At 72.4% G+C, this 53,981-nt stretch carries 56 protein-coding genes and 2 pseudogenes (1 of these 58 running past the window's edge); 26 read left to right on the top strand and 32 right to left on the bottom strand.

Translation table 11 applies throughout. The features are described from left to right. The 3 genes in view from ACH4NX_RS04620 to ACH4NX_RS04610 are tightly spaced (at most 31 nt apart) and all read right to left on the bottom strand, a layout consistent with a single transcriptional unit that may run on beyond the window. Positions 1-474, bottom strand: the 5' portion of a protein-coding gene (locus ACH4NX_RS04620) for a ribonuclease H (RefSeq protein ID WP_351398963.1). It extends 228 nt beyond the left edge of the window; 474 of the gene's 702 nt are visible here — the first part of the coding sequence; it begins with the start codon at positions 472-474; the stop codon falls past the left edge of the window. A gap of 31 nt (positions 475-505) precedes the next feature. Next, positions 506-1,135 carry a VOC family protein gene (locus ACH4NX_RS04615; protein WP_351398846.1) on the bottom strand — a complete coding sequence of 210 codons (630 nt, stop codon included), beginning with the start codon at positions 1,133-1,135 and terminating at the stop codon, positions 506-508. Next, a complete protein-coding gene (locus ACH4NX_RS04610) occupies positions 1,132-1,614 on the bottom strand; it encodes a VOC family protein (RefSeq protein WP_351398848.1) in 483 nt (160 codons plus the stop codon). Before ACH4NX_RS04610 ends, ACH4NX_RS04615 begins: the two co-directional genes overlap by 4 nt. Positions 1,615-1,831: 217 nt before the next feature. Between ACH4NX_RS04610 and ACH4NX_RS04605 the strand changes: the two genes are divergently transcribed. Continuing rightward, positions 1,832-2,479: an ATP-dependent Clp protease proteolytic subunit gene (locus ACH4NX_RS04605; protein ID WP_398126982.1), complete on the top strand. Its 648-nt coding sequence runs from the start codon at positions 1,832-1,834 to the stop codon at positions 2,477-2,479. A 1-nt stretch (position 2,480) separates the two neighbouring features. After that, positions 2,481-3,083: an ATP-dependent Clp protease proteolytic subunit gene (locus ACH4NX_RS04600; RefSeq protein WP_279562443.1), complete on the top strand. Its 603-nt coding sequence runs from the start codon at positions 2,481-2,483 to the stop codon at positions 3,081-3,083. Positions 3,084-3,134: 51 nt separating this feature from the next. On the opposite strand, the gene ACH4NX_RS04595 is transcribed toward ACH4NX_RS04600, so the two are convergent. After that, positions 3,135-3,575 carry a helix-turn-helix domain-containing protein gene (locus ACH4NX_RS04595; RefSeq protein WP_398126983.1) on the bottom strand — a complete coding sequence of 147 codons (441 nt, stop codon included), beginning with the start codon at positions 3,573-3,575 and terminating at the stop codon, positions 3,135-3,137. 253 nt (positions 3,576-3,828) lie between these two features. Here ACH4NX_RS04595 and ACH4NX_RS04590 point away from each other — a divergent pair, with 253 nt between their 5' ends. Continuing rightward, positions 3,829-4,716: an RNA polymerase sigma factor SigF gene (locus ACH4NX_RS04590; protein WP_398127170.1), complete on the top strand. Its 888-nt coding sequence runs from the start codon at positions 3,829-3,831 to the stop codon at positions 4,714-4,716. A 72-nt stretch (positions 4,717-4,788) separates the two neighbouring features. On the opposite strand, the gene ACH4NX_RS04585 is transcribed toward ACH4NX_RS04590, so the two are convergent. Next, positions 4,789-5,244: an ATP-binding protein gene (locus ACH4NX_RS04585; RefSeq protein WP_398126984.1), complete on the bottom strand. Its 456-nt coding sequence runs from the start codon at positions 5,242-5,244 to the stop codon at positions 4,789-4,791. 145 nt (positions 5,245-5,389) lie between these two features. On the opposite strand from ACH4NX_RS04585, the gene ACH4NX_RS04580 reads away from it, so the two are divergent. The 3 genes from ACH4NX_RS04580 to ACH4NX_RS04570 all read left to right on the top strand — a co-directional run bounded on the left by ACH4NX_RS04580 (position 5,390) and on the right by ACH4NX_RS04570 (position 7,881). After that, positions 5,390-5,977 carry a PRC-barrel domain-containing protein gene (locus tag ACH4NX_RS04580; protein ID WP_398126985.1) on the top strand — a complete coding sequence of 196 codons (588 nt, stop codon included), beginning with the start codon at positions 5,390-5,392 and terminating at the stop codon, positions 5,975-5,977. Beyond that, positions 5,974-6,384, top strand: a complete 411-nt coding sequence (locus tag ACH4NX_RS04575; protein ID WP_398126986.1) for a PRC-barrel domain-containing protein — start codon at positions 5,974-5,976, stop codon at positions 6,382-6,384. The genes ACH4NX_RS04580 and ACH4NX_RS04575 overlap by 4 nt, the downstream gene beginning before the upstream one ends. Before the next feature lie 213 nt (positions 6,385-6,597). Beyond that, complete coding sequence (locus ACH4NX_RS04570; protein WP_398126987.1) at positions 6,598-7,881, top strand: streptophobe family protein; 1,284 nt, start codon at positions 6,598-6,600, stop codon at positions 7,879-7,881. 94 nt (positions 7,882-7,975) lie between these two features. On the opposite strand, the gene ACH4NX_RS04565 is transcribed toward ACH4NX_RS04570, so the two are convergent. Next, the gene (locus ACH4NX_RS04565) at positions 7,976-8,386 is read right to left on the bottom strand and encodes a hypothetical protein (protein WP_351398863.1); all 411 of its coding nucleotides are present in this window, start codon (positions 8,384-8,386) and stop codon (positions 7,976-7,978) included. Positions 8,387-8,691: 305 nt separating this feature from the next. Beyond that, entirely contained in the window at positions 8,692-9,126 is a 435-nt protein-coding gene (locus ACH4NX_RS04560; RefSeq protein WP_351398866.1) for an Rrf2 family transcriptional regulator, read from the bottom strand. A gap of 143 nt (positions 9,127-9,269) precedes the next feature. On the opposite strand from ACH4NX_RS04560, the gene ACH4NX_RS04555 reads away from it, so the two are divergent. After that, positions 9,270-10,019: an SDR family oxidoreductase gene (locus tag ACH4NX_RS04555; RefSeq protein WP_351398868.1), complete on the top strand. Its 750-nt coding sequence runs from the start codon at positions 9,270-9,272 to the stop codon at positions 10,017-10,019. A gap of 133 nt (positions 10,020-10,152) precedes the next feature. Here the strand turns inward: ACH4NX_RS04555 and mgrA are convergent, their stop codons facing one another. Then, positions 10,153-11,145 (bottom strand): L-glyceraldehyde 3-phosphate reductase, encoded by a 993-nt coding sequence (gene mgrA / locus ACH4NX_RS04550; RefSeq protein ID WP_351398869.1) that lies wholly within the window; start codon positions 11,143-11,145, stop codon positions 10,153-10,155. 128 nt (positions 11,146-11,273) lie between these two features. Here mgrA and ACH4NX_RS04545 point away from each other — a divergent pair, with 128 nt between their 5' ends. Both ACH4NX_RS04545 and ACH4NX_RS04540 read left to right on the top strand, forming a co-directional pair. Beyond that, a complete protein-coding gene (locus ACH4NX_RS04545; RefSeq protein ID WP_351398871.1) occupies positions 11,274-12,158 on the top strand; it encodes a LysR substrate-binding domain-containing protein in 885 nt (294 codons plus the stop codon). A 25-nt stretch (positions 12,159-12,183) separates the two neighbouring features. Continuing rightward, positions 12,184-12,699, top strand: a complete 516-nt coding sequence (locus tag ACH4NX_RS04540; RefSeq protein ID WP_351398873.1) for a DinB family protein — start codon at positions 12,184-12,186, stop codon at positions 12,697-12,699. On the opposite strand, the gene ACH4NX_RS04535 is transcribed toward ACH4NX_RS04540, so the two are convergent. Together ACH4NX_RS04535 and ACH4NX_RS04530 are read right to left on the bottom strand one after the other, a co-directional pair. Then, a complete protein-coding gene (locus ACH4NX_RS04535; RefSeq protein ID WP_351398876.1) occupies positions 12,681-13,760 on the bottom strand; it encodes an adenosine deaminase in 1,080 nt (359 codons plus the stop codon). The genes ACH4NX_RS04540 and ACH4NX_RS04535 overlap by 19 nt on opposite strands. Before the next feature lie 45 nt (positions 13,761-13,805). After that, positions 13,806-14,201: a VOC family protein gene (locus tag ACH4NX_RS04530; protein ID WP_398126988.1), complete on the bottom strand. Its 396-nt coding sequence runs from the start codon at positions 14,199-14,201 to the stop codon at positions 13,806-13,808. A 134-nt stretch (positions 14,202-14,335) separates the two neighbouring features. Here ACH4NX_RS04530 and ACH4NX_RS04525 point away from each other — a divergent pair, with 134 nt between their 5' ends. Further along, positions 14,336-14,794, top strand: coding sequence for a pyridoxamine 5'-phosphate oxidase family protein (locus ACH4NX_RS04525; RefSeq protein ID WP_351398880.1), 459 nt, complete (start codon positions 14,336-14,338; stop codon positions 14,792-14,794). A gap of 168 nt (positions 14,795-14,962) precedes the next feature. On the opposite strand, the pseudogene ACH4NX_RS04520 reads toward ACH4NX_RS04525, so the two are convergent. From ACH4NX_RS04520 to ACH4NX_RS04505, 4 genes and pseudogenes are all read right to left on the bottom strand, one after another. Next, a pseudogene (locus tag ACH4NX_RS04520) lies at positions 14,963-15,082 on the bottom strand (aldo/keto reductase); the annotation flags it as partial. A 202-nt stretch (positions 15,083-15,284) separates the two neighbouring features. Next, positions 15,285-16,175: a glycoside hydrolase family 19 protein gene (locus ACH4NX_RS04515; protein ID WP_351398882.1), complete on the bottom strand. Its 891-nt coding sequence runs from the start codon at positions 16,173-16,175 to the stop codon at positions 15,285-15,287. A gap of 220 nt (positions 16,176-16,395) precedes the next feature. Continuing rightward, positions 16,396-17,718: an aldehyde dehydrogenase family protein gene (locus ACH4NX_RS04510; RefSeq protein WP_398126989.1), complete on the bottom strand. Its 1,323-nt coding sequence runs from the start codon at positions 17,716-17,718 to the stop codon at positions 16,396-16,398. Between the two features lie 120 nt (positions 17,719-17,838). After that, positions 17,839-18,006: a hypothetical protein gene (locus tag ACH4NX_RS04505; protein ID WP_351398886.1), complete on the bottom strand. Its 168-nt coding sequence runs from the start codon at positions 18,004-18,006 to the stop codon at positions 17,839-17,841. A 201-nt stretch (positions 18,007-18,207) separates the two neighbouring features. On the opposite strand from ACH4NX_RS04505, the gene ACH4NX_RS04500 reads away from it, so the two are divergent. Together ACH4NX_RS04500 and ACH4NX_RS04495 are read left to right on the top strand one after the other, a co-directional pair. After that, positions 18,208-18,648, top strand: coding sequence for an SPW repeat protein (locus ACH4NX_RS04500; protein ID WP_351398888.1), 441 nt, complete (start codon positions 18,208-18,210; stop codon positions 18,646-18,648). Positions 18,649-18,819: 171 nt separating this feature from the next. Then, on the top strand, positions 18,820-19,089 hold the full coding sequence (locus ACH4NX_RS04495) for a GlsB/YeaQ/YmgE family stress response membrane protein (RefSeq protein ID WP_351398890.1): 270 nt from the start codon (positions 18,820-18,822) through the stop codon (positions 19,087-19,089). A 13-nt stretch (positions 19,090-19,102) separates the two neighbouring features. On the opposite strand, the gene ACH4NX_RS04490 is transcribed toward ACH4NX_RS04495, so the two are convergent. Continuing rightward, positions 19,103-20,062, bottom strand: a complete 960-nt coding sequence (locus ACH4NX_RS04490; RefSeq protein ID WP_398126990.1) for an NAD-dependent epimerase/dehydratase family protein — start codon at positions 20,060-20,062, stop codon at positions 19,103-19,105. A 158-nt stretch (positions 20,063-20,220) separates the two neighbouring features. Here ACH4NX_RS04490 and ACH4NX_RS04485 point away from each other — a divergent pair, with 158 nt between their 5' ends. After that, a complete protein-coding gene (locus ACH4NX_RS04485; protein WP_398126991.1) occupies positions 20,221-20,700 on the top strand; it encodes a nucleoside deaminase in 480 nt (159 codons plus the stop codon). 316 nt (positions 20,701-21,016) lie between these two features. Here ACH4NX_RS04485 and ACH4NX_RS04480 read toward each other — a convergent pair whose 3' ends face one another. After that, positions 21,017-21,796: a chaplin gene (locus ACH4NX_RS04480; protein ID WP_398126992.1), complete on the bottom strand. Its 780-nt coding sequence runs from the start codon at positions 21,794-21,796 to the stop codon at positions 21,017-21,019. 258 nt (positions 21,797-22,054) lie between these two features. Here ACH4NX_RS04480 and ACH4NX_RS04475 point away from each other — a divergent pair, with 258 nt between their 5' ends. The 4 genes from ACH4NX_RS04475 (at position 22,055) to ACH4NX_RS04460 (ending at position 27,640) form a co-directional block, all read left to right on the top strand. Beyond that, the gene (locus tag ACH4NX_RS04475; RefSeq protein ID WP_398126993.1) at positions 22,055-23,659 is read left to right on the top strand and encodes an alpha/beta hydrolase; all 1,605 of its coding nucleotides are present in this window, start codon (positions 22,055-22,057) and stop codon (positions 23,657-23,659) included. A 153-nt stretch (positions 23,660-23,812) separates the two neighbouring features. Beyond that, positions 23,813-24,907 (top strand): chemotaxis protein, encoded by a 1,095-nt coding sequence (locus ACH4NX_RS04470; protein ID WP_351398901.1) that lies wholly within the window; start codon positions 23,813-23,815, stop codon positions 24,905-24,907. A 118-nt stretch (positions 24,908-25,025) separates the two neighbouring features. Further along, a complete protein-coding gene (locus tag ACH4NX_RS04465) occupies positions 25,026-26,045 on the top strand; it encodes a Gfo/Idh/MocA family protein (RefSeq protein WP_398126994.1) in 1,020 nt (339 codons plus the stop codon). A gap of 272 nt (positions 26,046-26,317) precedes the next feature. After that, entirely contained in the window at positions 26,318-27,640 is a 1,323-nt protein-coding gene (locus ACH4NX_RS04460) for a PP2C family protein-serine/threonine phosphatase (RefSeq protein WP_398126995.1), read from the top strand. 15 nt (positions 27,641-27,655) lie between these two features. On the opposite strand, the gene ACH4NX_RS04455 is transcribed toward ACH4NX_RS04460, so the two are convergent. After that, positions 27,656-29,164: a hypothetical protein gene (locus tag ACH4NX_RS04455; RefSeq protein ID WP_351398908.1), complete on the bottom strand. Its 1,509-nt coding sequence runs from the start codon at positions 29,162-29,164 to the stop codon at positions 27,656-27,658. A gap of 288 nt (positions 29,165-29,452) precedes the next feature. On the opposite strand from ACH4NX_RS04455, the gene ACH4NX_RS04450 reads away from it, so the two are divergent. Together ACH4NX_RS04450 and ACH4NX_RS04445 are read left to right on the top strand one after the other, a co-directional pair. Then, complete coding sequence (locus tag ACH4NX_RS04450; protein ID WP_351398910.1) at positions 29,453-30,595, top strand: aminoglycoside phosphotransferase family protein; 1,143 nt, start codon at positions 29,453-29,455, stop codon at positions 30,593-30,595. Between the two features lie 172 nt (positions 30,596-30,767). Next, complete coding sequence (locus ACH4NX_RS04445; RefSeq protein WP_398126996.1) at positions 30,768-32,789, top strand: N-acetylmuramoyl-L-alanine amidase; 2,022 nt, start codon at positions 30,768-30,770, stop codon at positions 32,787-32,789. A 9-nt stretch (positions 32,790-32,798) separates the two neighbouring features. Here the strand turns inward: ACH4NX_RS04445 and ACH4NX_RS04440 are convergent, their stop codons facing one another. From ACH4NX_RS04440 to ACH4NX_RS04425, 4 genes are all read right to left on the bottom strand, one after another. Next, positions 32,799-33,296, bottom strand: a complete 498-nt coding sequence (locus ACH4NX_RS04440) for a hypothetical protein (protein ID WP_055420395.1) — start codon at positions 33,294-33,296, stop codon at positions 32,799-32,801. A 58-nt stretch (positions 33,297-33,354) separates the two neighbouring features. Then, positions 33,355-33,957 carry a CGNR zinc finger domain-containing protein gene (locus ACH4NX_RS04435; RefSeq protein ID WP_398126997.1) on the bottom strand — a complete coding sequence of 201 codons (603 nt, stop codon included), beginning with the start codon at positions 33,955-33,957 and terminating at the stop codon, positions 33,355-33,357. Between the two features lie 326 nt (positions 33,958-34,283). Then, the gene (locus ACH4NX_RS04430) at positions 34,284-35,189 is read right to left on the bottom strand and encodes a universal stress protein (protein WP_351398915.1); all 906 of its coding nucleotides are present in this window, start codon (positions 35,187-35,189) and stop codon (positions 34,284-34,286) included. A 161-nt stretch (positions 35,190-35,350) separates the two neighbouring features. Next, positions 35,351-35,593: a DUF397 domain-containing protein gene (locus ACH4NX_RS04425; RefSeq protein ID WP_351398916.1), complete on the bottom strand. Its 243-nt coding sequence runs from the start codon at positions 35,591-35,593 to the stop codon at positions 35,351-35,353. A 297-nt stretch (positions 35,594-35,890) separates the two neighbouring features. On the opposite strand from ACH4NX_RS04425, the gene ACH4NX_RS04420 reads away from it, so the two are divergent. Beyond that, positions 35,891-37,666 carry a serine hydrolase gene (locus ACH4NX_RS04420; protein ID WP_398126998.1) on the top strand — a complete coding sequence of 592 codons (1,776 nt, stop codon included), beginning with the start codon at positions 35,891-35,893 and terminating at the stop codon, positions 37,664-37,666. 54 nt (positions 37,667-37,720) lie between these two features. Here the strand turns inward: ACH4NX_RS04420 and ACH4NX_RS04415 are convergent, their stop codons facing one another. The 4 genes from ACH4NX_RS04415 to ACH4NX_RS04400 form a co-directional block, all read right to left on the bottom strand. Further along, the gene (locus tag ACH4NX_RS04415; protein ID WP_351398920.1) at positions 37,721-37,912 is read right to left on the bottom strand and encodes a DUF2795 domain-containing protein; all 192 of its coding nucleotides are present in this window, start codon (positions 37,910-37,912) and stop codon (positions 37,721-37,723) included. Positions 37,913-37,993: 81 nt separating this feature from the next. Continuing rightward, the gene (locus tag ACH4NX_RS04410; RefSeq protein WP_351398922.1) at positions 37,994-39,571 is read right to left on the bottom strand and encodes an NAD(P)/FAD-dependent oxidoreductase; all 1,578 of its coding nucleotides are present in this window, start codon (positions 39,569-39,571) and stop codon (positions 37,994-37,996) included. Positions 39,572-39,762: 191 nt separating this feature from the next. After that, entirely contained in the window at positions 39,763-41,982 is a 2,220-nt protein-coding gene (locus tag ACH4NX_RS04405) for a tetratricopeptide repeat protein (RefSeq protein WP_398126999.1), read from the bottom strand. A 351-nt stretch (positions 41,983-42,333) separates the two neighbouring features. Beyond that, a complete protein-coding gene (locus ACH4NX_RS04400) occupies positions 42,334-42,711 on the bottom strand; it encodes a four-helix bundle copper-binding protein (RefSeq protein WP_279562406.1) in 378 nt (125 codons plus the stop codon). A 153-nt stretch (positions 42,712-42,864) separates the two neighbouring features. Here ACH4NX_RS04400 and ACH4NX_RS04395 point away from each other — a divergent pair, with 153 nt between their 5' ends. Genes ACH4NX_RS04395 through ACH4NX_RS04380 form a run of 4 tightly spaced genes read left to right on the top strand, consistent with a single transcriptional unit; the run spans position 42,865 to position 45,715 of the window. After that, complete coding sequence (locus tag ACH4NX_RS04395) at positions 42,865-43,269, top strand: ChaB family protein (RefSeq protein WP_398127000.1); 405 nt, start codon at positions 42,865-42,867, stop codon at positions 43,267-43,269. Between the two features lie 37 nt (positions 43,270-43,306). Continuing rightward, on the top strand, positions 43,307-43,660 hold the full coding sequence (locus ACH4NX_RS04390; RefSeq protein WP_351398930.1) for a DUF6479 family protein: 354 nt from the start codon (positions 43,307-43,309) through the stop codon (positions 43,658-43,660). A gap of 35 nt (positions 43,661-43,695) precedes the next feature. Beyond that, entirely contained in the window at positions 43,696-44,046 is a 351-nt protein-coding gene (locus ACH4NX_RS04385) for a hypothetical protein (RefSeq protein ID WP_351398932.1), read from the top strand. Positions 44,047-44,101: 55 nt separating this feature from the next. Further along, entirely contained in the window at positions 44,102-45,715 is a 1,614-nt protein-coding gene (locus tag ACH4NX_RS04380) for a cytochrome bc complex cytochrome b subunit (RefSeq protein WP_398127001.1), read from the top strand. Here ACH4NX_RS04380 and ACH4NX_RS04375 read toward each other — a convergent pair. The 4 genes from ACH4NX_RS04375 to ACH4NX_RS04360 form a co-directional block, all read right to left on the bottom strand. Beyond that, the gene (locus tag ACH4NX_RS04375; protein WP_351398937.1) at positions 45,643-46,101 is read right to left on the bottom strand and encodes a cytochrome c oxidase subunit 4; all 459 of its coding nucleotides are present in this window, start codon (positions 46,099-46,101) and stop codon (positions 45,643-45,645) included. The genes ACH4NX_RS04380 and ACH4NX_RS04375 overlap by 73 nt on opposite strands. After that, a complete protein-coding gene (gene ctaD / locus ACH4NX_RS04370; RefSeq protein WP_398127002.1) occupies positions 46,098-47,786 on the bottom strand; it encodes a cytochrome c oxidase subunit I in 1,689 nt (562 codons plus the stop codon). Before ctaD ends, ACH4NX_RS04375 begins: the two co-directional genes overlap by 4 nt. 21 nt (positions 47,787-47,807) lie before the next feature. Next, a complete protein-coding gene (locus tag ACH4NX_RS04365) occupies positions 47,808-47,981 on the bottom strand; it encodes a hypothetical protein (RefSeq protein ID WP_398127003.1) in 174 nt (57 codons plus the stop codon). A gap of 76 nt (positions 47,982-48,057) precedes the next feature. Then, positions 48,058-48,756, bottom strand: a complete 699-nt coding sequence (locus ACH4NX_RS04360; RefSeq protein WP_398153345.1) for a hypothetical protein — start codon at positions 48,754-48,756, stop codon at positions 48,058-48,060. Between ACH4NX_RS04360 and ACH4NX_RS04355 the strand changes: the two are divergent. Next, positions 48,698-49,083 (top strand): annotated as a pseudogene (locus ACH4NX_RS04355) (DUF3152 domain-containing protein); the annotation flags it as partial. The gene ACH4NX_RS04360 and the pseudogene ACH4NX_RS04355 overlap by 59 nt on opposite strands. A gap of 348 nt (positions 49,084-49,431) precedes the next feature. Here ACH4NX_RS04355 and ACH4NX_RS04350 read toward each other — a convergent pair. The 3 genes from ACH4NX_RS04350 to ACH4NX_RS04340 all read right to left on the bottom strand — a co-directional run bounded on the left by ACH4NX_RS04350 (position 49,432) and on the right by ACH4NX_RS04340 (position 51,979). Next, positions 49,432-50,415, bottom strand: coding sequence for a TerC family protein (locus ACH4NX_RS04350; protein WP_351398945.1), 984 nt, complete (start codon positions 50,413-50,415; stop codon positions 49,432-49,434). A gap of 83 nt (positions 50,416-50,498) precedes the next feature. Then, a complete protein-coding gene (locus ACH4NX_RS04345) occupies positions 50,499-51,545 on the bottom strand; it encodes an SPFH domain-containing protein (protein WP_351398947.1) in 1,047 nt (348 codons plus the stop codon). A gap of 2 nt (positions 51,546-51,547) precedes the next feature. Then, positions 51,548-51,979, bottom strand: a complete 432-nt coding sequence (locus tag ACH4NX_RS04340) for an NfeD family protein (RefSeq protein WP_351398949.1) — start codon at positions 51,977-51,979, stop codon at positions 51,548-51,550. A gap of 237 nt (positions 51,980-52,216) precedes the next feature. Between ACH4NX_RS04340 and ACH4NX_RS04335 the strand changes: the two genes are divergently transcribed. After that, on the top strand, positions 52,217-53,839 hold the full coding sequence (locus ACH4NX_RS04335) for an amidase (RefSeq protein WP_398127005.1): 1,623 nt from the start codon (positions 52,217-52,219) through the stop codon (positions 53,837-53,839). The last annotated feature ends 142 nt before the right edge of the window (positions 53,840-53,981 follow it).

Genomic DNA, 53,981 nt, shown 5'->3' with positions numbered 1-53,981 from the left:
GCCGCTGCCCGCGGGCTCCTGGACGACGGCGGCCTGGCTGGCGGCGCGGTCGGCGAAGTCGTTGAGCCGGTCGCCGTCGACCTGGTGGGCGGGCACGTAGCGGAACTCGACCGAGCGGCCGTCGAGCAGCTCGTCGATCCGTACGACCAGCTCCTGGTTGGCGACCGGCTTGCCGGCGGCCGTCTTCCAGCCGTTGCGCTTCCAGCCTGGCAGCCAGGTGGTGACGGCCTTCATGGCGTACTGCGAGTCCATCCGGACCTCCAGCGGTACGCCGGGGTCGGTCGACGCCAGCAGGCGTTCCAGCGCCGTGAGTTCGGCGATGTTGTTGGTGGCCCTGCCGAGCGGGCCCGCCTCCCAGCGGACCGGACTCTCCGTGGCGTCGGCGACCACCCAGGCCCAGCCGGCCGGTCCCGGGTTTCCCTTCGAAGCCCCGTCGCACGCGGCCACAACACGTTCACGCATGCGCTCGATCATGCCATGGCCGGGCGGGGTGCCCGGACGGGGATCAGGAGACGTCCGTGACCTTCGGCATGTCCCTCCGGGTCGTCGCGAGGTCGATCACCGAGAAGTTCGCGCCCTGCGGGTCGCTCAGTGTCGCGAACCGGCCGGAGGGGCTGTCCGTCGGCCCGGACCGCAGTACGCCGCCGAGCCCGGTGGCGCGGGCCACGGCGTCGTCGCAGTCCGCGACGGTGAAGCAGACGTTGATGTGGGGCGGCACCTCGGGCGGGGAGTCGTCCGTCATGGCCACGCGGCCGAGGACGGTGCTGTCGCCCGGGCCGAGGAGGCGGAAGTCCACCCCGTCGTCCTCCATCCGCTTCGCCGTGCGGGGGAAGACCGCGGGGAAGAAGGCGTCCGACTTCCCGGGCTCACGGGCGAAGACCTCGGCCCAGCGGTACGCGCCGGGCTCGGCCACCGCCTCGAACCCCTCGTGGGCATCGCCCTGCCGGATCCCGAAGACGACGCCGCCCGGGTCCCGGGCCAGGCACATGGTGCCGAAGTCGCCGGCCCGCATCGGCTCCATCAGGATCTCACCGCCCGCCCGGCGGACCCGCGCCGCGGTCGCCGCGGCGTCCGGGGACGCGAAGTAGCCCCTCCGCGACCCGCGCGCCGACGGGCGTGCGGGCTTGCGGGTCACTCCCCGGCGTACGCCTTCTCCAGCGCGGCGATGTCGAGCTTGTGCATCGCCATCATGGCCTGATTGGCGCGCGCCACCTTCGCGGGATCCGGGTCGCGGAACATCTCCTCGAGCCGGCCCGGGACGACCTGCCACGACACTCCGAACCTGTCCTTGAGCCAGCCGCAGGGGCCTTCCTCGCCGCCGCCCTCGGTGAGCCTGGTCCAGTAGTGGTCGACCTCCTCCTGGTTCTCACAGGTGATCTGGAAGGAGATCGCCTCGTTGAACCTGAACTCCGGGCCGCCGTTGAGGGCGACGAACTTCTGGCCGTTGGCCGTGAAGTCGACGGTGAGCACGGTGCCGGCGGGCTGGTGCGCTCCCTCGGGGTAGCGGGTGACGGGGCCGATGCCGGAGTTCGCGAAGAGGGAGACGTAGAAGTGCGCGGCCTCCTCCGCCCGGCCGTCGAACCACAGACACGTGGTGAATCCGTCGCTGCTCATGAGTACCTCCCGGTGTGGAACACGGTCACCACTGTCGACCGGCGCGAGCGACGGAACTCATCGGTCGCACGGGATTTTCCCGGGCGAACGCTCTGCCCCTGGCGAATCTGCCACGGGCAGAGAAACCCCCACCGGTCACCGGGGCGGGCGGAGAGTGGAGGAACCGCGGCGCCACCGGCCGCGTACGACTTCCCCGACGACTCGACAAGGAGCGCCGATGTCTCCACTCATCGCCGGCCCGGCCACGCCGCCCCGGGCCCAGGAGGGCGACACCCCCGCGACCCGGTTCGACGACCATCTGGCCGCGCAGTTGCTCGCGCAGCGGATCGTGCTGCTGGGCACGCAGGTCGACGAGGTCTCCGCGAACCGGATCTGCGCCCAGCTGCTGATCCTCTCCGCGGAGGACCCGCGCACCGACATCAGCCTGTACATCAACAGCCCCGGCGGCTCCGTGCACGCCGGACTCGCCATCTACGACACGATGCGGCTGATCCCGAACGACGTCTCGACGCTCGCCATGGGCTTCGCCGCCAGCATGGGGCAGTTCCTGCTGAGCGTCGGCGCGGCGGGCAAGCGCCACGCCCTGCCGAACGCGCGGGTCATGATGCACCAGCCGTCGGCGGGCATCGGCGGCACCACCGCCGACATCGAGATCCAGGCCGACAACCTGGAGTTCACCAAGCGGACCATCGAGCGGATCACCGCCGAGCACACCGGTCAGAGCCCGGAGACCATCTCCCGGGACGGCGACCGCGACCGCTGGTTCACGGCCGAGGAGGCCAAGGAGTACGGAATGGTGGACCAGGTCGTCCAGTCCCTCACGGACGTGCGCCCGGCCGCCACCAGGCGACGGATGGGGCTGTGACATGGGGAGCTACACGATTCCGAACGTCGTCGAGCGGACCCCGCAGGGCGAGCGGTCCTACGACGTGTTCAGCCGGCTGCTGTCCGAGCGGATCATCTTCCTGGGCACCGAGATCGACGACGGCGTCGCCAACGTCGTCATCGCGCAGCTCCTCCATCTGGAGTCGTCGGCCCCGGAGAGCGAGATCGCGGTCTACATCAACTCCCCCGGCGGCTCGTTCACGTCGCTGATGGCGATCTACGACACGATGACCTTCGTGCAGGCGCCCATCTCGACGTTCTGCGTCGGGCAGGCGGCGTCCACGGCGGCCGTGCTGCTGGCAGGCGGGGATCCAGGGCGGCGGTTCGTGCTGGAGCACGCGCGGGTCCTGCTCGGCCAGCCGGCCAGCGGCGGACGGCAGGGCACGGTCTCGGACCTGGCGCTCCAGGCCAAGGAGATGGTGCGGATCCGCTCCCAGGTCGAGGAGGTACTGGCCCGGCACACGCGGCACGACGTCGCGACGCTGCGCGCGGACATGGACCGCGACAAGGTGTTCACCGCCGAGGAGGCCGTGGCGTACGGGCTGGCCGACGAGGTGCTCAGCCGGCGTCTGGTGGGCGTGTGAGAGGCCGGGCCGGCGCCCCGCCGTCCGCGGGGCGCCGGTCCGTGCGGGCGGTCAGGCGGCCAGGCACATCCCGTCGTGGTGGGCACCGGCCGCGCCGCGTCCCCGGCCGGCTCCGGTGTGCCGCGAGGTGAGGCGGACCAGCTCTCCCTGGGCCCGGGCCAACAGGTCGCCCAGGCCCAGTCCGAGGGCCCCCGCGGCGGCGGCCAGCACCTCCGACGACGCCTCCTTGCGGCCGCGTTCCACCTCCGACAGATACGGCATGGAGATCCGGGCGGTCTCCGCCACCTCCTTCAGGGTGCGTTCCTGCTGGAGGCGTTCACGGCGCAGGACGTCGCCGACCAGATCGCGCCACAGGGGCTCTCTGACGGCGGGCGCCCTCCGCTCGGGTGAAAGGGGCGCGGCGGCGGGGCGGGCTCCCGGGCGCGCGGCATGCGGACGCGGCTGCGGGCGCAGGGGGATGACGCGGGCTTCGTTCGGCACGTGGCTGGTCACCTCCCCAGCCTAGGAGTCCCGCCGCGCGACGGAAGGGGCCGGCGTTTCGCCCAGAGGGAAACACGAGGAGTCCGCGGGGTGCCTGCCGCCGCGCACGGGTCTACGCTGAGAGGTGACAGACCACCCCGCGACGACGCCGCGGCACGTTTTCCGCCACCCGTGAGAACGGGGGGCATGTGCCGCCGCGCCCCGGGTACCCGTCGGCGGGAAAAGCCTAGGGAGACGTCGAACCGTGACTTTCGTGGGAGAGGTAATGGAGAGCGCCGTGATCCGGCCGGGAGCACAGGTCGTCGAGAGGACCACCGGGAGCAAGGCCGACGCCGGATCGCCGTGGGGTGTCGTGGACCCCCGTACCGTGGCTCCGCGTGACGCGCGGCAGCTGTCCCGCCAGTTCTTCCAGCGTCTGACGGAACTCGAAGAGGGCACGTACGAGTACCAGTACGCGCGCAACACCCTGATCGAGATGAACATGTCGCTGGTGCGGTTCGCCGCCGGCCGTTTCCGCGGCCGCGGGGACGACATGGAGGACGTCGTCCAGACCGGCATGATCGGCCTGATCAAGGCGATCGACCGGTTCGAGCTGTCGCGCGAGGTCGAGTTCACGTCCTTCGCGCTGCCGTACATCGTCGGCGAGATCAAGCGCTTCTTCCGTGACACCACCTGGGCCGTGCACGTACCGCGACGGCTCCAGGAGCTGCGGGTGGAGCTGGCCAAGGCCCGCGAGGAGCTCTCCTCCCGTCTGGACCGCGAGCCCACCGTCGCCGAACTCGCCACGCTGATGAACATCAGCGAGAACGAGGTGGTCGAGGGCCAGATCGCGTCCAACGGCTACAACTCCTCTTCGCTGGACGCCGCGCTGACCGGTGACGGACCCGAGAACGGGGAGTCGGTGCTGGCCGACTTCATCGGTGTGGAGGAGGACGGGCTGCGGCTCGTCGAGGACTTCCACTCGCTCGCGCCGCTGATGGCCGAGCTCAGTGAGCGCGACCGGCGGATCATCCACATGCGCTTCGTGGAGGAGGCCACCCAGGCGGAGATCGGCGAACGGCTCGGCTGCTCGCAGATGCACGTGTCCCGGCTGATCAAGCGGATCATCGGCCGGCTGCGCGAGGGCATGCTGGGCGAGCTGGGCTGCGCCTGACGGACGCGAACGGCCGAACACCGTTGTCGCCCCACGCGGAGACCGCTCCTTCGAAGGAGTGGGGCGGCACGGTCATGCCTCGGTGAGGTGCACCACCGCGCGCACCCGCTTGCCGACCGGTACGCGCTCGACCACGACCGCCTGGGCCAGGGCGTGGACGATCTCCAGGCCGTGCCCGCCGACCCGCTCGGGGTCGCGGGGGAAGCGCTGGGGCGCCGCACCGCTGCTGTCGTAGACGGTCACCGCCACCGAGGCGCCCGTGCCCTCCAGCTCCAGGATGTACGGCCCCTTGCTGTGGCGGTCGGCGTTGGTGATCAGCTCGCTCACCACCAGCAGTACCGCGCCGTCCGCGCGCCCGCCGATCGTGGCGCACCACTCGGTCCTCAACTGATCGAGGAAGAGCGAGGCGAAGGAACGCGCCTGCGCTATGCATCCCGGCTCGCCGGAGTAGTGTGCCGCCCGCCTCAGCGGTTCAACGGGAACGTCGAAACCAGTCGGTATCACTGCCCCGTCCAGGTATTCGGTCATGCGTGTCTCTCTCGGAAGCCGGACTGGCCGGACGCTGCTGCACCTGTCCTCGTACCCCGACCCCGGCCGTGCAGTCCCCGTTGTCCCGTACTGCGGGCATCGTCACAGTGGCGCGGGGAACCCGAGGGTGCGGGAAGGGTGTGCGATGAACGAACTGATGGCCGCGCGAAGCCTCTCCACCCGTCCGGTGGTCACCCTCGGCGGCGACGCCGTCGCCCACGTCAAGGACACCGTATGCGACGCCGCCGCGGGCCGGATCACCGGTTTCACCCTGAGCGGACGCGGCCTGCTGTCCGGCCCTCCGAAGGAGGGTCTGCCCTGGTCGGCCGTGTACGCGCTGGGCCACGACGCGGTGATGATCCGCGACCGGCGGGGCCTGGTGAGCGCCGCGGCCATGATGGCGCACCAGCGGACCCTGCGGGCCCGCGTGCTGGGGGCGAGGGTCCTGACGGAGTCGGGTACCGAGATCGGCACGGTGCTCGACGTCGTGGTGGAGGGCGGAACGGACGGGCGGATCGTCGGCTTCCGGGTGGCGGCGAGCAGACGGTTGGTGCCGGGTCGGGGCCGGCGGCACCGCCGGGTGTACGTGCCGCGCCGAGGGAAGGTCTCGGTCGCCGGCCGGTCCCTGGTGCTGCCTGATGAGGCCGCCCGGCACGTCGCCGACGGCCTGCCGGGTCTTACCGCCCTGGTGGTCGGCGGCGTCCCCGGTCCCGGGGAGGTTTCACCGCCGTGATGCTGTTCAGCGAGGTGCGGGGACTGCCGGTGGTGCCGCCGGCCGGGCCGATCGGCACGGTGACGTCCCTGACCGTCGACATCGCGTCCGGCGCGGTGAGCCATGTGCGGCTCCGGGGCAGCCGTCCTGGCAGGACGAGCGTGCTGTCCTGGGACTCGGTGCTCGCGGCCGGCCCCGGCGCTGTCCGGGTTCGTTCCGCCGCCGCCCCGGACACGGTCCCGCCCCACCACGACCTGCTGGGCCGTCGGGTCCTGACCGAGGCGGGCACCGCGCGCGGCACGGTGCTGGACGTGGCGTTCGACCCGGAGACCGGCCGTGTCCTCGCCGTCTTCACGACGCGCGGTGAGGTGCCCTGCGACCGGCTGCTGGGGCTGGGCGACTACGCCCTCGTCGTCCGGGCGGGCTGAGCCGCCGGGCCCGACGGAGGCCGGGCGCACCGGTGTCCCGGCCGTGCGTGTGTACCCCGCGGGACCTCCTCACGGACAGCCCGCCGGGGCAGGCGGCGAGCCGAGGCCCGGACCGCCCCCGGGGCCGGCTCGCGCGGGTGCTCCCCGTGCTCCGGCCGACGCGGACGGCCCTGTCACCGGGCGCGCCCGGCGGGCGCTGCTTAGCGTGGCAGCGTGAGCTCGCGAACCCCCTCCGGTCCTTCCGGCCGGGCCGCCGCCCGGCACGGCTGGGTCCAGGCCCTGGCGACGGTGCTGGCCGGGCTGGTCACCATGGGAGCCGTGGCCGCGCTCGGACTGTGGGCGGCCGGGGCCGCGGACCTGCCCGACAACGCCTTCCCCCGGGTCGTCACCGCGACCGTCGTGACCGCCGTGGGCGGCGCGCTGGAGCTTTCCGGCGACGCCGGAGAGTTCGCCGACACGGACGCGGGGCTGTCCGTGATCCCGCTGTCCGTCACGCTGACCGGCGCCCTGGTGATCGCCCGGGGGTTTCTGCGGCCACTGCGCCACCGGGCGGTGGCCGGCGTCCCGGAGCTGGCCGGCTGGACCGGGCGGATCGCCGTCCTGTGGCTGCTCGCCCTTCTCGGGCTGTCCTTCGCCGCCCGCCAGACCTTCGAGGTCTCCCTCGGGGAAGGCGCGCTGACCGACCTCGGCGACCTGTTCGGCATCAGGCCCAGGGTCGGCTTCACCACGGACGTGCCGCTGACCGTCCTCTTCGGGACGCTGTGGCTGGCGGGCGTGCTCGTGCTGGCCCTGCTGGTCTCGCGCGGGGCGCCGCTGCCGGGGCGGCTCCTGCGCCCGCAGACGTCGGTGCGGCCGGCGGCGTACGCGATGGTCGCGCTGCTGCTCGTCTACGTCGTCGTCGGCGCGGTCGTCGCGCTGGTCGTCGCCGGGACCCGGGGTCACCCCGCGGACACCTTCGCCGTGCTGCTGCTCGGGCTGCCGAACCTGGCCTGGCTCGCGCTCACGATCGGTCTCGGCGCCTCCTGGGACGGGCGGGTGGAGGGGCCCTTCGGGCTGCCGATGCCGCATGTGCTCGACGAGGTGCTGCGCACGCCGGACGTCTCGACCCTGAACCTGGGGACGCTCACCGAGCGCGACGGGCGGTGGTGGTGGCTGCTGGCCGTCGCGGCGGTCCTGGTCCTGGCGGCCGGGTTCGTGCTCGCGTCCCGTTCGCCGGCCGGGACCCCGGCCTGGCTGCATGCCGTGCGCATGGGCGTGGCGCTGGCGCTCACGGTCCTCATGATCGGCCTGGTCGGCCGGATCTCCGTGCACTACGGCCTGTCGGTGCTCGGCATCGGCGACCTGGGCGGTGGGCTGTCCGGGCGGTTGTTCCTGCGGCCACGCCTGCGCGGTGCCGTCGGTCTCGCCCTGTTGTGGGGGCTGGTCGCCGGGTTCCTCGGCGCCCTGCTCGCGCGGTGGGTGGGCCGGCGGGGCGGCCGGGCCCCGGCGGGGCCCTAGATCCAGGGGTCGCGCGGCAGGCACTCGGGCAGCGCGTCGGCAGACACTCGGGTGCGGCACGGGCAGGTGCGGCACGGGCAGGTGCTCCGGCGGCTCAGGCGACGGGGACGACCAGGGGCGGGGAGGCCCGCTGCATGCGCAGCGCGTCCACGGACTCGGCCATCAGTTCGTACTCGGTGGTGTCGTCGCTGGTGGCGATCCGCACCAGGCGCCCTGCCGCCAACTCGTCGGCGACCATCTCCTGTTGGGCGTCGTCGGCGCACCAGGTGCGCAGGACGCGCGGTACGTCGGGGGCGTCGTCGGCGACCGGTGTCAGGGCGCCGCGCGGTAAGTGCGGAGTGTCGGGCTGCGGATCCAGCCGCTCGGCCATCCAGGAGGCGCGGTCGCGCAGCCACCAGAGGGCGAGGGCGAGGGTGGGAGCCCGGTAGGTACCCAGAGGTACGCCGATGCGTCGGCCGTCACAGACGCCGTAGGCGGTGACATGGCACAGGAACTCGTCGTGCACTGCTCCCCTCCCCCGTCGCCCAGCCCGCCTGCCGGTCGGGCATGGCGTCCGTGCGGCGCGTGTGCTGTGCGTGAGGACGCTGTCGCATGGTGTGAGACGCCCTAGAGGTGAGTATGTTCACTACTGAACCACTGTCACCATGAATTTCCGGCCAGTCTCCTGGCATATTCACGGCAGTCGATGGCCGAAATCCTGCGGCGCAGGCCCCCACCACCGGCGCCCCGCGGGGGGCCGCCTCCACAACCCCGGACGCGCCGGCCCGGCCATGGACGGGGATCCCGCGACGCCAGGGCGTACCGGGGAGGCTAGCGAGGTGTCGCTAGTACGTCCCGGAGTACGTTCGCGAGCGTGACGCGGGCCAGCTCGCGCCTCAGGGTCTCCTCGATGCCCTCGTAGACGCCCCGCATCGCCGGCTGGATGCCGTGACCCACCACGCATCCCTGGTCCGGGGTGGCACGGTGCATCGCGAACAGCGGGCCGGGTTCCACCGCCTCGTACACGTCGAGCAGGGTCATCGACCCCAGCTCGCGCGCCAGCGACCAGCCCGCGCCCACGCCCCGCCGGGATTCCACGAGTCCGGCCCTGCGCAGCTCGCCGAGCAGCCGCCTGATCACCACGGGGTTGGTGTTCGCGCTGGTCGCGATCTGCTCGGAGGTGGCGACCTCATGGCCCTGGCGCTGATAGAGACCGATCCAGGCCAGCGCGTGGGCGGCGATGGTCAGCCTGCTGTTGGCACTCACGAACGCCTCCTCTCGACCGCGGCACCTCGACCGCAACACTTCATGTTACGACAGTCGCAGTCGTAACAAAAAAAGTTGCGACAGACTGTCGTAACAATTAACGTTGCGACCATCGGGAAGAGCCAATCAACGAGGTGTGAAGAATGAGCAAGCCACTCAAGGGCAAGGTCGCGCTGGTCACCGGGGGGTCGCGCGGACTGGGAGCCGCGACCGTACGGCTGCTGGCCGAGCAGGGCGCCGACGTCGCCTTCACCTACGTCAGCTCCGACAAGCAGGCGCAGGCCGTCGTCGACGAGGTGTGCGGCGAAGGAGCCAAGGCCGTCGCCTTCAAGTCCGACCAGGCGGACGTGGGTCGGGCGCCGGCGCTGATCGACGACGTGGTCGCGCACTTCGGCGGCCTGGACATCCTCGTCAACAACGCGGCGATCTCCGTGGCTGGCACGGTGGACGACCCGGACGCCGACACCGCCGCACTGGACCGGATGCACGCCACCAACTACCTCGGCGTGATCGCCGTCATCCGGGCCGCCTCCCGAGTGCTGCGCGAGGGCGGCCGCGTCATCACGGTGAGTTCCGGGCTGGGCTCCCGGGTCGGCGCCCCGGGCCTCGCCGACTACGCGGCGACCAAGTCCGGGGTCGAGAGGTACACCATGGGGGCCGCACGGGACCTCGGGCCCCGGAACATCACGGCCAACGTCGTGGAGGCCGGACTGATGGAGGGCGGCATGCAGCCGCCGGACCCCGAGACCCTCAAGGCCCTGATCGGCTCACTGTCCCTGCAGCGCATGGGTCGCCCCGAAGAGATCGCGGCGGCGATCGGCTTCCTGGCGAGCCCCGCCGCGTCGTACGTCACGGGCGCGGTGCTGGACGCCCACGGTGGCTACAACGCCTGACGCGGCACTGTCCCATGACCGGTGAGGCCCACCCGGGAAACCGGGCGGGCCTTCCCGCGTACGGGGTCATCCGGCCGAGTCCTCGAGGTCTGGCCGTTCGTGGCTCCGCCTCCGGGGTCCCTCCGTGCGCGTGCTATCGCGTGACGATCTTGTCGATCCGGGCCAGTTCGTCGGACCCGAAGTCGAGGTTCCCGATGGCCGCCACGCTGTCCTCCAGCTGCCCCGGGCTGCTCGCGCCGACCAGGGCGGAGGTCACCCGGCCCTCGCGCAGCACCCACGCCAGCGCCATCTGGGCCAGCGACTGGCCGCGGGACTTCGCGATCTCGTCCAGGGCGCGCAGCTTGCCGACGAGTTCCCCGGTGACCGCGTCGGAGTTCAGGAAGGGGCTGTCGCTCGCGGCGCGCGAGTCCTCCGGGATGCCGTCGAGATAGCGGCCGGTCAGCAGGCCCTGCTCCAGCGGGGAGTAGGCGATGGAACCGACCTGGAGCTCGTCGAGGGTGTCCAGGAGGCCGCTGGTCTCGGGGCGGCGGTCGAGCATGGAGTAGCGCGGCTGGTGGATCAGCAGCGGGGTGCCCAGCTCGGCGAGGATACGGGCGGCCTCACGGGTCTGCTCCGGGGAGTAGTTGGAGACGCCGACGTACAGCGCCTTGCCCTGCCGCACCGCCGTGTGCAGGGCGCCCATCGTCTCCTCCAGGGGAGTCTCCGGGTCGGGGCGGTGCGAGTAGAAGACGTCGACGTAGTCCAGGCCCATGCGGGTCAGGCTCTGGTCGAGGGAGGACAGCAGGTACTTGCGCGAGCCCCACTCCCCGTACGGACCGGGCCACATCAGATAGCCGGCCTTGGTGGAGATGACCAGCTCGTCGCGGTACGACGCGAAGTCGGCCCTGAGCGCCTCGCCGAGCGCGGACTCGGCGGAGCCGGGCGGCGGGCCGTAGTTGTTGGCGAGGTCGAAGTGGGTGACGCCGAGATCGAAGGCGCGGCGCAGGATGGCGCGCTGGGTCTCGACGGGGCGGTCCGGGCCGAAGTTGTGCCACAGGCCGAGCGAGAGCGCGGGGAGCTTCAGGCCGCTGCGTCCGGTGCGCCGGTAGGGCATGTCCGCGTAGCGGTCGGGGTGTGCGGTGTACAACGCGACTCCAGAGGGGTTGGCACCCGGGGTGCGGGGCTTGGGCGGAACCGTGTCCCACTCTGTCGTGACCTGCGGGCAGTGGTCCAACAGAAGAATCCGATGGGATTGTGCGGCTACGCTTCTCAGTCATGGAACTGCGTCACCTCCAGCACTTCGTCGCGGTCGCCGAGGACCAGCACTTCACCCGCGCGGCGGAACGGCTGCTGGTCTCCCAGTCCGGCCTGTCGGCTTCCATCCGGGCGCTGGAGCGGGAGCTGCGGGCGCCGCTGTTCGTGCGCACCACGCGCCGGGTGACGCTGACGGAGGCCGGACGGGCTCTGCTGGGCGAGGCCCGGCGGATCCTCGCCCAGGTGCGCTCGGCGCACGAGGCGGTCGCCGCGGTGCAGGGCGTGCTGCGCGGCACGCTGTCGCTGGGCACCGAGCAGTGCGTCGCCGGGGTGCCGGTGGCGGGGCTGCTGGCCGCGTTCCGCGGGCAGCACCCGGACGTGGAGATCCGGCTGCGGCAGGCGGGCTCGGGCGAGCTGGCGGAGGAGGTCGCGGCCGGACGGCTCGATCTGGCCTTCGCCTACCGGACCCAGGCCGACACGGACCAGCTGCGGTCGGTCTCGCTCGCCGGTGAGCCCATGACCGTGCTGTGCCATCCCGACCACCGCCTGGCGACGGGCGGCGCGGTGCTGACCCCGCGCGATCTGGCCGACGAGGTCTTCGTCGACTTCCACCCGGACTGGGGCCCGCGCCGCGTCACCGACACCGCCTTCGCCGAGGCGGGCGTACGGCGGACCGTCGCGCTGGAGGTGAACGACGTACACGGTCTGCTCGACCTGCTCGACGAGAACCTCGGCATCGCGGTCGTACCGCGCCACTTCCGGCACAAGCGGGCCTCCCTCACCTCGCTGCCACTGAAGGACACCGACGACACGGCGTACGAGACCATCGCTCTGCTGCCACCGGCCGAGGCCACCAGTCCGGCGGCGCGGGCGCTGATGGGGCTGCTGGAAACGGGGAGCGCGTGAGGAAGGAGTGCGCGATGGTGGACCCATGCACGCAAAGGACATCCTCATCGAGGGCTACGGCCGCATCCAGGAAGAAGTCCACGCCGCCGTCGAGGGCCTTGGCCCGGACTCCCTGAACGCACGCCCCGCCGGTGACGCCAACTCCGTCTCCTGGCTCGTCTGGCACCTCACCCGCGTCCAGGACGACCACGTCGCGGACGCCTTCGGGCTCGACCAGGTGTGGCTGACCGGCGAGTGGGAGAAACGCTTCGCCCTCGGTCTGCCCCGCCACGACACCGGTTACGGCCACAGCTCCGCGGAGGTCGCGAAGGTCCGGGTCGATTCGGCCGACCTGCTGACCGGTTACCACGACGCCGTGCACGAGCAGACGCTCGGTGCCCTGCGCTCGCTGGCCGCGAAGGACCTGGAGCGGATCGTGGACGAGAACTGGGACCCGCCGGTCACCCTCGGCGCCCGGCTGGTGAGCGTCCTGTCCGACGATCTCCAGCACGTCGGACAGGCCGCCTATGCGCGCGGGCTCGTTCAGAGCGCCGCTTCGTAACCCGGCAGGACGACGTCCTCGATCAGGGCCCTGCGCTCGTCGAAGGGGATGAAGGCGCTCTTCACCGCGTTCACCGTGACCGTGCGCAGGTCCTCGGCCGTCCAGCCCGCCTGCTCCACCAGCAGGGACATCTCACGGGTCATCGTCGTGCCGGAGACGAGGCGGTTGTCGGTGTTGAGGGTGACGCGGAAACCGAGATCCTTGAGCGCGGTGATGGGGTGCTCGGCGATCGAGGTCGCGGCGCCGGTCTGGAGGTTGGACGTGGGGCACATCTCCAGGGCGATCCGGCGGTCGCGGACCCAGCCCGCGAGGCGGCCGAGCTTGCCCGCCGCGAGGTCCGGGATGTCGTCCGTGATGCGCACCCCGTGGCCGATGCGCTGGGCGCCGCACACCTGGAGCGCCTGGTGGATGCTGGGCAGCCCGTGCGCCTCGCCGGCGTGGATGGTGAAGGGGACGTTCTCGCGGCGCAGGTACGCGAAGGCGTCGAGGTGGTCGGCGGGCGGGAAGCCGTCCTCGGCGCCCGCGATGTCGAAGCCGACGACGCCGGCGTCCCGGAAGGCCACCGCGAGGTCGGCGGTCTCCCGCGTGCGGTCGAACATCCGCATGCCGCAGAGCAGGGTGCCGACGCGGACCGGCGTGCCCGCCGCCGCCGCCTTGGCCATGCCGGCGGCCAGGCCCTCCTGGACGGTCGCGACGACCTCGGCGAGGGTCAGTCCGCCGCTGGTCATCAGCTCGGGGGCGTAGCGGACCTCGCCGTAGACGACACCGTCGGCGGCGAGGTCGAGGACGTACTCCTCGGCGGTGCGCAGCAGGCCCTCGCGGTTCTGCATCACCGCGAGGGTGTGTTCGAAGGTGGCGATGTAGCGCACCAGGTCCCCGGAGTTGGCGGCCTCGTAGTACCAGGCGGCCAGCTCGGCGGGGTCGGTGGTGGGCAGGCTGTGACCGACTGTCTCCGCCAGCTCCACGACGGTCGCGGGGCGCAGGCCGCCGTCGAGGTGGTCGTGCAGCACCGCCTTCGGGAGGCGGCGGAGGGTCTCGGTGTCTATGCGCGTAGATGCCATGTTCGGTCGTTCCTCGGCGGGTCGTGGACAGGAGTGCGGAGCGGGTCAGGGAGCGGCGGGCTGGAGCAGGTCCCAGCGGTTGCCGTACAGGTCCCGGAAGACGGCGACCGAGCCGTAGGGCTCGTGCCGGGGCTCCTCCAGGAAGGTCACGCCCGCGGCCGTCATACGGGCGTGGTCGCGGGCGAAGTCGTCGGTGTGCAGGAAGAAGCCGACGCGCCCGCCCGTCTGGTCGCCGATCCGGGAGCGCTGCGCCTCCCCCTTGGCGCGGGCCAGCAGCAGGGCGGCGCCCTGCGCCGCGCCGCCGGGCTCGACGACGACCCAGCGGGAGCCGTCGGGCCGGGGCGTGTCCTCGGCGAGACGGAATCCGAGGGCCTCGGTGTAGAAGCGGATCGCCTCGTCGTAGTCGTCGACGACGAGGGCGACCAGGGCGATGCGGGTCATCGGGGCCTTTCGGGACGGGCGATTGACGGGAGAGGTTATACGTAAAACTGCTCTCCGCACAATGCCGCGCCGGTCTCCGGTCCTACGTCCTGGGCCCGAGGCGCGAGCGCCGGACGTCCATTACCGTCACGGCCATGGAGATCACCGCACCGCCGCGCGAGCCCCGGCAACGCAAGCAGGACGTGCTGGACCGGCTGGAGCGGGAGGAGGACGTCTGGGTGGCCACGGCGGACGCCGACGGCCTGCCCTGCATGGTTCCGCTGTGGTTCGTGTGGCACGGGGAGTCGGTCTGGCTGTGCACCCGGCTCACCAACCCGACCGGCCGCAACCTGCGTGACGGCGCCCGGGCCCGGCTGGCCTTCGGGCACACGCGGGACGTCGTCCTGATCGACGGCGAGGTGGAGACGTTCGCGCGGCGTGGGGCGCCGTCCGCGGCGGCCGAGGCGTTCCGGGCGAAGACCGGCTGGGACCCGCGCGAGGACAGCGCCTCGTACGCCTGGTTCCGGGTGCGTCCGCTCGCGGTCCAGGCATGGCACGAGGTACGCGAGCAGAGGGAGCGGCACATCATGCGGGACGGGGTGTGGACCGTGTAGCGCGTGGCTCTTCGCGTACGCCTCGGCCCTCTCCTGCGCCACGGCCCGTCCGGCGCCTGGAGCCGTGCGTGCGCGTCAGGCCTCCCGGGGGCGTGAAGCTGTGCCGGCAGCGCGAGCCGCTGGGCGGGTCGGCCCGTCCGGGCGCCGTCGAGTCGGGCCGGGTCCCCCGTCGGTGAGGCGCAGGGCGCCCGCCGCGACGTCCTCGGTGAGACGGCCGGGATCGCCGGTACCGGGGACGGCCAGGACGTTCGGGCCCTGGCGCGGGGTCCAGGCGATCCTCGCCCGCGCGGAGCCGGAGGGTGTCGTCGGGATCTTGCCGGGGCTCGCGGTCGCCCGGCGGGCCGAGGTGGAAGGCGGCGCCGCCCGTCCACCGCATCGGGCCGAAGCCGACGCGGTGGGCGGGCGGGTCGCCGGGATGTCAGGTGCCCGCGGACTCCGCGGTGATCGCTTCCGAGGCCCTCGGTGGAGTCTCGCGCGCACCCGGCGTGGCTCAGCAGTAGAGGTTGCCGCCCGGTGAGACGCCGAGGATCTGGCTGAACTGCTGGTACTTGGAGACGCGGCTCTGCACCTGCGCGGGGTTCTTGCCGTCGCACTCCAGGGACCCGTTGATGGAGCGGATCGTCTGGCCGAAGCCGGCGCCGTTCACCATGGCGTTGTGCCCGGTCATGCTGCCCGGCCCGGACTGGGTGTTCCAGTACCACAGGGCGGTCTTCCAGGCGACGGCCGCGTCGTTCTGCACCAGCCAGGGGTTGTTCAGCAGGTCGATGCCGAGCGCGTCGCCCGCGGCCTTGTAGTTGAAGTTCCAGCTGAGCTGGATCGGGCCCCGTCCGTAGTAGGCGGCCTGGCCGGCCGGGCAGCCGTAGGACTGGCCCCAGTCGCAGTAGTGCGGGTAGTTGGCGGTGTTCTGCTCGACGATGTGCACGAGTCCGCCGGTCTCGTGGCTGACGTTGGCGAGAAAGGCCGCCGCCTCCTGCTTCTTGGTGGTGTCGCTGCCGGTGTCGGCGAAGCCGGGGTAGGCGCTGAGCGCGGCGGTGAGGCCGCTGTAGGTGTAGAAGGAGTTCCTGCCCGGGAACATCTGGTTGAACTGGGCCTCGGACACCACGAAGTCGCCGACCGGAGTCTCCGAGCCGCCGTCGCAGGCGTACGGCTCCCAGTACCAGGTGCTGATCAGCGGGTCGTAGCCCGGGTTGGCGTGCTCGGCCCGGTAGGCCTTGCCGTCGGTGTAGCGGACGATGTCGCCGGTGTTGTAGTTCGCGTCGGCCGACCAGGCCGGGTAGCTGGAACACGAGGCGGCGGACGCCTCGGTGGCGGGCAGGAGCACGGGCACGGCTCCCGCGAGGGCGAGCACGGTCACCAGAGCGGATATACGGCGCCTCGACACGGATCTGCCTCCTTCGGCGGAGCACGGCCGCTCCCGTCGCAGGGGCAGGGCGGAGCGGAGCCTTGTGCGCGCGTGCCGGCCGGACCGGCCACGGCGTGCGGGGCGGCCGTGGTGGGGGGTTCGAGGCACACTCAACCGCGTTGGTATGTACCAGTCAAGGGTGTAGACCAGTTCAACCCGGCCGGTTCTCGGCCGGGCTGGCGTGGGACGGTCGGGCCGCTCAGTTCAGCGGCTTCTTCAGGACCGCCTTGCGGTGACTGAACGTCTCGATGGAGTAGCGGCCGTGGTAACTGCCCATGCCGCTCTCCCCCACTCCGCCGAAGGGCAGGTCGGAGACGGTGAGATGGGCGAGCGGCAGCCCGTGGCCGAGGCCGCCGGAGGACGTCTCCGCGGCGAACCGCTCCCGGGTCGTGTCGGACTCGCTGAAGACGTAGAGGGCCAGCGGCTTGTCGCGGTCGTTGACGAAATCGATCGCCTCGTCCAGGCCCGGCACGGTGACGATCGGCAGGATCGGGCCGAAGATCTCCTCGCGCATCACCGGCGCCTCGGGAGCCACGTCGGCGAGCACGGTCGGCGCGATGTACTTCCGCGTACGGTCGCTGTCACCGCCTACGACCACCCGGCCGGAGTCCAACAGGCCGGTCAGCCGGTCGAAGTGGCGCTCGTTGACGATCCGCGCGTAATCCGCCGACCGCGCCGGGTCGGCGCCGTACAGACCCTCGACGGCTCGGGCCAGCGCCGGTTCAAGGGCGGCGGCGGTCTCCGGGTCGGTGAGCACGTAGTCGGGGGCCACGCAGGTCTGGCCCGCGTTGAGGAACTTGCCGCCGGCCAGCCGGGCGGCGACGAGGTCGAGGTCGGCGTCACGGTCGACGAACGCCGGGGACTTGCCGCCGAGTTCGAGGGTGACCGGGGTGAGGTGCTCTGCGGCGGCGCGCATCACGATGCGGCCGACGGTGCCGTTGCCGGTGTAGAAGACGTGGTCGAAGCGCTCGGCGAGCAGGGCCGTGGTCTCGGGGATCCCGCCCTCGACGACGGCCACGGCCTCGGTGTCAAGATACTGGGGCAGCAGGCGGGCCAGTGCCGCGGAGGTGGCCGGGGCCAGCTCGCTCGGCTTGGCGACCACCGTGTTGCCCGCGGCCAGGGCGCCGACCACCGGTGCGAGCAGGAGCTGGGCCGGGTAGTTCCAGGGGGCGATGACGAGGACGACGCCGAGGGGGTCGTACTGCGTCCAGGCCGTGGCGTCGGCGCCGAGGTGCGCCGGGACGGGGGCGGGCTCGGGGCGCAGCCAGTCGGTGAGGTGGTCGAGGGTGTGGTCGATCTCGCGCACCGTGAAGCCGATCTCCGTGCGCTGGGCCTCGGCGGCACTCTTGCCGAGGTCGGCGTGGAGCGCCGCCTCCAGGTCGGGGCCGTGCTCCGTGAGCAGTGCGCGCAGCCGGCGCAGCTGTGCGGTGCGCCACTCGACGGGCTTGGTACGGCCGGTGCGGAAGGTGGCGCGCAGACGGGCCACGACGTCGACGGGCTGCTCGGGGGCGGGGTGGTTCAAGGGGTGCCTCGCTGGTGCGCTGGTGGTGAAGAGGTCGGCTGGACGACTGGCCGTGCCGGACACGCCGGACGACTGGATGTAATTGCCAACCTTTCAGACACCGAAATACATTCCCCGCGTTCAGCTCTCGTCGCGGGCCTGGACGACCACCAGGAAGGCGTCCGACTCCAGGTCCATCACGACGGTCGCGGACTCACCCCGCGCACGACGGCGCGCGGCGCACTCCTCCGCGGGCCACGACCCGCGCGGCGATCCCGCCGGGAACCGCTCCAACACCTTCGCGCCCATAGTGGCGGTCACCTCCACCGTCCCGTCCGCCGCACGCTCGCACGCGCTCTCCCACCTCCACACCTGCCCGCGATCCGCGTGGACATGTCCAGTCCGGCTACGACTACACATAAGGGAGAAATAAGAGCAGAATGGACATATACCGCGTAATCGCACACCGCACCAGACGCGGTCGGCCCGGCAAGTCGAAGGAGACGACTCATGGCCAACGTCTCGCACACCCGAGGTGACATGACCAGCCACCCCGACGCTCCGGAAATGCAGGCACGCTACGCCCGCATGCTCGGTGGCCGGGACGTGGCACTCGTGGACGGGCCGGTGTTCCTGCTCGGCCTCTACTGTGCCGTGTCCCCGTGGATACTCCACTTCACCACCAGCCAGCCCTCGCTCGTGGCCCACAACCTGATCATAGGAATCGCCATCGGCCTGCTGGCCCTGGGATTCACCCGCGCCCCGGACCGCATGTACGGCCTCAGCGGGGCCATGTGCGCGATGGGCATCTGGATGATCATCTCGCCGTGGATCGTCGGCACGAGCCCGGACGCCGGCGTCATCTGGAACAACATCATCATCGGCGCGCTGACCCTGGCCCTGGGGACGGTGTGCGCCGCCACGGCGGCGAAGAGCATGCGCAAGCCCTAGACACACGGGACCCCGGACGCACGGGGAAGGGAACGCCACGAGCCGGGCCGCACAACGCGGGCCGGCTCGCGCACGCCCCCGAAGCCGCACGCCCCGAAGCCTTCCGCGGACTGCACCCGCCCGCAGCGGGCACACGCACTACCGCGGGGGTCTTGACACGAAGGGGCGAAGATGGAAATCGGCGGCATCATCAGTGCCATCGTCATCGGTATCGTCATCGGCGTCCTGGGCCGACTCGTCGTCCCGGGCCGTCAGCGCATCGGCGTGCTGTGGACGATCGGCGTCGGCATCCTGGCCGCGCTGATCGGATCATGGGTCGCGGCGGCCTTCGACGTGGCCGACACCAACGGCGTCGACTGGGTCGAGTGGCTCATCCAGATCGGTCTGGCCGCACTCGGCGTGGCCGCGCTGGACCGGTCACGACCGCGTCCGCGCCGCTGAGGACGCGGGACCGTCACCGGCTCCCGAGCCACTGCTCGTACCAGGTCACGGTGGTCTCCACGGTCTCCACGAGCGGCGTCGGGGTCACCCCGAAGAACTGCTCGAAGGCGGTGGAGTCCACGATCTGGGGCTCCGTGTGCTGGTAGAAGATCTCCGCGTACTCGGCCATGAAACGCTCGTCGAACGGGCCGAAGGGGCGGGGCTCCGTCAGCACCACGACGTTCAGCGGCCGGCCCACCCGCTTCTCGATCATCGTGTAGATCTCGCGTGTGCTGACGGCCGGGGCGGTGGGCAGGTGCCACACACGGCCGTCACCTTCGGGGCGCTCACCGAGCGTCGCGAGGCCGGCCGCCACGTCCCGGATGGCGGTGTAGCTGTGCGGCAGGTCGATGTCGCCCAGCCCCGGGACGTCACCGCCGGTGAGCGCGCCCGGGAAGACGGCGGCACCGAGGGTCGAGTTGAGCACGCCGGGACCGACGAAGTCGGCGCTGCGACCGAGAACCACACGAGCCCGGCCGGCCCGGTGCGCGGCGAGATACCGCTCGTCGAGCTCGGCACGCATCCGTCCCTTGCGGCCGGTCGCCCGCCAGGGACTGTCCTCGGTCATCACCGCTCCCCCGGTCCGCCCGTACGGGTAGAGCGTGTCGAGCACGACCAGCCGGGCCCCGCTCGCCTCGACGGCGGCCAGCACGGCCTCCTGGACGCACGGCATCAGCTCGGTCTGGAGGTGATAGGCGACGTTGACGCAGTGGTACACGACGGCGGCGTCGCCTATCGCGGCCCCGGCTCCCTCGACCGTGCTCACGTCGGCGGCGAACCGCTCGACGCCCTCGATCCCGGGACCTTCGCCCCTCCGGTCGACGAGACGGACGGGATGCCCCCTGCGTACCAGCTCACGAGCGAGCTCGGTACCGGCGGGGCCGGATCCCAGGACGACGTGCGGGACATGCGGCTGCGGGATGGCTGCGGACATGGCGGTCCCCTTCACTTCGAGATCTCTGCGCTGGTCGGCGAGAGCGCCACTAACGACTCTCGCCATAGTTAGAGACTCTAACTCCCGCGACATGCCATCGCAATGTGTCGGCGGCGTAGGCTGCGGGGGAGATCACGTCGTGGAGGAGGGCCGTGCGCATGGTCGTGAAGGACGCCGAACTGTCACACCTGCGCCGTTGCGTGGAGCTGGCGGGCGAGGCACTGGAGGCCGGCGACGAGCCGTTCGGGTCGGTCCTGGTCGGCGCGGACGGCACGGTGCTGGCCGAGGACCACAACCGCGTGGCCTCCGGCGACCGCACTCGTCACCCGGAGTTCGAGCTCGCGCGCTGGTCCGCCGCCCACCTCACCCCCGACGAGCGGGCCGCCGCCACGGTGTACACCTCCGGCGAGCACTGCCCGATGTGCGCGGCCGCGCACGCCTGGGTGGGCCTGGGACGCATCGTGTACGTCGCCTCGTCGGAGCAGCTCGTGGGCTGGCTGGCGGAACTGGGCGTCCCCGCGCCGCCGGTGCGGACGCTGGCGGTGCACGAGGTGGCGCCCGGTGTGACCGTGGAGGGCCCGGTACCGGAACTGACCGCCGAGGTCCGCGCGTTGCACCGCCGGTTCCACGAGGCGTGAAGCCGGGCGGAGGGGATCGCGGACGAGGCCACCGGGCGTCGGCGGACAGGTACCGGCGAAGGTGAACGCGTGCCGGCGAAGGCGGACAGGCCCCGCCGACGCCGCCCCTGTCCCGGCGACGCCAACACGTGTCCCCCGCGACGCCACCCGTGTTTCGGCGCCCCATGCGTGGCCCGCCGCCGCATCCGCCCCGGCGACACCCACGTGTCCCTCCCGACGCCGCGCGTGGCCCCGCGACGCCCCCCGCTTCCGCGGCGTAGCGGAACGTCCCGGCGGAGTGTTGTCCGGCGCCCCGGGACGGTCGTCCCACGCTCGGTCAGGCCCCGGCCCCCGGCTGCCGGAACCGCCGGTGGAGGACGGCTCCGCCCAGCGCGAGTGCGGCGCCACCGGCCAGAGCGGACAGGATCTGGTCCGCACCGGTGTGGGCGAGGGACGCCGACGCCTGTGGTGAGACGCCGTGCGGGACCGGCTCCGGCTGGGCGCGCTCCTTCTCGGGCACGGACGGCTCCGGCTTCGGCTTCGGCTCCGACTCAGGCTCCGGCTCCGGCCTCACCGGAGGCCGCTCGGGCCCGGGGTCCTCGCCGGAGGCGTTCACCGACTCGTTGCCGACGGCCGGGTTGCCGATGCCCACGACGTTGACGCTGTTGCCGCTGACGTTCACCGGAAGGTGGACCGGCAGCCGCACCCCGTTGCCGGAGAGCACGCCCGGCGAGTCCTCGGCGCCGCCCTCGGCGACCGCGCCGCCGGACATGCCGGTGCGGGACGTGCCGGTGCCGGACGTGCCCGTGCCGGACGCGCCGGTGCCGGCGGAAGCGCCCGTCCCCTTGTGCGCCGTACCGCTCCCCCCGGTGTTGGCGCAGCTGTTGCCCGCGGCCGGGTTGAGGAGCCCCGCCACGTTCACCGTGTTCCCGCACACGTTGACCGGCGCGTTCACCGGGAGCTGGACGGTGTTGCCGGAGATCAGCCCGGGCGAGCCGGCCGCGGATCCGTCCGCGGCGGCGCCGTCGGACGCGAACGCGGCGTACGCCGGCATCGTCACGGCCAGCGCGCCGGAGGCGGCGACGGCGAGCACTCCGTTTCGGGTAACCCTTCTCATGCGGTTCCCTGCCTTCCACACATGATCACGGGCGCTCGCCCGCACCGGTTAAAACGCGGACGCACCATCCGAGTTATGGCTTATAGGCCTTTCACTCCATCGAGTGGCCATTTTGTCGAACAAGCGGCAGAGCCCGTACGCCCGCCGTAACCCTCCGTTCCCTCGTAGAGACGGTCCACAGGCGAGGTCCACTGGACCCGCTTATGGTGATCGAGGGCGCCGACCACCGGTCCGCGACGGGGCGTCCGGGAGGCATCGATGCTGGCCAAGCTGTCGACTCGGCCCTCGGTCCGGCGCTGCGCGGTCACCGGCGCGCTCGGGCTGGCCCTGCTGGGCGCGGGACTGCCCGCCGCGACCGCGGACGATCCCGCGCCCGGCCTGTCCCGGTTCTACGACCAGAGGATCACCTGGTCGGCGTGCGAGGGCATGGACGCGCCGAAGGACCTGCAGTGCGGGAAGGTCACCGTCCCCCTCGACTACGACCGGCCCAAGGCGGGAACGCTCGACGTGGCCCTCGCCCGGTACCGGGCGACCGGTGACTCGCGTGGTTCGGTGCTGCTGAACTTCGGCGGGCCTGGCGGCTCCGGGGTGAACGAACTCTCCGCCGGCGGCAAGGACTTCATGCACCTGACCAACGGCTACGACGTGGTGACCTTCGACCCCCGCGGCGTCGGCCGGTCCTCGCCGGTCACCTGCGGCCCGGCCACGCTGGACATCATGGAGGCCACGGACGGGGACGAGGAGCTCACCGATCCGAAGGACGTGCTCAGGCGCCTGCGGGACGCGGCCGCCGAGTGCGCGAAGCACTCCGGTCCCGTGCTGCCCCACATCGGCACGGTCAACGCCGCCCGCGACATGGACGTGATGCGCCGGGCGCTCGGCGACGACCGGCTCAACTACCTCGGCTTCTCCTACGGAAGCCGCCTGGGCGCGGTCTACGCCGCCCAGTTCCCCGACAAGGTCGGCCGGATGGTGCTGGACGGGGTGGACACGCTGACGGAGTCGCTGACCGAGCAGGGGCTGGCGGGCGCGCGGGGGCAGCAGACCGCGCTGGAGAACTTCCTCGACTGGTGCGTGGAGGGCATCACCTGCCCGTTCGGGCAGGACGCCAGGGCCGCCCGGCGGCAGGTCGTCCAGCTCGTCGCCTCGCTCGACTCCGACCCGGTTCCGACGGGCTTCGGCGAGCCCTTCTCGGGACAGGACATGGTGGGCGCCATCGGTCAGGCGCTGTACAGCCGGGAGCTGTGGCCCACGCTGGAGCGGGCGCTCGCCCAGCTGCTCGAGGACGGTGACACGCGCGGCCTGGAGGGCTTCGTGTCCGGCGGCGTCACCTTCCCGGTCCGCGCGCGGGGCCCGGCGGAAGCCGGCGGCGGGCTCACCGACCAGGAGGACGTCCCCATGGACAATCTGCCGGCCGCCCTGATGGCGATCAACTGCGCCGACGACCCCGACCGTCCCACCGCCGACCGGGTCGCGGGTTCCCTGGGCCGACTGCGCGCACGGTACGAGGAGGCCTCGCCGGTCTTCGGCCGGTACCGGCTCACCCAGGTGCTCATGTGCTACGGCCGGCCCAAGGGCACCGACTTCGTCCGGGACGACGTGAAGGACCTCGACACCGCGAAAATGCTGCTGGTCGGCACCCGGGGCGACCCGGCCACCCCGTACCGCTGGACCGTGGAGACGGCCGAGCGGCTCGGCCCCTCGGCCGTGGTTCTCGACAACAAGGGCGAAGGGCACACCGGTTACGCGTCCTCCGAGTGCGTGCATCGCAAGGTCGACGACTTCCTGCTCTACGGCACCCTGCCGCCCGACGGCAGCTCCTGCGGCCCCGAGGCCTCCCGGACCTCCCAGGACGACGACTGATCCGGACGGCTGGTCCGGACGACGGGAGCGGATGACCGGACCGGATGACCGGACCGGACGATCGAACCGCACGACGGACGGGACCGGCCAGGTCGGACCGGCAGGCGATTTGCTCCGAATGCCTGATACGCCCATCAGTCCTATCGTGCTGACATGGAGCACGATCTGAGTCCCGTCACCCTCGCCGAACTGCGGCGCCCCCGCCCGTACCCGGCCGTGTCCGTACTGACGCCGACGCACCGCCGCGAACCGGACAACACCCAGGACCCCGTCCGGCTGCGCAACGTGGTCGCCGAGGCCAAGAGACAACTGGAGGACGATCCGGCGGTCACCCGCGAACGGCGTATGGAGGTCTCCCGGGAACTCGACCGGGCCCTCGCCGAGGTCGACCTGACGTACGCCGAGGACGGCCTGGCCCTCTTCGCCGCCCCCGGCGAGCACCAGGTCTGGACGCTCGCCCGTTCCGTGCCCGAGCGCGTGGTCCTGTCGGACACCTTCCTGACCCGCAACCTCGTCGCCGCGCAGGCCGCCGAGCGGCCGTTCTGGGTGCTGTCGGTCGCCGCCGACCGCGTCACGCTGTGGAGCGGCGGCGCGGGGCGGGTCGTCGAGGACCGCACCGGTGGCTTCCCCCTCGACCGGCCTCCGGAGAACTTCGACCCAGAGCGCCAGGAACGGATCGGTGACGCGCCGAGCACCTTCCGGGACGAGGGCACCCGCCGGTTCCTGCGCGAGGCCGACGCCGCGATGGGCAGGGTCCTGCGCGCGCACCCCCGGCCGCTGTACGTCACCGGTCCGCAGGCCGCGCTGTCCCTGCTGGAGGAGGCCGGGAGCGCTGTGCGGGACGCGGTACCCGTCCCGCACGGCGGCCTCGCGCACGGTACGGCCGAGGCCGTGTGGCAGGCGGTGCGGCCGGTGCTCGACGACGAGGCGCGGGGCTGGGTCGAGGCCGTGGCCAGGGAGCTGGAGGCGGCCCGCGGGCGCAAGGACTTCGCCGCCGGCGTCGACGAGTTGTGGGAGAGCGCCCGCACCGGCCGCGTACGGCTGCTCGCCGTGGAGGAGAACTTCCGGGTGACCGTGCGCGACGACGGCGAGCATCTGGTGCCGGCGGACGGCGGCGACCTCGACGCCCGCGAGGACATCGTGGACGAGATCGTCGAGCAGTGCCTTCAGACCGGTGCCGACGTCCGATTCGTGCCGGACGGCGCGCTCGGGGAGGCGGACGGTATCGCGGGGGTGCTGCGGTACTGACGCCCGCCTCCCCGGCCCGGGGACTCCGCCCCTCTTGACGACCATGAAACCCTGTTCGCCGTACACGTACCCGCTCCTCGGCGGGTGGTGCGGCGGACGGGGAAGGAGCCGGCGGAGCGTGAGCGATCTTCTGGGTGTGGCGGTCCTGGGCGCGGGGCACATGGGCGCCGATCACATACGACGCCTCGACGAGGTGGTGAGCGGCGCCAGGGTCGCCGCGGTGGCGGATCCCGACGCCGAGCGGGCGGAGGCGGCCGTGGGCGGAATCGACGGCGTTGTCGTGCACACCGACGCCGAGGCCGCGCTCGACGCGCCGGGCGTCGAGGCGGTGCTGATCGCCTCACCGGGCGAGGTGCACGAGGAGGCGTTGCTGGCCGCCTTCGCGCGGGGGCTGCCGGTGCTGTGCGAGAAGCCGATGGTGCCGGACTCCGCGGGCGCGCTGCGTGTGGTGGAGGCCGAGGCGCGGCTGGGCCGGAGGCTGGCGCAGATCGGCTTCATGCGGAGGTACGACGCCGAGTACCGGCAGCTCAAGTCGCTGCTGGACGGCGGGCGGCTGGGCCGGCCCCTGATGCTGCACTGCGTCCACCGCAACGTGTCCTCCCCGTCGCACTTCACCTCGTCGATGCTGGTCACCAGCTCCGTCACGCACGAGATCGACGCGGCCCGCTGGCTGCTCGGGCAGGAACTGACCGCGGTCACGGTGCTCCGCCCGCGCCCGTCCGCGGGGGCGCCCGAGGGGCTGCTCGATCCGCAGTTCGTGCTCTTGGAGGCCGAGGGGGGCGCGCTGGTCGACGTGGAGATCTTCGTCAACTGCGGCTTCGGCTACGAGGTGCGCTGCGAGGCCGTCTGCGAGGCGGGCAGCGCCCGGATCGGCGACGCGCACAGCATGGTGGTGACGGCGGGGGGCGGAGCCCGCGAGGAGGTGCCGCAGGACTACCTCGTACGGTTCGCGGACGCCTACGACCGCGAGGTGCGGGCCTGGGTCGACGCCACCCGGCGGGGCCGGGTCACCGGCCCGGGCACCTGGGACGGGTACGCCGCCTCCGCGGTCGCCGAGGCCGGTGTACGGGCCCTGGAGACGGGAGCGCGCACACCCGTCGAACTGGCACCCCGCCCGGCACCGCTCGGCCCGTCCTAGAACAGGGGTTCACCGAACACCAGGTCGACGACACCGAAGGGCCCCGGCCCCCGTCAAGTCCCGTACGAGCCCTACGACTTGCCCATGGTTTCGCGTACGCCGTTCGGGTCCCCAAGCCACTCCGGGAAGACTGTGGCATATGCCAGGAGCACCACCGTATCGTGTGTCGCCAAATCCCTTACGGGGCGTCGCGGGCTGTGCAACAGTCGTAGCGGTCCTTCCGCCAGCCTCGGTTCCGCCCTGGTCGTACCGTCAGCACATCGGAGTGCGTCATGTCGTCCCATCTCTCCGCGGACCACCCGGCCGCCCAGCCACCGGGACACGGCTCGGTCGAGTCCCTGATATCTCAGGCGCGGCGGCTGAGGGGCGACGTGGACGCGGTACGGCGAGGCAGCCAGGACGACGGAACGGACCCCCGCGGACGCTGGCAGCGCGCCCTGTACGACCTGGCGCTGCACCAACTCAGCGACATCGACGAGCACCTGGCGCAGCTCCGGGACGGACCGGCGCCCGCGCCACGGCCCGGTTCGCTGCTCAGCCGGGTCGGCAGCGCGGAGTGGAACCTGCTGACGGACGAGGCGGAGTGGTCCGGCGAGCTCTTCCACATCCTCGGCCTCGACGACACCGCCGCCCCGCTCAGCCTCGACGAACTCCCGTCCCTGGTACTCGCCGAGGACCGGCCCAAGCTGACCGCGATGGTCACGGACTGCCTCGTCGACGGCCGGCCCATCGACGGCGAGTTCCGCGTCGTACGCCCCGACGACACCGTACGCACCGTTCACATGATGGGCGAGCCCGTGCTCGACGCCGACGGCAGTACCGCCTCGATGTGGGCGGTACTGCGCGACGTCAGCGAACTGCGCCGCAGTCAGCGGGCGGTGAGCGAGACCCGTGACTCGCTCGGCCGCCATCCGCTGCCCGCGGACGCCGGGCAACGGGCCGCGGTCGAACCGCGGGAAGCCGTGCCGCCACCCTGGCACGGCCTCCTGCGGTTCCCGCACCAGGGGCGGCCGGGCCTGGACCTGGCCGCCGGGTACCTGCCGTCGCGGTCCCACGCGCCCGGGTGCGGCGCCTGGTACGACGCGTGCCCCCTCGCCGGCGACGAGACCCTGCTCAGCGTCGGTGACCTCGCCGGTCCGGGCGCCGAGGGGGCCCAGGGCCCGACAGTGCTGATAGGCGCCCTGCGCGGCCTGGCGACGGCGGGCACGCGACCCGGTCAACTCCCGGAGCGCGTCGACCGGTTACTCGAGGACGCCGCGCTGCCACCCGTGCGCTCCGCCCTGTACTGCGGTTACCGGCCCCACACCCGCACGCTGACGTGGGCGCACGCCGGACACCCCGTCCCGCTGCTGTTCCGCGAGGGGACGGGGCGCGAGCTGGAAGGACAGGCCGGGACGACCCTCCGAGCCGGCGACCTGCTGCTCCTGTACACCGGCGGACTCGCGCCCGCGGACGTGCGGCGACTCCTGCCCCTGGCTCCCCGGCTGACCCAGGTGGAGTCGGCACAGGACGGCGTACGCCTCGTGACGGAAGAGTGCGGCGAGTACCTGGGCCGGGACGACGCCTGCGTGCTGATGGCCCGGGTGACGTCCTAGTCGACGCGTCGCACGCTATGCCGGAGCGGTGTTGCCGCCCCTCCCCTTTCCCTTGGACGGCTTGTTCTTCGGCAGCGCCAGTTCGATCTCCTCGCGCAGTTCCTGGATCCTCGGATAGTCGGCGTACTGGGCGGTGAGCCGGTACATCTGACGCAGCCGGTCCCAGGTCCGCTGGGAGGAGTTGGACCCCATCGACACCAGGGCGAGGCGCGCGTACCGGTCCGCCTGTTCGGGGTCGTCGGCGATGAAGCAGGCGGAGGCCATGGACAGATAGTCGAAGATCTTCGACCGCTGGCGGCCGTCGATCCGCAGGGCCAGGGCCTTCTCCGCGTAGTGCTGCGCGTGTGCGGCGGCCCCGGGCTCGAACTCGGCGAGCGTCCGGTAGGCCAGGGCCTGCATGCCGTACAGATCCTCCTCCTTGAACGTCTGCATCCAGTCCGGCGGCGGCACGTCCGCCTTGTCGGAGACGAAGAGGTCCTCGGCCCGCCCGAGGGTGCGGCGCATCGCCTGGCCCTTGCCCATCGAGGCCTGGGCCCAGGCCTCGATGGTGTAGAGCATGGCCTTGGTGCGCGGCAGCACCTCCTCGCCGGAACCGGACTCGGCGAGCTTCATCAGGTCGAGCGCGTCGTCGGCCCGGCCCAGATGGACCATCTGACGGGCCGCCCGGGAGAGCGCCTCGCCGGCCCGGGGCCGGTCCCCGCCCTCGCGCGCGGCGTGGGCGGCGATGACGAAGTACTTCTGGGCCGTGGGCTCCAGGCCGACGTCGTGCGACATCCAGCCCGCGAGGACGGCGAGGTTGGCGGCGACGCCCCACAGGCGTCGCTGGAGATGGGGTGGGTGGTGGTAGGCGAGCATGCCTCCCACCTCGTTGAGCTGGCCCACCACGGCCTTGCGCTGGAGACCGCCGCCACGGGCGGCGTCCCAGGCGCGGAACACCTCGACCGAGCGCTCCAGTTCCTCCACTTCCTGCGACCCGATGGGGGCTGCCTCGTAGCGGTCGAACCCGGCGGGGTCGGCGTGCAGGGGATGGTGGAGGTCGGGAGCGTCGGCAGCCAGGGCCGGGTCGGTGTGCAGCCAGTCGTGCATGGCGTCGCTGAGTGCGGATCCCGCGGCGAGCGCGGCGCCCGCGCCCACCAAGCCGCGTCGGTTGAGCATGAGGTCCATTCCCGTGAATTCGGTGAGGACCGCCGCAGTCCGCTCGGGCGCCCACGGCACTCCGTCGGGATGCTCCTCGCTCCCGCCGCGTGACCGTTTCCCCGCACGCCCGTGCCGGACCAGACCGAGGTCCTCGATGGTCACGACACGGCCGAGACGCTCGGTGAACAGAACCGCCAGCACCCGCGGCACCGGATCGCGCGGGATCTCTCCCATGTCGATCCACCGCCGCACCCGCGAGGTGTCGGTCGCCAGCTGGGGGTGGCCCATGGCCGCCGCCTGCCGGTTGACCAGCCTCGCGAGCTCGCCCTTGGACCAGCCGGCCAGGCCGAACAGGTCCGTCAGACGCGTGTTGGGTTCGCCGCTCACGTCAAGCCCCCAGGTTCTCGGCTGAGTTGAATGTAGCCCCGTGCGGGTTGCCGGGCGACTATTCGCCACCGTTCGCCAGGGTGCGCCAGATGGTGTGCCACGGCCGGCCGGGTGTCAGGTAGGAATGCGCCACCCCGACCCGGTCGCCGCGGGGTTACTCCCCAGGGTGGCCCCCGGGCGGCCGGGCGGGCGGCGCGACGGCTTTCAGAAAGCGTTCCCTTCCGTACGCAACGGTCGGGCACCGCTTCAGGCAGGCACAGCAGGCACACGAAGGGATCTGTCTCGCCCATGTACGCAGCATCGTCCTCCGTGTCCGCCCCGCAGCGCTCGCTGCACCCCCGCCCGGCGGCGGGCGGCGGCCCCTATCTCGCCCCCGCTCGTCCCGCGGCCCCGGTGCTCGGGGCGGGCAGGGCGCGGCACGGCGCGGGCCCCGGCACGCAGCCGCTCAGCGGGAGAATCGACCTGTCCGGCCCTCAAGGCGCCCAACTGCGCGCGGCGATCGCCTCCGTGCACCGGATCTGCCCGGAGTTCGCCCCGGTGCAGGTGCTGCGCCGCAACGGGCGGTCCGTGCTCCTGGTCGGTACGACCGGGCGCAGCACGGCGGTCGCCAAGTGCTTACTGGACCACTCCCCCGCGTGGGCGGAGCGGATCAGGCACGAGATAGGGGCATACCGCTCGTTCGTCCGGCACCGCCCCCCAGTGCGGGTGCCGAGGCTGATCGCAGCGGACCCGGACAACTGCACGCTGGTGATCGAGCGGATGCCGGGGCGGGTGGCGGCGCTGCAGCGGCACCCGCTGGAGGCCCCGCCGCGGGCGGACATCAGAGCGGCGCTCGGCGCCCTCTGCCGGCTCAACGCCTGGCGGCCGCCGGCCGGCACCTTCGACGCCCCGCTGGACTACGCGGCCCGGATCTCCCGGTACCACGAGCTGGGGCTGCTCACCGACCGGGACCTGGGCGACCTGCAGAAGCTGCTGCACGGCATCGCCCACGCGGGCGGACGCCAGGGCATGGGCCAGTTCTGCCACGGTGACGCACTGCTGTCCAACGTCCTCATGTCACCGGCCGGTCCAGTGCTGGTGGACTGGGAGCACGCGGGCTGGTATCTCCCCGGCTACGACCTGGCGACCCTGTGGGCGGTCCTCGGTGACGCCCCGGCGGCCCGCCGCCAGATCAGCCAGACCGCCCAGTCGCCGGGCACCGCCGCACGCGACGCGTTCCTGGTGAACCTGATGCTGGTGCTGACCCGGGAGATCCGTACGTACGAGACGGCCGTGCAGCGTTCGATGCACGACACGGTCCCGGCACCGTCGGCGCCGGCCCACCCGGGTGCCGCGCCGTCCGGCGAGGAACAGCGGCTGCTGCTGCGCCGGCTGCACGACGACTGCCAGATGGCCCGTCGGGCGGTGCGCGCGGCGGTCGGCACGCGCTGACACGAAGGCCGACGGTCCGCGGTGTGCCCTTCGGAGGCGCACCGCGGATTTTGTGCGCCCTGATCCTCGCAGTGATCATTGGTGTACGCCACTGACGCCGCGCAGGCCCGTGAGCCGCCGCCGCGAAACCCGCCCGCCCCCGGCTGACGTGGGGAATCTCCGTAAGGACGGCATGATTGACGGATCGTCGGACCGCCGGGTACCACTGACCCACGCCCGGCCCCGCACGCCCCGCCACGCCCGACCGTCACAGGAGGCCGTTTTGCGAGGTTCCCCCGTCGTGCCCGCCCTGGCCACCGCGGCACTGCTGTTGCCGTTGCTCGGCGCGGCACCGTCCGCCGCCCGGCCCTCCGACGCCCCGCCCGGACCGGACCGCCTCCAACGCGCGTTCGCCACCGCGGCGGCCGAGTACCAGGTGCCGCAGAGCGTCCTGCTCGGCGTCTCCTACCTCCAGTCCCGCTGGGACGCGCACCCCGGCGCGCCGAGCGTGACCGGCGGCTACGGCCCGCTGCACCTCACCGACGCGCACACGGCACTGGCCGGAGCCTCGCACCACAGCGAGGGCGCCGAGGACCCGCGCGGCGACGACGCCCGCGCCCCGCTGCGCCCGGCGGCCACGGCGCCGCCCACCGTCCTGCCGGCCCGGCTGACCACGCTGCCGAAGGCGGCCGAGCTGACCGGGCTGAGCCCCGACGAGCTGCGCGAGGACCCGGCGGCGAACGTGTCCGGTGGTGCCGCGCTGCTCGCCGCGGCCCAGCGGGAACTGGGCGAACCGCTCAGCGCGGACCCGGCCGACTGGTACGGGGCGGTGGCCCGTTTCTCGGGTGCCGAGGACTCCGCGACGGCGGCGGCGTACGCGAACGACGTCTACGAGGTGATCCGCGCGGGCGAGCGACGGACCACGGACGCCGGGCAGCGGGTCGCCCTGGCCGCCCGCCCCGACGTGACTCCGGACGTCTCGCAGCTCGCGGGCGCGGGTCTGCGCGCGTCCTCGGCCGCCGGTACCGAGTGCCCGAGGACGGTGTCCTGCGAGTGGCTCCCGGCACCGTACGAGCAGTTCGGGGACGGCGACTACGGCAATCACGACCGGGGGAACCGGCCGGCTTCCCAGCGCATCCGGTACATCGTCGTGCACGACACGGAGGGCGCCTGGAACGGGGTCCTCGACATGGTCCAGGACCCGACGTACGTCTCCTGGAACTACACGCTGCGCTCCACCGACGGTCACATCGCCCAGCATGTGAAGGCGAAGGACGTGGCGTGGCACGCGGGGAACTGGTACGTCAACGCGAAGTCGATCGGCCTGGAGCACGAGGGTTTCCTGGCGGACCCGGACGCCTGGTACACGGAGGCGATGTACCGTTCGTCGGCGCGGCTGGTGAAGTATCTGGCGAAGAGGTACGACATCCCGCTGGACCGGCAGCACATCCTCGGCCACGGCAACGTCCCCGGCACGACCACCGCGACGATCCCGGGCATGCACACCGACCCGGGCCCGTACTGGGACTGGGGGCACTACTTCCGGCTCCTCGGCCGCCCCTTCACGCCGACCGCCGGCAAGAAGTCCGGCCTGGTGACGATCCGCCCCGACTACGCCACCAACCGTCCCGAGTACACCGGTTGCGCGACCAGGGGCGAGCCCTGCGCGGCGCACGGTTCCAGCGAGGTGCGGCTGTACTCCGACCACGACGTGAACGCGCCCCTGATCAAGGACGTCGGCCTGGGCACCACTCCGACGACCGGGGTGAACGACCTGTCCTCCCGCGTCTCCACGGGCCAGCAGTACGCGGTGGCCGACCGGTGGGGCGACTGGACGGCCATCTGGTACCTGGGCCAGAAGGCCTGGTTCCACGACCCGCCGAGGAACCCGGCGGCGGTGCCCGCCTCGGGCGAGGTGGTCACCCCGAGGGAGGGCCTGGAGAGCGTCCCGGTGTACGGACGCGCCTACCCGGAGAAGGCCGCCTATCCGGCGGGCGTGCCGGCCCAGGCCGTGTCCCCGCTGCCGTACCGGCTGTCCGAGGGGCAGCGGTACGTGGTCGGTGAGAAGGTGCCCGGCGAGTACTACTACGCGGTCACCTTCGACGAGGCCTCCCACCGGGTGGTGACCGGCGAGGACATGTACTACGAGATCCAGTACGGCCACCGGGTCGGGTACGTGCGCGCCGCCGACGTCACGCTCACGACCGTGCGGTAGCCGGCCCGGTCAGCCCTGCTGGAAAAGCTCCGCCGGGAGCGGCTTCAGCAGGGCGTACAGGTCGTCGGTGATGGGGCGGTCCCAGGCGGCGATGGTCACCAGGACGCCGTCGCTGCGGTCGAACTGCACGCAGGAGATCCGGCTCTCGGAGAGCTTGAGGCGGCGCACGATGAGCAGGTTGTCGCCCTGCATCACCGGGACGTCCTCGGCGCCGACGACCGTGATCTCCTCGTCGTTCTCCAGCGCCAGCAGCAGCTGGGCGACCTCGAACGGGATCTCGCCCTCGGGGACCTCGCGGGCCGGGGAGCCGGTCGGCAGGTTGCCGATGATCATCGCGGGGCCGCGGCCGCCGAACAGGTCGTAGCGCAGGAAGACGCCCTGGCAGCTGCCGTCGGGCGCGGGCAGCAGGCCGGCGCCCAGGTTCCCGGGCCAGTCGCCGGGGTCCATGGCCAGTACGTCGAAGTCGGGCCCGGCGGGCGTGGCGCTGCGGCGGCGGAGGAACGACATGCCGCCATGGTACGTGGCCCGGGGCCGTGAACGGCGTGCGGGCGGGTGTCCGGGCGGGCTACACGGTCCGCTTCCGGCGTTCGTGGTGGCGGGCCACCCGGGCCCGGTTGCCGCAGGACGGTTTGCACCACTCCTGGCGGGGGTGCTCCTTGAGGAAGTAGCGCACACAGCGCGGTGCGTGGCAGGCCCGCAGCCGCTGCCGGTCGGGTCCCGCGAGGAAGCCGATCACGGCTTGGGCGAGGGCCGCCGCGAGGTCGGGCCCCCCGCCGTGCGCGGGCTCCGTGCGTACGACGGGTCCGGCGCCGTCGGCCCAGTCCAGGACGGGGACGACGGGTGTGCGGGCGGCGGCCGTGTTCAGGCGCCGCAGGGCCTCGGGGACGGACAGCAGGCGGGCGGCGTCGGCGGGGCTCGGCGCGCCGGGGCGCACGGTGCGGGCGAAGAGGGCGCGGGCGGCGGCGCGTACCTCGCGGACGCCGGCCAGGGCGGTCTCGTCGGCGGTGAAGGCCTCGGCGTCCGGCACGATTCCGGGGTGGGCCCGGACCCAGGTGGTGAGACCCCCGAGGTCGCTCAGGTCGTCGGCGACACCGCCGTGCCCGTCGTGCCGGACGGTCAGCGCGAGGTCGAGGGCGAGCCGGGTGTCACTGGCGGGCGAATCCTGCATGGGGCCGATGATAGGCACCCGGGTTCCGCGGGAGGCAGGGGCACGGAACGCCTCGGGGCGCCACGCGCGGGACCGGCGACGCCCCGTGCCCTCGCCGGGGACCGGCCGCCCGCCCCTGCCCTCGCGCCGAGCCCGCGTCACACCCGGGGCGCAGGCGAGCTGTGTGTATCTGTGGCAGGCCACTCCCTCGTACGCCTCGGTCTGCGCCCGGTCCGGCGGGCCGGGCCACGACGCGGATCCGGCAGACCCGCGCCTGCGGCGGCCGGCCCGGCGACCGGGGCCCGGGCCCGTCACCCTTGGGGCAGAGTCGCGGGCCGCACGCGTCCTCACTCCTCCGGCGGGGCCGGCGGCACCACCGCGACCGGGGAGACCGCGTGCAGCAGGACGGCGTGGGTGACCGACCCCATCATGCGGGCGGGGGCCAGCAGGCGTCGGCGGTGACGGCCGACGACGACCAGTTCGGCGTCGCGGGAGGCGGCGACGAGGTGTCCGGCGGCGTCGCCGGGCAGGACGTACGGTTCGGCCCGGACGTCGGGGTGGCGCTCCCGGTACGGGGCGAGGAAGCCGTCGGCCAGGACCCGGGTCTCGCTCTCGATGGAGACCTCGTCGATCACCGGCGGCATGATCTGGCCTGCGGCGGCCCAGGTCTGCACCGGCCACGGGTAAGCGGCGACCACCTGGAGGCGGGCGCCGCGCAGTGCGGCCTCGGCGAAGGCGAAGGACAGCGTGGCCTCGTCGGGGCTGTCCACGTGCAGGCCGACGACCACCCGGGGCCCCTGGCCGTCGGGTGCCTCGCCGTGGACCTCGCGTCCGGGGCGGGGCACCACGACGACGGGGCACTCGGCGTCGCGGGCGGCGGCCAGGCCGTTAGAACCGAGCAGCAGGCTGGCGAAGCCGCCGCGGCCCCGGGAGCCGAGCACCAGCAACTGGGCGTCGGTGCCCAGTTCCGGCAGGGCGGCGCCCGGTACGCCCTCCATACCGACGTACTCCGTCGCCACCGCGAAGGCCCGTCCCTGGAGGTGCTCGCGGGCCTGGTCGAGCACCGGGTCCTCGCCCGTGTCCGGCGGGCCCGCGACCAGGACGTCGGTCTGCGCCCAGGCGGCGTACTGGCGCACGTGCACCACCCGCAGACGTGCCTCGCGCCGGTGGGCGGTGTCGAGAGCCCAGTCGAGAGCGCGCAGGCTGTCGTCCGAACCGTCGACCGCCGCGATGACCGGCAGGGTGGTGCTCATGGGTTCCTCACCTCCGGAGTACGACTGTTCTCCTTCATGGCGTCAGCCTCGCTCAGGCGTCGGCCCGAAAGGGCGCTCACGGTCGCGTGTCCGGAAAATGGGGTGCGACACCCCCGGATCGGCCGGACGGAGCCACCCGGCTCACCTCCCCGGCAGGCCGCTCACGTGAGGTCGAACTCCCCTTCCCGCGCTCCGGACACGAACGCGCCCCATTCCGCGGGGGTGAAGATCAGGGACGGTTTTTGCGGGCTGCCGCTGTTCCGCATGGCGATGAACCCCTCGACAAAGGCGATCTGGACATCCCCCAGGCCCCGGCTGCTGGACTGCCACTGCGCGTCGCTGAGATCCAGCTCCGGCTTGTCCCAGCCCGTGAGCGGGCGCTGTTGGGTGGTGCTCTCGGCCACGTCCGTGCTCCTCCCGGTTTCGTCGTCCGCGGGTCAGCCTAGCGACCGGGTCCGACCGCCGACAGGCCACGTGACGGGTGCCTTCCGGAAGATCGGCGCCGTGCTTCCCCCCATCGCACCCGGCAGTGCCGGCCGGGTGGCCGCAGCCCGGCGCCCGGCCGGACGGCGACCTCGGCGGGCGGGGAGCGTCTCCACATCGCACGCCCCATTGACACGACCCGTCACTGACAGGAAAGTTTCACTCCGCACGGCGATCCGGGAAAGATACTTTCAGCTTCGGTGGCGGGAGGCTCTTCGATGGCCGGACAGGCGACGAGCGGATTCACGCGGCGTCAACTGGGCGCCGGCGCCCTGGCCCTGGGCGGTGCCCTGGCCATCGCGCCGTTCGCGGCCGGACCGGCCGAGGCGGTCGGGGACAAGGGCCGCCGCCCCACTCTGCGGCGCGGCTCCGCCGAGCGCGCCGGGCTGCTCCCGGGCCATCTGCGTCAGCTCGTCACCGACGCCGAGACGTTCCTCGGCCCCTCTCCCGAGCACCCGTGGTACGCGGGCGCGGTGCTCCTCGCCGGCCGGGGCGGCACGGTGGCGCTGCACGAGCCGATCGGCATGGCGGTGCGCTACCGGGCCTACGACGAGGAGACCGACACCGGTGTCGAGTTCCCGGCCGGGGAGCAGATCCCGATGGCCGGGGACACGGTGTTCGACCTCGCGTCGATCTCCAAGCTGTTCACCTCGATCCTCGCCGTGCAGCAGCTGGAGCGGGGCGCGCTGGAGCTTGAGGCGCCGGTCGCCTCGTATCTGCCGGGCTTCGGGCGCGCGGGCAAGCAGGACATGACGGTCCGGCAGCTGCTGACGCACACCTCCGGCTTCCGGGCGTGGATCCCGCTGTACAGCGCGCCCACGTACGAGGAGAGGGTGCGGCGCGTCTACGACGAGGCACCCGTCAGTGCGCCCGGCACGGCGTACCTGTACTCGGATCTGAACATGATCTCGCTCCAGCTGGTGCTGGAGGGGGTCACGGGCCGGCCCCTGGACGTCCTGCTGCGCGAGCAGATCACCGGTCCGCTCGGTCTCGACCGCACCCGCTACAACCCGCCCGCCTCCTGGAGACCGCGGATCGCGGCCACCGAGGACGCCCGCCCGCCCTGGTCCGGCCTCGACCGGGGGCTGGTGTGGGGCGAGGTGCACGACGAGAACGCCTTCAGCCTCGGCGGCGTCGCCGGTCACGCGGGGGTGTTCTCCTGCGCCTGGGACCTGGCGGTACTCGGCCGCGCGCTGCTCAACGGCGGCTCCTACGGCCGGGCTCGCATCCTGCGGCCGGAGTCGGTGGAGCTGATGTTCACCGACTTCAACACCGATTTCCCGGGGGACGAGCACGGCCTCGGCTTCGAGCTGTACCAGCACTGGTACATGGGTGCCATGGCGACCCCGCGCACGGCCGGGCACACCGGTTTCACGGGCACCTCGCTGGTGCTCGACCCGACGACCGACTCGTTCCTGGTGGTGCTGGGCAACTCGGTGCACCCGGTGCGCGGTTGGCGCTCGGGGTCGGCTCCCAGAGTCTCGGCCGGCACCCACCTGGCGCGGGCCGTGCCGGTACGTCCCGCGCACGGGCGTACGGCGTGGTTCTCCGGGACGGCGGGTGCCACGACGGCGACGCTCACGCTGCCCGTGCTGGACACGTCCACCGGCGGGGCGCGGTTGCGCTGCGCGCTGTGGTGGGACACCGAACCCGGGTCGGACGCCCTCGTTCTGGAGGGCACGACCGACGACGGCACCACGTGGGAGCCCGTCCCGTTCACCACCGAGCGCCGCGGCGGGGCGCCACTGGGGCATCCGGCCGGGTCGGCGACCGGCTGGTCGGGCCGCGCGTGGCACCGGCTGACGGCCGATCTGCCGACCGCCCGCGCACTCACGCTGCGCTGGCGGTACACGACCGACCGGCTGTACGTGGGCCGCGGGGCGTATGTCGACGGACTGCGCGCCGAGGCGGCGGGCGACGTCCTGTTCCACGACGCGCGCCCCGCGGACGCGGCGCGGATCGAGGCGGTGGGGTGGACGGCGTCGGCCGACTAGCGGGGCGGGCGGGCGGTCGCCTCTTGTCGTCCGCGTCCGCCGTCCGGTGTCCCGCTAGTCGTTGAAGACGGCCTTCTGGACCTCGTTCGGTCCGTCGAAGCTGTTCTCCTTCAGGCCGTCGAGCCGGCTCACCACCTTGCCGTCGGCCTTGTTCTTGCGGGCGCAGTCGACGAGCGCCTCCTTGTCCGCCGGGTAGTCCATGCCGCTGAGGGCTTTCTGCAGGTCGATGGGGCTGAGGTCCGCCATGGCAGGCTCCTTGTCGTGCGAGTGAAAGATACGATATGTCCGCTATGTCGCGGTACCCAGCCCGGTCCGACACATGCGCCGTCAGTTCGCCGTCCGCTCCAGCACCGCCATCGCCGCGTTGTGCCCCGGCACCCCGCTGACCCCTCCCCCGCGCACCGCGCCCGCGCCGCACAGCAGTACGTTCGCCTGCCCGGTCTCCACGCCCCAGTGGCCGGTGCCCTCCTGGGCGTGGGGCCAGCTCAGCTCACGGTGGAAGATGTTGCCGCCGGGCAGGCGCAGGTCGCGTTCCAGGTCGAGCGGCGACCTGGCCTCGACGCAGGGCCGCCCGTCCGCGTCGGTCGCCAGGCAGTCCGCGAGGGGCTCGGCCAGGTGGGTGTCGAGCTGGGCGAGGGTCGACCTCAGCAGTTCTCCGCGTACGGCGTCGTTGTCCCGGGTGAAGAGGCGGGCGGGCGTGTGCAGGCCGAACAGGGTGAGCGTGTGCATGCCCTTCGCGGCCGGGTCCGGGCCCAGGATCGTGGGGTCGGTCAGGGAGTGGCAGTAGATCTCGCAGGGCGGGGCGGCGGGCGGTTCGCCGGCCGCGGACCGGGCGTACGCGGTGGCCAGTTGTTCGTAGCCCTCGGCGATGTGGAAGGTGCCGGCGAAGGCCTCGCGCGGGTCGGCCGCGGGGTCGCGCAGGCGCGGCAGCCGCGTCAGCAGCATGTTGACCTTGAGCTGGGCGCCCTCGGAGGGCGGCGGCGGTGTCTGCCCCGTGAGCGCCGCCAGTTCCCGCGGTGAGGCGTTCACCAGGACGTGGCGTGCGGCCGCCACACCCTCGCCGTCGGCCGAACGGTAGGTGACCTCGGCCGCTCGCCCGTCCGTGTCGATCCGCACCGCCTCGTGCCCGGTGGCGAGCACGGCGCCCGCGGCGCGCGCCGCCGCGGCCAGGGCGTCGGTGAGGGCGCCCATGCCGCCGACCGGCACGTCCCAGGCACCGGTGCCGCCGCCGATCACGTGGTACAGGAAGCAACGGTTCTGGCTCAGGGACGGCTCGTGGGCGTCGGCGAAGGTGCCGATCAGGGCGTCGGTGAGGGCCACTCCGCGGACCAGGTCGTCGGCGAAGTGCTCCTCGATCGCGACGCCGATCGGCTCCTCGAACAGGGCTCGCCAGGCCGCCTCGTCGTCGACCCTGCGGCGCAACTCGTCCCGGGTGGGCAGCGGCTCGGTGAGGGTCGGGAAGACCCGCTGGGCGACACGGCCGGTCATGGCGTAGAACCGCTGCCAGGCCGTGTACTCCCGGTCCGAGCCGGTGAGCCGGGCGAAGGACTCCCGTGTCCGGCGCTCGCCCCCGCCGACGAGGAGCCCGGTGGGCCGCCCGTCCCGTTCGGCCGGCGTGTACGAGGAGACGGGGCGCCCGCGCACCCGGAAGTCCAGGTCCAGTTCCCGCACGATCTTCTTCGGCAACAGGCTGACCAGGTACGAGTACCGCGACAGCCGTGCGTCGACCCCGGCGAACGGCCGCGTGGAGACGGCCGCGCCCCCGGTGTGGTCCAGCCGTTCCAGCACCAGTACGGAGCGGCCGGCCCGGGCCAGGTAGGCGGCGGCGACCAGGCCGTTGTGGCCACCGCCGACGATGACGGCGTCGTAGGTGCGGGAGGTCCGGGGCGCGGTGGGCGGGGTCATGGCTCTTGGTAACACGGGGCGGGCGCGGGCTGCCAGGGGTGCGGTGGGCAGGTGGCCGACGGTGCCCGGGGGTCGGGTGCGGAGCCCACGGACCGGCCGGCGGCAGGCGGCAGGCGGACGGCGGCAGGCTGACGGCTGACGGCAGGCTGACGGCGAGCCGGTCCAGGGCCGGACCGGCTCGCCGTCCCGGCTCAGCGGGCTCCCGCTCTGCGCTGTACCGCCACCCTGCGGTACAGCTCCACGGCCTCGGCGCCCCGGCCGAGTTGTTCCAGGCAGTGGGCCTCGTCGTCGCGGCCCGCGAGGGTGTCGGGGTGGTCGGGGCCCAGGAGGCGTTCGCGGGCGGTGGCGACCCCGCGGTACTCGGTCAGGGCGGCGGACCAGCGGCCCAGCCAGCCCAGGCCGACGGCGACCTCACGTCGGCTGACCAGGGTGTCCGGATGGTCGGGGCCGAGGACGCGTTCGCGGATCGCGCACACCTCGCGGGACTCGGTGAGGGCCTCCTCCCAGCGGCCGAGCCGGCCGAGGTTGACGCCCAGGCCGTGCCGGGCCCGCAGGGTCTCGGGGTGTTCGGCGCCCTGGGCGCGGGCGCGGTCGTCGATCAGCTCCTCGTACAGCGCCAGCGCTTCGGCGCTGCGGCCGAGGCGGCCGAGGCTGATGCCGATCTCGTAGCGGGCGGCGAGGGTGTCGGCGTGCTCGGGGCCCAGTGCCCTCCCGCGGGCCTCGGCGACCTCCCGGTAGGTCGCGAGGGCCTCCTGCCAGCGGCCCAGCCGGCCCAGTTCGTAGGCCACCTCGTAGCGGGTGACGAGCGTGTCGGGGTGGTCGGGGCCGAGCACACGGGCACGGGCCGCGGCCACCTCGCGGGCCATGCGGTGGGCGTCCTCCGGGCGGCCGAGCCGGCCGAGGTTGAAGGCGAGGTTGTGCCGGCAGCGCAGGGTGTCGGGGTGGTCGGCGCCCATGACGCGCTCGCGGGCGGCGAGGACCGACGTGTAGACCTGGTGGGCGTCGGCGTGCCGGCCCAGCCGTCCCAGGGCGTACGCCATCTCCTGGCGGACGGCGAGCGTCTCGGCGTGGTCGGGTCCCAGTACCCGGATCCTGGCCTCGGCGACGCGTTTGTACACGCGCAGGGCGTCGGCCGCGTGACCGGTGCGGCTGAGGGTGAAGGCGACCTCGTAGCGGCTGGCGAGCGTGTCGGGGTGGTCGGCGCCGAGCAGGCGCTCGCGCTCGTCGGCCACCGCGCGGTGCACCTCGCCCGCCTCCTCCCAGCGGCCGAGCCGCCCCAGGCTCAGGCCCGCGTTGTGCCGCCCGGCCAGCGCGGTGACCGCCTCGGGCGCCGGGGCAGGCCGCTCGTCGGGGGTGGGCGCGGCGGCCTCGCCGGCGGGGCGCGGAATCCACTCGCCGCAGAGGCCGGCGGCGGGGTCCGGGGGCGTGGAGCGCAGCCCGGTGCCGGTCGCCTTGTGGCCGGTGGTCATGCCGTGGGTCCAGGACGGCAGCACGGCCCGCCCTCCGACCGGCTGGGGCGTCCGCGTCCGGGATGCCGGCCCGGTCGGCGCGTACGCCGGCACCGTGCGGCCTGCGGTGATCCGGCGGCCCAGCTCGCGGGCGTCGTCCGGGCGCCGCTCGGGCCGCTTGGCCAGCAGGTCCAGGATGATCCGGTCCAGGTAGGCGGGCAGGTCCGCGCGGTGGGTGCGCGGCGGCTCGGGCTCGGTGTCGCGGTGGCCGACCAGGATCGCCCAGGCGTCGTCGAGGTCGAAGGGCGGGACGCCGGTGGCGATCTCGTAGAGCACGCAGCCCAGCGAGTACAGGTCGCTGCGCCGGTCGACCTCGTCGCCGCCGATCTGCTCCGGCGACATGTAGTGCGGGGTGCCCATGGCGATGCCGGTGCCGGTCAGCCGGGCGGTGAAGCCTACGTCGTGGCCGAGCCGGGCGATGCCGAAGTCGCAGATCTTCACGGTGCCGTCGCCGAGCCGCACGATGTTCGCGGGTTTCAGGTCGCGGTGCACGATGCCCTGTTCGTGGGTGTACGCGAGCGCGGAGGCGACCTGTTCCGCGATGTCGACGACGTCGGGGACCGGCAGCGGATGATGTTTGTTGTCCTCCAGGAGCCGGCTCAGGTCGTGGCCCTCCAGCAGCTCCATCACCAGGAACAGCATGCCGTCCCACTCGCCGAAGTCGTGTACGACGGTGACCCCGCGGTGCTGGAGCGCGGCGGCCACCCGGGCCTCGCGCCGGAACCTCTCCCGCAGGACGCGGGTGAAGGAGTGGTCGTGCTGCGTGCCCAGCGGTTTCAGGCACTTGACGGCGACGCGACGGCCCAGGGACTCGTCCTTCGCCCGCCAGACCTCACCCATGCCGCCGCGTCCGATTCGCTCCAGCAGCCGGTACCGGCCCTGGATCAGCGTGCTGTCCCCCATCTCGCTGCCCGCCCCCGTAGCAGTCCGCCCCGCCCTCCCCTGGCCGGTCCAGTATGGCGGTCTATGGTCCGAGTTTGTACGGTGCCGGGCGCGCGGCCGGTCCGGGCCGTGCCGTGGCGGGCGGACGGTGTTTGGGCGGCGGCTGTCGGCGCGGACGTGCGGGAACATCTGGCGGCGGGCGCCCGTGGCGCGCGGACTCCGGGTGACGGCGGTGGGTGCGGGGGCCGGTCCGCCGTAGAACTCGTGCGCGTACGGCGGTAGGAGGCCGTACGCCGGATGTGCGAATCCGCCGCCGCTTCGGCCGGTGGGCGAGGGCCGGGTGGGCCTCGGTCCGCCGGCGGCCGCCGCGCCTCAGCGCAGGGTGGCGAGGAACTCCCCGCAGGCCCGGGCGCAGGCGCGGCACGCCTGGGCGCTCTCCTCGGCGCCCGGGTGCTCGTCGAAGACGTGCGCGCTCTCCAGGCACACCTGCCGGCACCACTCCAACTGGACGCGGATCGCGGACTCGTCCACCTGGTTCTGCTCGGAGAGCACCCGGCAGGTGGCGTCGCAGACCTCCGCGCACATGATGCCCTTGCGTCGTACGAGCTCCTGGTTCTCGGTGCCGTCCGGGTCCACGAGGCTCGCCCGCAGCGCGCACGCCCGTGCGCACTCGGTGCACGCCTGTGCACAAGCGAAGCGGTCTTCGAGGAAGCGGAACAGTTCCTGCTGGGAAGTCGTCGTCGATGTCACATGGCGCGGGTTGCCGCTGGGGACGGTGCCAAACCGCCGGGCCCGGTGTTCCCAAGGCTTCCGGCCCGTTTTCCGGGTGGGCTGCCGGGCACCCGTCAAGCCTTGTGAAGCTGGTGACAGCGATGACGTCGACCGCACACGGAGGTGCACGACATGCCGGGACGACAGGAACTGCCGTCGACCCTCGAGCGCTCCCCCCGCAAGGCCCGGCGCACCTGGATCGAGGCCCACGACTCGGCCGTGCGGGAGTACGGCGAGGGTGAGCGGGCCCACCGGGTGGCGTACGGGGCGCTGAAGCACACGTACGAGAAGGTCGGCGACCACTGGGAGCGCAAGGAGGGCGGCCGCAAGGGCCCCTCCGACCCGCGGTCCGGACGGCCCCGCGGACAGGGCGGCCACAGCGGCGAGGGCGTCGACGAGAAGGCCTCCAAGGAACACCTGTACGGCGTCGCGAAGCGGCTGGGCGTCGAGGGCCGGTCGCGGATGACGAAGGCGGAACTGCTCACGGCGATCCGCAAGGCCAACCGTTCGCGGACGCGAGCGTCCCGGTCGGGCTGAGCGGGTTGGCGACGTGGACCGGGGGTACCCGCGCCGCATGACCAACGCATGGATGGACCTGGCCGCTTCCGGTGGGATCGGTATCGGCATCGGTGTCGCGGCCGTCGTGGTCGTGGGCCTGCTGATCGGCGCTTTCGCGTTCGGCAGCCGGCAAAAGCGCCGGGAGTCGCCTCCGCCGCGCCCGGAGGAGCAGCCCCGTATGCCCGACGAGGGACCCGTCCACGAGACGCGGGAGCGGCGCGAGCCCGACGAGATGCCGAAGAGCGACGAGCGGACGCTGCCGCACGACCTCGGGCAGCAGAGCAGCCACACCGCCCCCGGGCAGGAGCGGCCCCGCTGGGACGAGGGCAGCAGCGGTTCGTTCGGCAGCGGCGGACCGGGCGCGCGCTGAGCCCCGAGGATGTCGTACAGAGGGAAGTGAGAACCATGGCGGACCCCGCCCGCAACACCCTGCCGTTGCCCGACTACGACCACCTGCCGATCGGCGGGCTGGAGAGCCGTATCCGCTCGCTGGGCGCGGAGCAGGTGGAGGAACTGCTGGCATACGAGAGGTCGCACGCCGACCGTCTGCCCGCCACGGAGCTGCTGGCGGCGCGGCTGGAGCAGCTGCGGTCCGGCGCGGAGCCGTCCTTGGGCGACCCGGGCGCGGTACGCCCGGAGCAGGGGCAGGGCCGTACGGGCTCCCCCGTGACGCCCGCGACCTCCCCGCAGCCGTTCTCCCCGCCGCCGCACGGCACACCCGACCAGCGGGGCAAGCCGAAGGGTGACCGTACGTAGTCCGTACCCGCTCGGGGCGTAGTTTCCGGCACGGGCGCGGGGGAACCCATGCGCCGTGCTGTTGAAGAGGAGAAGGGCCCGCGCGGGTGCGCGGGCCCGCTACGCGGCCGAACGCACCGTCGACCGGGCCGACGGGCGGCTACCCGTCTCCGAGGGCGGGGGGCTGCTGCGCAAGGCCTTCCCCGAGCACTGGTCGTTCCTGCTGGGCGAGATCGCCCTCTACAGCTTCGTCGTACTGCTGCTGACCGGTGTCTGGCTGACCCTCTTCTTCAAGCCGTCGATGACGCAGGTCGTCTACGACGGGTCGTACGAGCCGCTCCTCGGACTGAGCATGTCGGAGGCGTACCGCTCGACGGTGGACATCAGTTTCGAGATCCGCGGGGGGCTGCTGATCCGGCAGTCGCACCACTGGGCGGCCCTGGTGTTCCTGTCGGCCATCGGAGTGCATCTGCTGCGGGTCTTCTTCACCGGGGCGTTCCGCCGGCCGCGTGAGGTGAACTGGCTGATCGGCGTGACGCTGTTCCTGCTCGCGCTCGTGGAGGGCTTCGCCGGCTACTCGCTCCCCGACGACCTGCTGTCCGGGACGGGGCTGCGCATCGCGCAGGGCATCATGCTGTCCATCCCGGTGGTGGGTACGTACATCAGCATGTTCGTGTTCGGCGGCGAGTATCCGGGCGAGGACGTGATCCCGCGGCTGTACTCGCTGCACATCCTGCTGGTCCCCGGGTTGCTGCTGGCGCTGCTCACGCTGCATCTGATCCTGGTGTTCCATCTGAAGCACACGCAGTGGGCGGGGCGCGGCCGCACCAACCGCAACGCGGTGGGCAAACCGATGTTCCCGCAGTTCGTGACGAACTCCGCGGGCCTGTTCTTCATGGTCTTCGGCGTGCTGACGCTGCTCGCGGCGGTGGCGCAGATCAACCCGATCTGGGCGTACGGCCCCTACCGGCCGGACATGGTCTCCTTCGGCTCGCAGCCGGACTGGTACGTCGGCTTCCTGGAGGGTTCGCTGCGGCTGATGCCGCCGTTCGAGACGGCGGTGGCGGGCCACACCGTCATGTGGAACGTGCTGGTGCCCGCGGTCGTGCTGCCGGGCGCCCTGTTCGCGGTGCTGTACGCGTATCCGTTCTTCGAGCGCTGGGTGACGGGCGATCACGAGGAGCACCATCTGTGCGACCGGCCCCGGGACAAGCCCGTGCGGACCGGGCTGGGAGTCGCCGCGATCTGTTTCTACGCGGTTCTCCTCCTGGCCGGCGGCAACGACATCCTCTCCTATGTCTTCGACGTCCCGCTGAATCTGCTGACCTGGGTGTTCCGGATCTCTCTGGTGCTGCTGCCGCCGGTCTCCTTCATGGCGACCAGGCGGGTCTGCACGGCGTTGCTGGAGCGGGAGCGGGAGCGGCTGGCCGAGGGCGAGGAGACGGGCGAGCTGCGGCAGACACTCGCGGGCGGCTACGTCGAGAGCCACGAGCCCCTCGACGCCGAGGAGCGGTACGTGCTGCGGTCGCGCCGGGAGCCGGAGCCGCTCGCGCCGGCGGCGGCCGACGGGGACGCACCGCACGTGGGCCGGCTGCGGGCGACGCTCGGCGAGTGGTACTACGGCGACCGGGTCGACGTGGAGGAGGCGGGGCCGGAGCGCGAGGCGTCCTCGGGCGAGTTGGAACGCTGAGGGTCCCGGTCGGCGTACTGGAAGACGAGGCCGAGCACGGCCAGGGCGAGCACGCCGAACCCGATCAGCGCGAGCCACAGGCCGTAGACGATGCCGAGCGCGAGGACGACCGCGCCCAGTGCGGCCGTGACGGGCCAGGGGCTGTGCGGCGGAAAGAAGTCCAGCGGGCCCGCGGTGTCCAGGACCTCGGCGTCACCGCGGTCCTGCGCCCGCAGGCCGCGCCTGCGGTACTGCACGCGCAGGAAGAACGCGATGAGCGAGGCCATCAGGAAGGCGAGGACCAGCGCGGCGGTGCCGGCCGGCTCCTGGGAGAACCAGCCGTAGGCGGCGGCGGTGACGGCGAAGAAGGCCGCCACGCCGGTGAACAGACGGGCCTCGGTCCTCACTGCTGCTTCCTCTGCTCGTGCCTCTGGTCGTGCCGGCCGATGTCCGGATGGTGCAGGTCGAACGCCGGGGACTCGGAGCGGACCCGGGGCAGTGACGTGAAATTGTGCCGCGGGGGCGGGCAGCCGGTGGCCCATTCGAGTGAACGCCCGTAGCCCCAGGGGTCGTCGTGCCCGACCTTCGTCCCGTACTGGCGGGTGCGCCACACGTTGTAGAGGAACGGCAGCGTGGAGAGGCCGAGGAGGAAGGCACCGATGGAGCTGACGGTGTTCAGCGTGGTGAAGCCGTCCGCCGCCAGGTAGTCGGCGTAGCGGCGCGGCATTCCCTGCTGGCCGAGCCAGTGCTGGACGAGGAACGTCGTCTGGAAGCCGACGAAGAGCGTCCAGAAGTGGATCTTCCCGAGGCGTTCGTCGAGGAGTCTGCCGGTGAACTTGGGCCACCAGAAGTAGAAGCCGGCGAACATGGCGAAGACGACCGTGCCGAACAGCACGTAGTGCAGATGGGCGACGATGAAGTACGAGTCCGTGAGGTGGAAGTCCAGGGGCGGGGAGGCGATGAGAACACCGCTCATGCCGCCGAGCAGGAACGTCACCAGGAAGCCCATCGACCAGAGCATGGGTGTCTCGAAGGACAGTGAGCCGTGCGTCATCGTGCCGATCCAGTTGAAGAACTTCACCCCTGTCGGCACCGCGATGAGGAACGACGTCATCGAGAAGAACGGCAGCAGCACGGCCCCGGTGGCGAACATGTGGTGGGCCCAGACCACGGCGGACAGCATGGTGATGGCGATGGTGGCGCCGACCAGGCTGACGTAGCCGAAGATCGGCTTGCGGCTGAACACCGGGATGATCTCGGAGATGATGCCGAAGAACGGCAGCGCGACGATGTACACCTCGGGATGGCCGAAGAACCAGAACAGGTGCTGCCACAGCAGCGCCCCGCCGTTCGTCGCGTCGAAGATGTGCGCGCCGAACTTCCGGTCGGCCTCCAGGGCGAGCAGGGCCGCGGTGAGCACGGGGAACGCCGGCAGCACCAGGATCGACGTGAACAGCACGTTCCAGGTGAAGATCGGCATCCGGAACATGGTCATGCCGGGGCCGCGCAGACACAGGATGGTGGTGATGAAGTTGACCGCGCTGAGCGTGGTCGACACACCGGACACCACCAGGCCCATGGTCCACAGGTCACCGCCGGTGCCGGGGCTGAACACCGCGCTGTTCAGCGGCGCGTAGGCGAACCAGCCGAAGGCCGCCGCTCCCCCGGGCGTCAGGAACCCGGCCACCACCGTCAGGCCGCCGAACAGGTAGAGCCAGTACGAGAGCGCGTTGAGCCGGGGGAACGCCATGTCCGGGGCGCCGATCTGCAGCGGCATGATCGCGTTGGCGAACCCGGCGAACAGGGGGGTGGCGAACAGCAGCATCATGATCGTGCCGTGGACGGTGAAGAGCTGGTTGTACTGGTGACTGGTGACCAGCTGGAGGCCGGGGCGGGCCAGTTCGCCGCGCATCAGCAGAGCGAGGACGCCGCCGAAGAGGAAGAAGCCGAAGGACGTCGTCATGTACAGGTTGCCGATCACCTTGTGATCGGTCGTCGTCGCCCACCGGGCCAGCGCCCGCCCGAGCGTGCGGTTCGTCCGCGGCCGCGCCGGTGTCCGGCGCGGCGGCTCGGTCCTCCTGTCCACCGCCATGCGGCGGAGGGTACCCAGGCGTCAGGGGCCCAGGCGTCCGGCCACGCCGGGCAGGCGCCGGGCATCCGGCCCCTCCTGCGCACGGAAGCCGTCGCGGGTGCGTTCCACCAGCTCAGGCGGTGCGAGCCGGTAGCGCGCGGGGGTGTTGCCGAGGCGCTCCGGATGGGCCACCTGGCGGGCGCCCCCGGCGTGCACCGCGGTCTCGCGATCGCCGTCGAAGAGCTGGGTTCCAGCGCCGGGAAGCCGACTCCCCCGGGTTGCCCGGCCGGCGTCAGCCGCCGCCGGTGCCGTCGGTCCCCTCGTCACTGCCCGTCCCGTCGGCCTCACGGGGCCCGCCCGTCGGGCAGTCGTCGCTGGAGCGGCCCGCCAGCCGGCCCCCGGGCTGCTCCACGGTCACCTGAGCGCTGCCCAGCGCCGGGTCCTGGCGCAGCCGGGCGACGGCGACCGTGCAGGCCAGCTGGTCGACTGCCGTGTCACTGAGGCTTCCGGCGCTGCGCGGCAGTGGGACGACGACCGCCGCTCCGTCGGTCCGGATGGTGGGTGCCACGGAGGCCGGCGGCAGCCCGGTCGTCAGCCCCTCCCGCCGTTCCGGGCCGTCCGGTCCCTCGAACAGCATGAGTACGGTGGTGCCGAGGTCGGTCCCGCCGGGCGCCGGGCGGGGCACCGCCGCCAGAGCGCCGTTCGCGACGAAGTAGACCAGGACCGTGGGGACGGGCACGGCCTCGCTCCCGGGCTTCGACGGGGCGGGGGTCCTGCCCGGTTCCAGGACACCGGTCGCTGGTTCGCCCGCCTCGACGACACCGGTCGCGGGGATGCCGCAGGCGGCGAGCGGGAGAAGCGCCGCCGCGAGCAGGAGGGGGAGCCCGCGTCGGGTGCCGCCGTGGGCGCCGCGCCCGCCCCGGACGGGGCGGGAGGTGGGCTTCAGGCGGGTGTCCGGCGGCACGTCCGACTTCCGGGTACGGCTCGCCACGGCGGCGACGGTGGACGACATATGCGGCCAGTACGGTCTGGACACCGGCGGCGAGGTCAACCGCAACGTGGGCCAGGACGTCATGGTCAACCTCAAGCGGTGGCTGCTGGCCACGCAGTACTACGCCGACGACGTGACGTCCTACCGGCTCTGATCATCAACCACGAGGTCGGGCACTTCCTCGGTCACGGCCACGAGGGCTGTCCCGGGGCCGGGCGGCCGGCCCCGGTGATGATGCAGCAGATCAAGGGGCTGCACGGGTGCCGGACCAATGTCTGGCCCTACGACGGCGAGGGCCGGCCCGTCACCGGGCCGGCCGTGGGCTGAGCGCGCGGGCGCCGGCCAGGGCTCGCGGACACCGAGGCACGGGCCGCCACGCCGGCGCCCGGCACCCTCGCGACCGCGTGCCGGGATGAACCGCGAAGTCACCCGCGCCGGTCGGGCCCGGACGAGGCGCAGTCCGGATTCCGGCAGGTGCCCGGGTGCCACTCCGGGACGTAGATCCCGAGAGTCTTGTGTCGTTTGATCTCCGCGGGGACATGGTGCCCGCAGGACGGGCAGATCTCCCCACGCTGCGATTCCGTCTGCCGCGTCTGCTGCGATGCGGTCTCCCGCGTCGTGGTCCGCGTCGTCTCTGTCCGCCGCGTGTGACTGCCCATGATCCTCACGTCCACATCAGTGAGAGTTTTTGGAAGCTTTTGCCTCTACTTTATCCTCATTTGCCCCGTCGGCAGGGTGCCGCAGGCTCAGGATCACCGACACCGCGAGAATCACGACGATGACCGCCAGGCTCACCGGAGACGGGATCTCCGGTACGGACGGGCTGACCATCTTGTGCGTCGCCTGGAGGATGAGCTTGACGCCGATGAACCCGAGGATGAGCGCCAGGCCCTTGCTCAGGTAGTGGAAGCGGTCCAGCAGGCCCGACAGCAGGAAGTACAGGGCCCGCAGGCCGAGGATGGCGAAGGCGTTGCTGGTGTAGACGATGAAGGTGTCGTCGCTGACGGCGAGCACCGCCGGCACACTGTCCACGGCGAAGATCAGGTCGGCCGCCTCGATCGCGGCGACGACGGCGAGCAAGGGCGTCGCCACGTGCTTGCCCGCTTCCTTCACGAAGAACTTCTGGCCCGCGTAGGTGTCCCGTACCGGGATGACCTTGCGCAGGAGCCGGACCGCGAAGCTCTTGCCCGGGTCGAAGCTCTCCTCCTCGCCCTTGAGGATCTTGTAGACGCTGTAGAAGAGGATGGCCGCGAAGACGAAGAGAACGGCGGTGAACCTGCTGACCACGGCGATGCCGGCGGCGAGGAAGAGGCCGCGGAACACCAGCGCGCCGATGACACCGAAGAAGAGAACCCGGTGCTGGTATTCGCGGGGCACTTTGAAATAGGCGAAGATCAGGGCGAAGACGAAGAGGTTGTCGACCGAGAGGCTCTTCTCCAGCAGCCACGCGGTCGTGTACTCCGTGCCCGCCGTCGTGCCGAGGACGAGGAAGACGACCGCGCCGAAGACGAGGGCGAGCCCCACCCACAGCGCGCTCCAGGCCGCCGCCTCCTTGAATCCGATGACATGAGCGCCGCGGTGGGCCAGCAGGTCGATGACGAGCGACACGACCACGGTTGCGGCGAAGGCTATCCAGAGCCAGAACGGCACATCGAACATGCGGGCCTCGCAATGATCCGCAGGGACACACCCCTACACCCGAGTGTGCCCCATGTGACGCCGGCCGGGGCGGTCGGCACCGCTCACCGGTCCTCGGTCACCGGGCGGGGCCGCAGCGCCTCGGACGTCACCCCGTTGGCCTTGGCCGCGTCGGCGAGGGCCTGGGCGGCGGCCTCCGCGGCCTGCGCGGTGTCGTTGGCCGCCTGGGCGACGCCCTCGTCGGAGGGCTTCTCGCGGGTGGCGGGCGACTGCGGCAGAGCCTCGGTGAAGGCGCGGGACACCCCTTGGAGCGCGGAGGTGACCTCGCTGGGGATGACCCAGAAGGTACTGCCCGAGCCCTGCGCGAGCTGGGGCAGCACCTGGAGGTACTGATAGGCCAGGAGCTTGGGGTCGGGGTCGTTGCGGTGCACGGCCTGGAAGACCTCGTCGATGGCCCGGGACTGCCCTTCGGCCTTGAGGATCTCGGCGGTACGGTTGCCCTCCGCGCGCAGGACGGCGGCCTGCTTGTCGCCCTCGGCGGTGAGGATCTGCGACTGCCGCTGCCCTTCCGCGCCGAGGATCGCGGCCCGCTTGTCGCGTTCGGCCCGCATCTGCTTCTGCATCGCGTCCTTGATGGACTGCGGAGGGTCGATGGCCTTGATCTCCACCCGGTTCACTCGCAGTCCCCACTTGCCGGTGGCCTCGTCGAGCACCCCGCGGAGCTGGCTGTTGATGGTGTCGCGCGAGGTGAGGGTCTTCTCCAGGTCCATGGACCCGACGACATTGCGCAAGGTGGTGACGGTGAGCTGCTCCACCGCCTGGAGGAAATTCGCGATCTCGTAGAAGGCCGCGCGCGGATCGGTCACCTGGAAATACAGCACGGTGTCGATCTCGACCACCAGGTTGTCCTCGGTGATGACCGGTTGCGGTTTGAAGGAGACGACCTGTTCCCGCAGATCGATCACCGGATAGACGCGGTCGATGTACGGAATGACGAGGTTGAGTCCGGGTTTCAGCGTGCGGAGGTAGCGGCCGAGCCGTTCGACATTGCGGGCGCGGGCCTGCGGAACGATACGCACCGCCCGCACCACGGTGAAAACCGCGAGAAGCGCGACGATCACACCGGCGACGAGAAACGCCGAGGCTTCCATGGTCACTCCCGGGGGTAGACGAGGGCGGTGGACCCGCTGATCTCCATGACGTCGACGGTCTTTCCCGGCGGAATCACCAGCGTCTCGTCATAGGAACGGGCCGTCCATTCCTCACCGCCGATACGGACCCTGCCCCGCATGCCCGTCACCTCGGAGACGACGTACGCGGCCTGTCCGACCAGGGCGTCGACACCGAACCGCTCCGGCTGGGGCCGGAGAACGTGACGCAGCGCGACGGGACGCACGAAATAGACGGTGACCGTGGCGACGACGGTGAAGACGACGAACTGGAAAGGCGGTGAGAGTCCGGCCGCCGCGGATCCGGCCGTGATCAGCGCGGCCACGCCCAGCATTCCGAGGGCGGCGGTGAGGGTGAAGATCTCCGCCACGATCAGGATCGCCGCGACGATCAACCAGATCAGCCATGGATCCATGACGACCCTCCTGGAGGGTGCGGGTGCGCGAATGGCTGGACGTATACCTCTATTTTCGCCTGCTTACAGGAAAACAGAATTCATTCGGTACTGTCACTGGTCTGTCCCGAAGAACATGCGCGAGGCCGGCTTCGCCGTTCGGCTCGGCCGGGCATCACCCTGGTCACGCCATGGGGGGGCAACGTGGTATGAGACGGCCCCTTGCGCCGCGTGGTGCCGTGGAGTGGGCTGTGCCCCATGAAGAAGCGAAATCTCGCGGCGGTGACCGCTGCCCTGGTCCTCGTCCCCCTTTTGGCGGCGGGTGCGCCGGGGCAGCTCGCGGAGGCCTCCGCACCGGATGCCGTCGGTTCGTCGCCGCCCGCCGACGCGCGGCTCGTCCACGGAGTGGACCTCGACACGGTGACGATCCCCGAGTTGCAGGCGCGCATGAAGCGCGGGTCGCTGACCTCGTCGGAACTGACCCGGGCGTACCTGCGGCGGATCAAGGCCGTCGACCCCAGGATCAACGCGGTGCTGCGCACCAGCCCGACGGCCCTGCGACAGGCCGCGGCCAGCGACGTCAGGCATCGTCGCGGCACGGTCCGTGGCCCGCTGGACGGCATCCCCGTCCTGCTCAAGGACAACGTGAACACCCGCGACATGCCGACGACCGCCGGGTCGCTGGCGCTGGCCGGCGACCCGCCGGACACGGACGCGGTCCTGGTCGAAAGGCTGCGGGCGGCGGGCGCGGTGATCCTCGGCAAGGCCAACATGTCCGAATGGGCCAACTTCCGCGCGGCGAGACCGACGTCGGGGTGGTCGGCGGTGGGCGGGCAGACGAACAACCCGTACGTCCTGGACCGGAATCCCTGCGGATCGTCCTCCGGTTCGGCCGCCGCGCTCGCCGCGTCACTGGCCCAGGTGGCGATCGGCACCGAGACGGACGGCTCCATCGTGTGCCCGGCCGGGATGAACGGGGTGGTCGGCCACAAACCCAGCCTCGGGCTGGTCAGCCAGTCGGGCGTCGTGCCGATCTCCGCCGAGCAGGACACGGCCGGCCCGATGGCCCGCAACGTGGTGGACACGGCGCTCACCCTGTCGGTACTCAGCGGGCGTGACACCGTGCGTGCCGGCAGCGCCTTCGGCCTCACCGACGCGGCCGCGCGACCCGGCGCTCTGCGCGGCAAGCGGATCGGCCTGTGGCGGCTTCCGTCGCTCGGCACGGAGGTGGACGCCCTGATGTCCCGGACGGCGGCACGACTGCGCGCCTCGGGTGCCCGGGTCGTCGAGGTGACCCCGCCGTACCAGGAGCGACTCGCCGCACTCGAGTTCCCGGCGCTGCTGAGCGAGTTCCACCGGGACATCGACGCCTATCTCGCCACCCGCGGCGGGCCCCGGAACCTCGCCGAGCTGATCGAGTTCAACCGCGCCCACCCGGCCGAACAGACCTGTTTCGCCGGTCAGGAACTGTTCGAGCAGGCGCTGGCGGCCCCTCCCAACACCGATCCCGAGTACCGGGCGATGCGCGCCGAGTTGACGGATCTCTCCCGGCGGTCCATCGACGAGACCATCGCCGCGCATGACCTGGACGCCATCGCCTCCCCGGCGAATCCGCCCGCGTGGACGACCGACTGCGCGCGGGGCGACAACGACGTGATCCCGTCCTCCACCCCGGCGGCCGTCGCCGGGTACCCGTCGCTGTCCGTGCCCGCCGGATCCGTGGGCGAGCTGCCGGTCGGCCTGCTCCTGATGGCCGGCGACCACCGGGACGCCGAACTGCTGTCCCTGGGGGCAGCCGTCGAGCACCGGCTGGACGCCTGGCGAGCACCTCGGTACCTGCCTACGTCACCGTCCGGCGCGCCCCGGTCGAGCGGTCGCTGACCGTACCGCCCGCGGGCCTTCGGCCGGGGCGGGGCCCCCCCCCCCCCCCCCCCCCCCCCCCCCCGGCCGGGCCCCCGGGGGGGCCCCCCCCCGGCCCCCAGGGCGCGGGGGGGCCGCCCCCCCGGGCGGGCCGGCGGCGGCG

Origin of the sequence: Streptomyces sp. NPDC017225, from assembly GCF_044331465.1 — a bacterium.
Classification (GTDB): Bacteria; Actinomycetota; Actinomycetes; order Streptomycetales; family Streptomycetaceae; genus Streptomyces.
Note: the sequence above shows the minus strand (reverse complement) of the source record. Positions and strands in the feature narration are given on the sequence as shown.

Excerpts from the sequence above, each read along its gene's own strand:
- ctaD (WP_398127002.1), bottom strand. The coding sequence starts at position 47,786 with ATGGCGGTGGACAGGAGGACCGAGCCGCCGCGCCGGACACCGGCGCGG.
- ACH4NX_RS04440 (WP_055420395.1), bottom strand. The coding sequence starts at position 33,296 with ATGTCGTTCCTCCGCCGCCGCAGCGCCACGCCCGCCGGGCCCGACTTC.
- ACH4NX_RS04475 (WP_398126993.1), top strand. The coding sequence starts at position 22,055 with ATGCTGGCCAAGCTGTCGACTCGGCCCTCGGTCCGGCGCTGCGCGGTC.
- ACH4NX_RS04600 (WP_279562443.1), top strand. The coding sequence starts at position 2,481 with ATGGGGAGCTACACGATTCCGAACGTCGTCGAGCGGACCCCGCAGGGC.
- ACH4NX_RS04445 (WP_398126996.1), top strand. The coding sequence starts at position 30,768 with ATGATTGACGGATCGTCGGACCGCCGGGTACCACTGACCCACGCCCGG.
- ACH4NX_RS04505 (WP_351398886.1), bottom strand. The coding sequence starts at position 18,006 with ATGGGCGCGAAGGTGTTGGAGCGGTTCCCGGCGGGATCGCCGCGCGGG.
- ACH4NX_RS04530 (WP_398126988.1), bottom strand. The coding sequence starts at position 14,201 with ATGACCCGCATCGCCCTGGTCGCCCTCGTCGTCGACGACTACGACGAG.
- ACH4NX_RS04535 (WP_351398876.1), bottom strand. The coding sequence starts at position 13,760 with ATGGCATCTACGCGCATAGACACCGAGACCCTCCGCCGCCTCCCGAAG.
- ACH4NX_RS04410 (WP_351398922.1), bottom strand. The coding sequence starts at position 39,571 with ATGACCCCGCCCACCGCGCCCCGGACCTCCCGCACCTACGACGCCGTC.
- ACH4NX_RS04385 (WP_351398932.1), top strand. The coding sequence starts at position 43,696 with ATGGCGGACCCCGCCCGCAACACCCTGCCGTTGCCCGACTACGACCAC.
- ACH4NX_RS04525 (WP_351398880.1), top strand. The coding sequence starts at position 14,336 with ATGGAGATCACCGCACCGCCGCGCGAGCCCCGGCAACGCAAGCAGGAC.
- ACH4NX_RS04585 (WP_398126984.1), bottom strand. The coding sequence starts at position 5,244 with ATGACCGAATACCTGGACGGGGCAGTGATACCGACTGGTTTCGACGTT.
- ACH4NX_RS04580 (WP_398126985.1), top strand. The coding sequence starts at position 5,390 with ATGAACGAACTGATGGCCGCGCGAAGCCTCTCCACCCGTCCGGTGGTC.
- ACH4NX_RS04390 (WP_351398930.1), top strand. The coding sequence starts at position 43,307 with ATGACCAACGCATGGATGGACCTGGCCGCTTCCGGTGGGATCGGTATC.
- ACH4NX_RS04485 (WP_398126991.1), top strand. The coding sequence starts at position 20,221 with ATGGTCGTGAAGGACGCCGAACTGTCACACCTGCGCCGTTGCGTGGAG.
- ACH4NX_RS04340 (WP_351398949.1), bottom strand. The coding sequence starts at position 51,979 with ATGGATCCATGGCTGATCTGGTTGATCGTCGCGGCGATCCTGATCGTG.
- ACH4NX_RS04450 (WP_351398910.1), top strand. The coding sequence starts at position 29,453 with ATGTACGCAGCATCGTCCTCCGTGTCCGCCCCGCAGCGCTCGCTGCAC.
- ACH4NX_RS04335 (WP_398127005.1), top strand. The coding sequence starts at position 52,217 with ATGAAGAAGCGAAATCTCGCGGCGGTGACCGCTGCCCTGGTCCTCGTC.
- ACH4NX_RS04415 (WP_351398920.1), bottom strand. The coding sequence starts at position 37,912 with ATGGCGGACCTCAGCCCCATCGACCTGCAGAAAGCCCTCAGCGGCATG.
- ACH4NX_RS04405 (WP_398126999.1), bottom strand. The coding sequence starts at position 41,982 with ATGGGGGACAGCACGCTGATCCAGGGCCGGTACCGGCTGCTGGAGCGA.
- ACH4NX_RS04500 (WP_351398888.1), top strand. The coding sequence starts at position 18,208 with ATGGCCAACGTCTCGCACACCCGAGGTGACATGACCAGCCACCCCGAC.
- ACH4NX_RS04480 (WP_398126992.1), bottom strand. The coding sequence starts at position 21,796 with ATGAGAAGGGTTACCCGAAACGGAGTGCTCGCCGTCGCCGCCTCCGGC.
- ACH4NX_RS04545 (WP_351398871.1), top strand. The coding sequence starts at position 11,274 with ATGGAACTGCGTCACCTCCAGCACTTCGTCGCGGTCGCCGAGGACCAG.
- ACH4NX_RS04350 (WP_351398945.1), bottom strand. The coding sequence starts at position 50,415 with ATGTTCGATGTGCCGTTCTGGCTCTGGATAGCCTTCGCCGCAACCGTG.
- ACH4NX_RS04395 (WP_398127000.1), top strand. The coding sequence starts at position 42,865 with ATGCCGGGACGACAGGAACTGCCGTCGACCCTCGAGCGCTCCCCCCGC.
- ACH4NX_RS04605 (WP_398126982.1), top strand. The coding sequence starts at position 1,832 with ATGTCTCCACTCATCGCCGGCCCGGCCACGCCGCCCCGGGCCCAGGAG.
- ACH4NX_RS04555 (WP_351398868.1), top strand. The coding sequence starts at position 9,270 with ATGAGCAAGCCACTCAAGGGCAAGGTCGCGCTGGTCACCGGGGGGTCG.
- ACH4NX_RS04435 (WP_398126997.1), bottom strand. The coding sequence starts at position 33,957 with ATGCAGGATTCGCCCGCCAGTGACACCCGGCTCGCCCTCGACCTCGCG.
- ACH4NX_RS04490 (WP_398126990.1), bottom strand. The coding sequence starts at position 20,062 with ATGTCCGCAGCCATCCCGCAGCCGCATGTCCCGCACGTCGTCCTGGGA.
- ACH4NX_RS04495 (WP_351398890.1), top strand. The coding sequence starts at position 18,820 with ATGGAAATCGGCGGCATCATCAGTGCCATCGTCATCGGTATCGTCATC.
- ACH4NX_RS04430 (WP_351398915.1), bottom strand. The coding sequence starts at position 35,189 with ATGAGCACCACCCTGCCGGTCATCGCGGCGGTCGACGGTTCGGACGAC.
- ACH4NX_RS04345 (WP_351398947.1), bottom strand. The coding sequence starts at position 51,545 with ATGGAAGCCTCGGCGTTTCTCGTCGCCGGTGTGATCGTCGCGCTTCTC.
- ACH4NX_RS04470 (WP_351398901.1), top strand. The coding sequence starts at position 23,813 with ATGGAGCACGATCTGAGTCCCGTCACCCTCGCCGAACTGCGGCGCCCC.
- ACH4NX_RS04590 (WP_398127170.1), top strand. The coding sequence starts at position 3,829 with ATGGAGAGCGCCGTGATCCGGCCGGGAGCACAGGTCGTCGAGAGGACC.
- ACH4NX_RS04540 (WP_351398873.1), top strand. The coding sequence starts at position 12,184 with ATGCACGCAAAGGACATCCTCATCGAGGGCTACGGCCGCATCCAGGAA.
- ACH4NX_RS04420 (WP_398126998.1), top strand. The coding sequence starts at position 35,891 with ATGGCCGGACAGGCGACGAGCGGATTCACGCGGCGTCAACTGGGCGCC.
- ACH4NX_RS04610 (WP_351398848.1), bottom strand. The coding sequence starts at position 1,614 with ATGAGCAGCGACGGATTCACCACGTGTCTGTGGTTCGACGGCCGGGCG.
- ACH4NX_RS04460 (WP_398126995.1), top strand. The coding sequence starts at position 26,318 with ATGTCGTCCCATCTCTCCGCGGACCACCCGGCCGCCCAGCCACCGGGA.